Origin of the sequence: Pseudomonas sp. NPDC089401, from assembly GCF_044749485.1 — a bacterium.
In the GTDB taxonomy this organism is placed as follows: domain Bacteria; phylum Pseudomonadota; class Gammaproteobacteria; order Pseudomonadales; family Pseudomonadaceae; genus Aquipseudomonas.
The window spans coordinates 115,344-172,286 of record NZ_JBIVIA010000009.1 but is presented as its reverse complement, the minus strand read 5'-3'; the positions used below and the strand labels follow the sequence as shown (position 1 = coordinate 172,286).

At 55.4% G+C, this 56,943-nt stretch carries 51 protein-coding genes (2 of these 51 running past the window's edge); 18 read left to right on the top strand and 33 right to left on the bottom strand.

Going from position 1 to position 56,943, the window contains the following annotated elements; translation table 11 throughout:
• The 3 genes in view from paaH to paaF are tightly spaced (at most 38 nt apart) and all read right to left on the bottom strand, a layout consistent with a single transcriptional unit that may run on beyond the window.
• Positions 1-668, bottom strand: the beginning of a protein-coding gene (gene paaH / locus ACIP21_RS20530) for a 3-hydroxyacyl-CoA dehydrogenase PaaH (RefSeq protein ID WP_400691306.1). 850 nt of this gene lie to the left of the window's left edge; 668 of the gene's 1,518 nt are visible here — the first part of the coding sequence; the start codon lies at positions 666-668; its stop codon lies beyond the left edge, outside the window.
• Positions 669-670: 2 nt separating this feature from the next.
• Positions 671-1,462 carry a 2-(1,2-epoxy-1,2-dihydrophenyl)acetyl-CoA isomerase PaaG gene (gene paaG, locus ACIP21_RS20525; RefSeq protein ID WP_400691304.1) on the bottom strand — a complete coding sequence of 264 codons (792 nt, stop codon included), beginning with the start codon at positions 1,460-1,462 and terminating at the stop codon, positions 671-673.
• A 38-nt stretch (positions 1,463-1,500) separates the two neighbouring features.
• On the bottom strand, positions 1,501-2,274 hold the full coding sequence (gene paaF, locus ACIP21_RS20520; protein WP_400691301.1) for a 2,3-dehydroadipyl-CoA hydratase PaaF: 774 nt from the start codon (positions 2,272-2,274) through the stop codon (positions 1,501-1,503).
• Positions 2,275-2,553: 279 nt separating this feature from the next.
• Here paaF and paaY point away from each other — a divergent pair, with 279 nt between their 5' ends.
• Both paaY and paaX read left to right on the top strand, forming a co-directional pair.
• Positions 2,554-3,153, top strand: coding sequence for a phenylacetic acid degradation protein PaaY (gene paaY, locus ACIP21_RS20515; protein WP_400691298.1), 600 nt, complete (start codon positions 2,554-2,556; stop codon positions 3,151-3,153).
• Positions 3,154-3,230: 77 nt separating this feature from the next.
• On the top strand, positions 3,231-4,154 hold the full coding sequence (gene paaX, locus ACIP21_RS20510; protein ID WP_400691295.1) for a phenylacetic acid degradation operon negative regulatory protein PaaX: 924 nt from the start codon (positions 3,231-3,233) through the stop codon (positions 4,152-4,154).
• Positions 4,155-4,179: 25 nt separating this feature from the next.
• On the opposite strand, the gene ACIP21_RS20505 is transcribed toward paaX, so the two are convergent.
• The 3 genes from ACIP21_RS20505 to ACIP21_RS20495 all read right to left on the bottom strand — a co-directional run bounded on the left by ACIP21_RS20505 (position 4,180) and on the right by ACIP21_RS20495 (position 6,638).
• Entirely contained in the window at positions 4,180-5,031 is an 852-nt protein-coding gene (locus ACIP21_RS20505; protein WP_400691292.1) for a hypothetical protein, read from the bottom strand.
• Between the two features lie 108 nt (positions 5,032-5,139).
• Positions 5,140-5,934, bottom strand: coding sequence for an ABC transporter permease (locus ACIP21_RS20500; RefSeq protein ID WP_400691289.1), 795 nt, complete (start codon positions 5,932-5,934; stop codon positions 5,140-5,142).
• Complete coding sequence (locus tag ACIP21_RS20495) at positions 5,931-6,638, bottom strand: ATP-binding cassette domain-containing protein (protein ID WP_400691286.1); 708 nt, start codon at positions 6,636-6,638, stop codon at positions 5,931-5,933. Before ACIP21_RS20495 ends, ACIP21_RS20500 begins: the two co-directional genes overlap by 4 nt.
• 125 nt (positions 6,639-6,763) lie before the next feature.
• Between ACIP21_RS20495 and ACIP21_RS20490 the strand changes: the two genes are divergently transcribed.
• Positions 6,764-7,459, top strand: coding sequence for a hypothetical protein (locus tag ACIP21_RS20490; protein ID WP_400691284.1), 696 nt, complete (start codon positions 6,764-6,766; stop codon positions 7,457-7,459).
• 90 nt (positions 7,460-7,549) lie between these two features.
• Here ACIP21_RS20490 and ACIP21_RS20485 read toward each other — a convergent pair whose 3' ends face one another.
• Both ACIP21_RS20485 and ACIP21_RS20480 read right to left on the bottom strand, forming a co-directional pair.
• On the bottom strand, positions 7,550-7,786 hold the full coding sequence (locus ACIP21_RS20485) for a hypothetical protein (RefSeq protein WP_400691281.1): 237 nt from the start codon (positions 7,784-7,786) through the stop codon (positions 7,550-7,552).
• A 13-nt stretch (positions 7,787-7,799) separates the two neighbouring features.
• Complete coding sequence (locus ACIP21_RS20480) at positions 7,800-8,162, bottom strand: methyltransferase domain-containing protein (RefSeq protein WP_400691279.1); 363 nt, start codon at positions 8,160-8,162, stop codon at positions 7,800-7,802.
• Between the two features lie 471 nt (positions 8,163-8,633).
• Between ACIP21_RS20480 and ACIP21_RS20475 the strand changes: the two genes are divergently transcribed.
• The gene (locus tag ACIP21_RS20475) at positions 8,634-9,803 is read left to right on the top strand and encodes a hypothetical protein (RefSeq protein ID WP_400691276.1); all 1,170 of its coding nucleotides are present in this window, start codon (positions 8,634-8,636) and stop codon (positions 9,801-9,803) included.
• Between the two features lie 405 nt (positions 9,804-10,208).
• Here the strand turns inward: ACIP21_RS20475 and ACIP21_RS20470 are convergent, their stop codons facing one another.
• Positions 10,209-11,294, bottom strand: coding sequence for a hypothetical protein (locus ACIP21_RS20470; protein WP_400691273.1), 1,086 nt, complete (start codon positions 11,292-11,294; stop codon positions 10,209-10,211).
• 255 nt (positions 11,295-11,549) lie between these two features.
• Between ACIP21_RS20470 and ACIP21_RS20465 the strand changes: the two genes are divergently transcribed.
• The gene (locus ACIP21_RS20465; protein ID WP_400691271.1) at positions 11,550-11,792 is read left to right on the top strand and encodes a hypothetical protein; all 243 of its coding nucleotides are present in this window, start codon (positions 11,550-11,552) and stop codon (positions 11,790-11,792) included.
• 183 nt (positions 11,793-11,975) lie between these two features.
• On the opposite strand, the gene ACIP21_RS20460 is transcribed toward ACIP21_RS20465, so the two are convergent.
• Positions 11,976-12,209 carry a hypothetical protein gene (locus ACIP21_RS20460; RefSeq protein ID WP_400691268.1) on the bottom strand — a complete coding sequence of 78 codons (234 nt, stop codon included), beginning with the start codon at positions 12,207-12,209 and terminating at the stop codon, positions 11,976-11,978.
• 342 nt (positions 12,210-12,551) lie between these two features.
• Between ACIP21_RS20460 and ACIP21_RS20455 the strand changes: the two genes are divergently transcribed.
• The gene (locus ACIP21_RS20455; protein WP_400691266.1) at positions 12,552-13,160 is read left to right on the top strand and encodes a DUF262 domain-containing protein; all 609 of its coding nucleotides are present in this window, start codon (positions 12,552-12,554) and stop codon (positions 13,158-13,160) included.
• Positions 13,161-13,281: 121 nt separating this feature from the next.
• Here ACIP21_RS20455 and ACIP21_RS20450 read toward each other — a convergent pair whose 3' ends face one another.
• From ACIP21_RS20450 to ACIP21_RS20440, 3 genes are read right to left on the bottom strand one after another with little or no spacing between them, the layout of a single operon-like run.
• Entirely contained in the window at positions 13,282-13,716 is a 435-nt protein-coding gene (locus tag ACIP21_RS20450) for a hypothetical protein (RefSeq protein WP_400691263.1), read from the bottom strand.
• Positions 13,717-13,758: 42 nt separating this feature from the next.
• The gene (locus tag ACIP21_RS20445; RefSeq protein WP_400691260.1) at positions 13,759-14,826 is read right to left on the bottom strand and encodes a UvrD-helicase domain-containing protein; all 1,068 of its coding nucleotides are present in this window, start codon (positions 14,824-14,826) and stop codon (positions 13,759-13,761) included.
• Complete coding sequence (locus tag ACIP21_RS20440; protein ID WP_400691257.1) at positions 14,819-16,432, bottom strand: ATP-dependent nuclease; 1,614 nt, start codon at positions 16,430-16,432, stop codon at positions 14,819-14,821. Before ACIP21_RS20440 ends, ACIP21_RS20445 begins: the two co-directional genes overlap by 8 nt.
• 140 nt (positions 16,433-16,572) lie before the next feature.
• Here ACIP21_RS20440 and ACIP21_RS20435 point away from each other — a divergent pair, with 140 nt between their 5' ends.
• Positions 16,573-17,352: an HNH endonuclease gene (locus ACIP21_RS20435; RefSeq protein WP_400691254.1), complete on the top strand. Its 780-nt coding sequence runs from the start codon at positions 16,573-16,575 to the stop codon at positions 17,350-17,352.
• 420 nt (positions 17,353-17,772) lie between these two features.
• On the opposite strand, the gene ACIP21_RS20430 is transcribed toward ACIP21_RS20435, so the two are convergent.
• The 3 genes from ACIP21_RS20430 to ACIP21_RS20420 form a co-directional block, all read right to left on the bottom strand.
• Complete coding sequence (locus ACIP21_RS20430) at positions 17,773-22,056, bottom strand: NACHT domain-containing protein (RefSeq protein WP_400691252.1); 4,284 nt, start codon at positions 22,054-22,056, stop codon at positions 17,773-17,775.
• 249 nt (positions 22,057-22,305) lie between these two features.
• Entirely contained in the window at positions 22,306-24,975 is a 2,670-nt protein-coding gene (locus ACIP21_RS20425) for an AAA family ATPase (protein ID WP_400691249.1), read from the bottom strand.
• A gap of 6 nt (positions 24,976-24,981) precedes the next feature.
• Positions 24,982-26,568, bottom strand: coding sequence for a hypothetical protein (locus ACIP21_RS20420; protein WP_400691246.1), 1,587 nt, complete (start codon positions 26,566-26,568; stop codon positions 24,982-24,984).
• Between the two features lie 286 nt (positions 26,569-26,854).
• Between ACIP21_RS20420 and ACIP21_RS20415 the strand changes: the two genes are divergently transcribed.
• The gene (locus ACIP21_RS20415; protein ID WP_400691244.1) at positions 26,855-27,598 is read left to right on the top strand and encodes a hypothetical protein; all 744 of its coding nucleotides are present in this window, start codon (positions 26,855-26,857) and stop codon (positions 27,596-27,598) included.
• Between the two features lie 240 nt (positions 27,599-27,838).
• Here the strand turns inward: ACIP21_RS20415 and ACIP21_RS20410 are convergent, their stop codons facing one another.
• Positions 27,839-28,051 carry a hypothetical protein gene (locus ACIP21_RS20410; protein ID WP_400691660.1) on the bottom strand — a complete coding sequence of 71 codons (213 nt, stop codon included), beginning with the start codon at positions 28,049-28,051 and terminating at the stop codon, positions 27,839-27,841.
• 398 nt (positions 28,052-28,449) lie between these two features.
• On the opposite strand from ACIP21_RS20410, the gene ACIP21_RS20405 reads away from it, so the two are divergent.
• From ACIP21_RS20405 to ACIP21_RS20395, 3 genes are all read left to right on the top strand, one after another.
• On the top strand, positions 28,450-28,851 hold the full coding sequence (locus ACIP21_RS20405; RefSeq protein WP_400691241.1) for a helix-turn-helix domain-containing protein: 402 nt from the start codon (positions 28,450-28,452) through the stop codon (positions 28,849-28,851).
• A gap of 187 nt (positions 28,852-29,038) precedes the next feature.
• Positions 29,039-29,305 (top strand): hypothetical protein, encoded by a 267-nt coding sequence (locus ACIP21_RS20400; RefSeq protein WP_400691238.1) that lies wholly within the window; start codon positions 29,039-29,041, stop codon positions 29,303-29,305.
• A gap of 332 nt (positions 29,306-29,637) precedes the next feature.
• Entirely contained in the window at positions 29,638-30,462 is an 825-nt protein-coding gene (locus ACIP21_RS20395; RefSeq protein WP_400691235.1) for a hypothetical protein, read from the top strand.
• 450 nt (positions 30,463-30,912) lie between these two features.
• Here ACIP21_RS20395 and ACIP21_RS20390 read toward each other — a convergent pair whose 3' ends face one another.
• On the bottom strand, positions 30,913-31,158 hold the full coding sequence (locus ACIP21_RS20390) for a hypothetical protein (RefSeq protein WP_400691233.1): 246 nt from the start codon (positions 31,156-31,158) through the stop codon (positions 30,913-30,915).
• A 198-nt stretch (positions 31,159-31,356) separates the two neighbouring features.
• Here ACIP21_RS20390 and ACIP21_RS20385 point away from each other — a divergent pair, with 198 nt between their 5' ends.
• A complete protein-coding gene (locus ACIP21_RS20385) occupies positions 31,357-31,725 on the top strand; it encodes a helix-turn-helix transcriptional regulator (RefSeq protein ID WP_400691230.1) in 369 nt (122 codons plus the stop codon).
• Here ACIP21_RS20385 and ACIP21_RS20380 read toward each other — a convergent pair.
• Positions 31,717-32,022, bottom strand: a complete 306-nt coding sequence (locus ACIP21_RS20380; protein ID WP_400691227.1) for a hypothetical protein — start codon at positions 32,020-32,022, stop codon at positions 31,717-31,719. The genes ACIP21_RS20385 and ACIP21_RS20380 overlap by 9 nt on opposite strands.
• Positions 32,023-32,172: 150 nt before the next feature.
• Between ACIP21_RS20380 and ACIP21_RS20375 the strand changes: the two genes are divergently transcribed.
• The 3 genes from ACIP21_RS20375 to ACIP21_RS20365 all read left to right on the top strand — a co-directional run bounded on the left by ACIP21_RS20375 (position 32,173) and on the right by ACIP21_RS20365 (position 36,104).
• Positions 32,173-32,790 carry a histidine phosphatase family protein gene (locus ACIP21_RS20375; protein WP_400691225.1) on the top strand — a complete coding sequence of 206 codons (618 nt, stop codon included), beginning with the start codon at positions 32,173-32,175 and terminating at the stop codon, positions 32,788-32,790.
• Positions 32,791-33,190: 400 nt separating this feature from the next.
• Positions 33,191-34,192 (top strand): metallophosphoesterase, encoded by a 1,002-nt coding sequence (locus ACIP21_RS20370; RefSeq protein ID WP_400691222.1) that lies wholly within the window; start codon positions 33,191-33,193, stop codon positions 34,190-34,192.
• Positions 34,193-35,354: 1,162 nt separating this feature from the next.
• A complete protein-coding gene (locus ACIP21_RS20365; protein WP_400691219.1) occupies positions 35,355-36,104 on the top strand; it encodes an SIR2 family NAD-dependent protein deacylase in 750 nt (249 codons plus the stop codon).
• Between the two features lie 60 nt (positions 36,105-36,164).
• Here ACIP21_RS20365 and ACIP21_RS20360 read toward each other — a convergent pair whose 3' ends face one another.
• The 6 genes from ACIP21_RS20360 to ACIP21_RS20335 all read right to left on the bottom strand — a co-directional run bounded on the left by ACIP21_RS20360 (position 36,165) and on the right by ACIP21_RS20335 (position 44,400).
• Positions 36,165-36,467, bottom strand: a complete 303-nt coding sequence (locus tag ACIP21_RS20360) for a nucleotidyltransferase family protein (RefSeq protein WP_400691216.1) — start codon at positions 36,465-36,467, stop codon at positions 36,165-36,167.
• An 18-nt stretch (positions 36,468-36,485) separates the two neighbouring features.
• Complete coding sequence (locus tag ACIP21_RS20355; RefSeq protein ID WP_400691214.1) at positions 36,486-37,535, bottom strand: DUF3800 domain-containing protein; 1,050 nt, start codon at positions 37,533-37,535, stop codon at positions 36,486-36,488.
• A 27-nt stretch (positions 37,536-37,562) separates the two neighbouring features.
• Positions 37,563-39,314: an SIR2 family protein gene (locus ACIP21_RS20350; RefSeq protein ID WP_400691211.1), complete on the bottom strand. Its 1,752-nt coding sequence runs from the start codon at positions 39,312-39,314 to the stop codon at positions 37,563-37,565.
• 51 nt (positions 39,315-39,365) lie between these two features.
• Positions 39,366-41,117, bottom strand: coding sequence for a UvrD-helicase domain-containing protein (locus tag ACIP21_RS20345; RefSeq protein ID WP_400691658.1), 1,752 nt, complete (start codon positions 41,115-41,117; stop codon positions 39,366-39,368).
• Complete coding sequence (locus tag ACIP21_RS20340; RefSeq protein WP_400691208.1) at positions 41,117-43,027, bottom strand: ATP-dependent nuclease; 1,911 nt, start codon at positions 43,025-43,027, stop codon at positions 41,117-41,119. Before ACIP21_RS20340 ends, ACIP21_RS20345 begins: the two co-directional genes overlap by 1 nt.
• Before the next feature lie 383 nt (positions 43,028-43,410).
• Positions 43,411-44,400, bottom strand: coding sequence for a DNA-binding protein (locus tag ACIP21_RS20335; protein WP_400691205.1), 990 nt, complete (start codon positions 44,398-44,400; stop codon positions 43,411-43,413).
• Between the two features lie 218 nt (positions 44,401-44,618).
• Between ACIP21_RS20335 and ACIP21_RS20330 the strand changes: the two genes are divergently transcribed.
• Both ACIP21_RS20330 and ACIP21_RS20325 read left to right on the top strand, forming a co-directional pair.
• Positions 44,619-45,548, top strand: coding sequence for a tyrosine-type recombinase/integrase (locus tag ACIP21_RS20330; protein WP_400691202.1), 930 nt, complete (start codon positions 44,619-44,621; stop codon positions 45,546-45,548).
• Positions 45,549-46,158: 610 nt separating this feature from the next.
• Positions 46,159-47,349, top strand: coding sequence for a hypothetical protein (locus tag ACIP21_RS20325; protein WP_400691199.1), 1,191 nt, complete (start codon positions 46,159-46,161; stop codon positions 47,347-47,349).
• Positions 47,350-47,448: 99 nt separating this feature from the next.
• On the opposite strand, the gene ACIP21_RS20320 is transcribed toward ACIP21_RS20325, so the two are convergent.
• The 7 genes from ACIP21_RS20320 to ACIP21_RS20290 form a co-directional block, all read right to left on the bottom strand.
• Positions 47,449-48,129, bottom strand: a complete 681-nt coding sequence (locus tag ACIP21_RS20320; protein ID WP_400691197.1) for a GntR family transcriptional regulator — start codon at positions 48,127-48,129, stop codon at positions 47,449-47,451.
• Positions 48,130-48,309: 180 nt separating this feature from the next.
• Positions 48,310-49,467: a M20 aminoacylase family protein gene (locus ACIP21_RS20315; RefSeq protein ID WP_400691194.1), complete on the bottom strand. Its 1,158-nt coding sequence runs from the start codon at positions 49,465-49,467 to the stop codon at positions 48,310-48,312.
• A gap of 44 nt (positions 49,468-49,511) precedes the next feature.
• Positions 49,512-49,880, bottom strand: a complete 369-nt coding sequence (locus ACIP21_RS20310) for an antibiotic biosynthesis monooxygenase family protein (RefSeq protein ID WP_400691191.1) — start codon at positions 49,878-49,880, stop codon at positions 49,512-49,514.
• A 76-nt stretch (positions 49,881-49,956) separates the two neighbouring features.
• Complete coding sequence (locus tag ACIP21_RS20305; protein ID WP_400691189.1) at positions 49,957-51,555, bottom strand: purine-cytosine permease family protein; 1,599 nt, start codon at positions 51,553-51,555, stop codon at positions 49,957-49,959.
• 244 nt (positions 51,556-51,799) lie between these two features.
• On the bottom strand, positions 51,800-52,591 hold the full coding sequence (locus ACIP21_RS20300) for an SDR family NAD(P)-dependent oxidoreductase (protein WP_400691186.1): 792 nt from the start codon (positions 52,589-52,591) through the stop codon (positions 51,800-51,802).
• 200 nt (positions 52,592-52,791) lie between these two features.
• Entirely contained in the window at positions 52,792-53,373 is a 582-nt protein-coding gene (locus ACIP21_RS20295) for a cupin domain-containing protein (RefSeq protein WP_400691183.1), read from the bottom strand.
• Positions 53,374-53,590: 217 nt separating this feature from the next.
• The gene (locus ACIP21_RS20290) at positions 53,591-54,772 is read right to left on the bottom strand and encodes an MFS transporter (RefSeq protein WP_400691180.1); all 1,182 of its coding nucleotides are present in this window, start codon (positions 54,770-54,772) and stop codon (positions 53,591-53,593) included.
• A gap of 114 nt (positions 54,773-54,886) precedes the next feature.
• Here ACIP21_RS20290 and ACIP21_RS20285 point away from each other — a divergent pair, with 114 nt between their 5' ends.
• Positions 54,887-55,837, top strand: a complete 951-nt coding sequence (locus ACIP21_RS20285; RefSeq protein ID WP_400691178.1) for a LysR family transcriptional regulator — start codon at positions 54,887-54,889, stop codon at positions 55,835-55,837.
• Between the two features lie 423 nt (positions 55,838-56,260).
• On the opposite strand, the gene ACIP21_RS20280 is transcribed toward ACIP21_RS20285, so the two are convergent.
• A protein-coding gene (locus ACIP21_RS20280; protein ID WP_400691175.1) for a zinc-dependent alcohol dehydrogenase family protein crosses the window boundary here: on the bottom strand, positions 56,261-56,943 show its 3' portion. The gene runs 319 nt beyond the window's last position; only the last 683 of its 1,002 coding nucleotides appear in the window; the start codon falls outside the window, past its right edge; its stop codon occupies positions 56,261-56,263.

Here is a 56,943-nt window from a genome sequence, read left to right as displayed (position 1 = left end):
CGCAGCAGTGCATCGAGGGTCGCGCAATCGGCGGCGCCTTCCTGCAGCAGGCGCAGGTTTTCGGCGTAGAAGGGCCGCGCCACGCGGTTGACGATGAAGCCTGGGGTGGAGCGTGCGTGGACCGGCTGCTTGCCCCAGGCCCTGGCGGTTTCATACAGGGTTGTGGCGATGCCAGGGTCGGTGGCCAGGCCGCAGACGACTTCCACCAGCGCCATCAACGGCGCCGGGTTGAAGAAGTGCATGCCGACCACTTGCTGCGGGCGTTGCAGGCCAGCGGCCAAGCGGGTGATCGACAGCGACGAGGTGTTGCTGGCCAGGATGCAATCCGGCGCGCACAGGCCTTCGAGCTGACGCAGCAGCCCTTGCTTGACCTGCAAGTCCTCGACGATGGCCTCGATCACCAGGCGGGCGTCGGCCAGGGCTTCGATGGCTTCCACCGGCTGCAGGCGGGCACTGATGGCTTCGCGTGCTTCAGGGGCCAGCTTGCCTTTTTCCACCAGTCGGCCGAGCTGGCGATCGATACCGGCCACGGCCTGCGCGGCGGCACCGGGGCGGTTGTCGTAGAGTTTGACCGGGTGACCGGCCTGGGCCGCCACCTGGGCGATCCCGGCACCCATGGCGCCGGCACCGATCACGGCCACCAGGGCATTGCTGTGAAGTGCTTGCATGCTCAGCACCCCTTGAATTCAGGCGTGCGCTTGTTCATGAAGGCGCTGACGCCTTCACGGTAATCCTCGCTGCGCCCGGCCAGGCGTTGCAGGTCGCGCTCCAGCTCCAGCTGCTGGTCGAAGCTGTTGTCGAAGCTGGCATTGAGGCTGCGTTTGATCAGGGCCAGGCCGTAGGTGGGCTGGGTGGCCAGGTGGCGGGCAAGGGCGAGGGCTTCGTCGCGCAGGGCGGCATCCTCTACCACGCGATGGATCAGGCCCCAACGCTCGGCCTGTTCCGCGCTCAAGCGTTCGCCAAGCATCGCCAGGGCCTTGGCCCGTGCCATGCCGACCAGGCGCGGCAGTTGCCAGGTACCGCCGGAGTCTGGCACCAGGCCGATCTTGCAGAACGCCTGGATGAAGCTCGCCGAGCGTGCGGCCAGCACCAGGTCGCAGGCCAGCGGCAGGTTGGCCCCGGCACCCGCGGCCACACCATTGACCGCGCAGATCACTGGCAGCGGCAGGTCGCGCAGGGTACGTACCAGCGGGTTGTAGAACCTGTCGATGGACTCGCCCAGGTCCGGCATTGCCGCTCCGGGTGCGACGTTGCGGTCGGAGAGGTCCTGGCCGGCGCAGAAACCGCGGCCTTCGCCGGTCAGCAGCAGCACCCGTACTTGCTCGCTCTGGCGCACCTGCTTGAGCGCTTCGCGCACTTCCAGGTGCATCTGGGTGTTGAAGCTGTTCAGTTGCTCGGGGCGGTTCAGCGAGAGGAGGGCGACGCCGTCCTCGATGGAAAACAGGATGTGTTGGAAAGCCATGGCAGACTCGCTCGATCAGACGATGGGGTAGGGGCGGCTCAGCGACCTTTGAACTGCGCCGGGCGTTTTTCCTGGAAGGCACGGATGCCTTCGTCGCGGTCGGCGGTGCCGGCCAGCAGGGTGAAGGCATGGCGCTCGAAGCGCAGGCCGCTGGCCAGGTCGGTGTCGCCGGCCTTGAGCAGCGCTTCTTTTGCCAGGCGCACGGCCAGGGGTGCCTTGGCGGCGATGCTGCGGGCCAGCTGCAGGGCGCGCTCGACGGCCAGTTCGGGCTGGGTGACTTCGCTGACCAGCCCGGCCTGCAAGGCATGCCGGGCGCTGATGGCTTCGCCGGTCAGCACCATCTGCATGGCCAGCGGCTTGCCCACCGCGCGCAGCAGGCGCTGGGTACCGCCGGCACCCGGCATGATGCCGAGGTTGATCTCTGGCTGGCCGAAACGGGCGTCATCACCCGCGACCACGATGTCGGCGCACATGACCAGTTCGCAGCCGGCGCCCAGTGCGTGGCCATTCACGGCGGCGATCAAGGGTTTGCCGAAGGCGGCGATGCGCTGCCAGTGGGCGCTGCGGGGGTCGTCGAGGATGCCGACCAGGTCGCGTTCGGCCATCTCGTGAATGTCGGCGCCGGCGGCGAAGGCCTTGCGGCTGCCGGTGATGACCACGGCGCGGATGTGCTCGTCGGTGTCGGCGCTCGTCAGCTCCGCAGCCAGTTCCGCCAGCAACTCGGTGCACAGGGCGTTGAGTGCCTGCTGGCGGTGCAGGGTGATCAGGCGTACGCCGGGTTCTGGCGTCTGCACAGCGATGAAACGCGGCATGTCGAGGTCCTCTGGCTGCTCGCACGGCACTTCGGGTGGCCGGCGTTATTGGAATTGTCTGCAGGGGCGGCAGTCGAGTGCGCCCAGGTGAATCCAGTATAAGCACCACATGATACGTAATTGCAACAGTGAAATATGAATTGCGTATCTCGTTAGCGGAGCTGACGTATCGCATATCAAGGAATATCCATGAGGTTAATGGCTTAGGCCCGGATTGACGGCGCAACCATTTGCGATACAAGATCCATATGAAAACCTAATGGATTGAGGAATCATGCTATGCCTTGCTACCGACTCGATGGCCTCACTCCTGTGGTCGACCCCACCGCATACGTGCACCCGAGCGCCGTGCTGATCGGCGATGTCATCATCGGCCCGCGCTGCTATGTGGGGCCGTTGGCGTCACTGCGCGGTGATTTCGGGCGCATCGTCCTGGAAGAGGGGGCGAACCTGCAGGACACCTGCGTGATGCACGGATTCCCGGGCGGCGATACCGTGATCGAGCGCAACGGCCACGTCGGCCATGGTGCGGTGCTGCATGGCTGCCGGGTGGGCGAGGACGCGCTGGTCGGCATGAACGCCGTGGTCATGGACGGCGCCCATGTCGCAGCGCGCTGCATCGTCGCCGCCACGGCCTTCGTCAAGGCCGGCTTCGAATGTGCCGAGCAAAGCCTGGTGATGGGCGCTCCAGCCCAGGTCAAACGCCCGTTGACCGAGCAGGAAGTCAGCTGGAAGCAACGCGGCACGGCCGAGTACCAGCAGCTGACCCTGCGCTGCATGGCCAGCCTGGTGGAATGCCCACCGCTGGCTACCGTCGAGGCGCAACGCCCGCGCATGGGCGATGGCGGCTTCAGGCCCAAAGGCGAGGCGGGCGCATGACCCTGCCTGCCTCACGTCATGGCCAGGCGACCCGTCGCACGGGTATAGTCGGTGCTTTCTCCGCGCGCAGTTCGTCCATGAGCACTCTTGCCCCGCTGAACACCTTGATCACCCGCTTCCAGGAGCAGACGCCGATCCGCGCCAGTTCGCTGATCATCACCCTCTACGGCGATGCCATCGAACCCCGCGGCGGCACGGTCTGGCTGGGTAGCCTGATCAACCTGCTGGAGCCGATCGGCATCAACGAGCGACTGATCCGCACCTCGATCTTTCGCTTGACCAAGGAAGGCTGGCTGACCGCCGAGAAAGTCGGCCGGCGCAGCTATTACAGCCTCACGGGCACCGGCCGGCGGCGTTTCGAGAAAGCCTTCAAGCGCGTGTACAGCCCGAGCCAACCGGCCTGGGACGGCGCCTGGACCCTGGTGCTGCTGTCCCAGCTCGAGGCCAGCAAGCGCAAGGCCGTGCGCGAGGAACTGGAGTGGCAGGGCTTCGGCGCGATGGGCCCGAACCTTCTGGGTTGCCCGCGCAGTGACCGCGCCGACCTGGCAGCCACCTTGCGCGAACAGGGCGCCGAGGACGACAGCATCGTCTTCGAAACCCATACCCAGGAGGTGCTGGCCTCCAAGGCATTGCGCGCGCAGGTGCGCGAAAGCTGGCGGATCGATGAGCTGGCCGAGCAGTACAGCGAGTTCATCCGGCTGTTTCGCCCACTGTGGCAGGCCATGAAGGACATCCAGACGCCCGACGCCCGTGACTGCTTCCTGGCCCGTACATTATTGATTCACGAATATCGCCGGCTGTTGCTGCGTGATCCCCAGCTACCTGAAGAATTGCTGCCAGGCGATTGGGAAGGGCGCGCGGCCCGTCAGCTGTGCCGTAATCTCTATCGTCTGGTACAAGGTGAAGCGGAAGCATACCTGGAACGAACCCTGGAAACCGCCGACGGGCCCTTGCCGGATGCCAACGAGAGCTATCATCGGCGCTTTGGTGGTTTGACCTGAGTTACCGCAGCGCTTGAGGCAGGCGCTAGACCGCGGTTTCCCTCGGATTGACCAACAATCTGCAGGCCGCATGGCAGACGACTCGCTTGAGTTTGCCCAGCTCCGCTAGCGCGTGTCTGTGGTGCCTTTCATAGCTGGACAGCCTTTTCCATTCGTGTGGCAGGAGCGGGTGATTGATCACCTCGACACCCAGCTCTCTGGGACCGGCGGACATGTTCAACAGGTCGCGGTATTGCCGCATTCTGCCGCGCTCGCGAAACGCCTTGCGAATCTTGGCGTCCAGCTGCTCGATCACGAATTCGGCATGCATGACGCCGAACTGCAGCTCTCGGATGAGATCAGGTTTCGATGTCCTCTTGGTCTTATAGAGGTCTTTGGCATTCTGATAAAGCCATGAGAACGGCACGTACGCAGGTGGCGTTGCAGCGCCCAGCGCCGAAAGACCTGCGTTCACCGCCCTGTTCCCGGCCTCGTTCATGACCAAGTCCCTGGCTTTGCCTCGGTGAAAGTCCCAGGTGGCGAACTTGGCAGTCATCGACCCGTTGGCCTTCTTGGCAATCAATGCGCCCGGATCGGTTACGGGGGCAAGGTTATATTCCGGCAGTATTTCACGTGTCGCAGTCGCCGCCAGGAAGCCCCCGGCGAGCGTTCCTGCCACCGGCACGACGGAGCCCGCTGCCGCGCCGCCCAGCCCCGCCAGCATGACAATGCTCTCCTTGGCAGCCCTGCCACCCATGCCGATGGCCACTGTCGCGCGTTTGCTGGTAAGGAAGCATTCGGTCTCGATCCTGCAATCACGCAGAATTCGGGCTGCTGACTTGATGGCTTCATAGTCGTAGTAGATGCCTTCGGCGGCCGGGCGGGTGGTAACGTCCATACGCTGTGACTCCTTGCTTCGAACAAAGGAGCTGCACTATTTATTTATTTTCAATGCGCGATAAGCAGCCGGCAGCACAAGCACTTGAAGGAAATGTCCGGCCATTCTTCAGCGTTTTCTGGCCAACTTGTGGGCCATGAACTGGTGTGCAGGCGAAAACAGCCGGTTGAAGGTCATCAGGACAGCACTGACCGTGCCCAGCGCCGAGGCCGCAGCAATCAGGAACATGATGACGATCTGGTAACGCACCGCATCGCCGGGTTGCTGGCCGGCGAGGATCTGCCCGGTCATCATCCCGGGCAGGCTGACGATCCCCACCACCGACATCTGGTTCAGGGTTGGCATCATCCCGGCCTTCAGTGCCTGGGTGGCGGCAGCGCGTGCCGCTTCCCAGCGAGTACCGCCCAAGGACAGGACCATGTCCACCTGCGGGCGTTGGGCGCTCAGTTCTCGGGTCATGCGGTCGATGCCCAGGGCCACGGCAGTCAGGGTATTGCCAAGGATCATGCCAAGAATGGGAATGGCGTATTGCGGTTCGTACCAAGGGCGCACCCGCAGCACCACGAATAGCCCGATGGCCGTTACCAGCCAGGCACTCAAGCCTACCGACAGCACGCTGTCGGCCAGCAGCCCGCGATGGCGCTGCTTGCCACGGCCGGCAGCGGAAACGCCGGCGATCAGGGTCATGGTCAGCATGAGCGGCAGCACCACATACCATTGGGCATGCTCGAATACCCAGCCAAGGATGTAGCCGATGGCCAGGAGCTGTGTCACGGTGCGCAGCGCTGCCCAGAGCAACTGGCGTTCCAGCTGCAATTTCAGCAGCAGCGACAGCAGGCCATTGACCAGGATCAGCGCGGCGGCGATGGCCACGTCGGTATAGGCAAGGTTGTGGTAGTTCATGGCTGCTGCCCGTCGAGCAAGCAGCCTTGCTGCATGCGCAGCGTCCGCGTGCCAATGCGTCTGGCCTGTGCCGGGTCGTGGGTGACCCAAAGGCAAGCGCGCGCCTGTGGGTGATCGGTGAACCAGTTCATCACCAGGGTTTCGACCGCGGCTACCGATTGCGGGTCGAGTGCCGACGTGGGTTCATCGAACAGCATCACCTGGGGCGTGAGCAGCAGCGCGCGGACCAGGGCCACCACCTGCGCTTCGCCACCGGAGAGCTCGGCGCCGGCCTTGTCGACAAAGCTCTGCGGCTTGCCGGCCAGGTCAAGCAGCTCGGCCGCCAGGCGGGCATCGAAGGCGAGCTGGCGATTATGCCGAAGAGAGAAGGGCAGGCGCAGGTTGTCCATGACACTGCCTTCCATCAGCGCTGCACGCTGCGCCAGGTAGCAAACGCGGGAGCGATAGCGCGGAATCGACGGCGCCGTGACCGGCTGGCCCAGCCAAAGGACCTCGCCGGAACTGGGCGCGTCGAGCAACGCCAGGGTACGAAGCAGCACGCTCTTGCCGGAACCTGACGCACCTTCGAGCGTGATGCGTTCGCCGGCGTGTAGCGAGAGGTCGGTTGGTGCCAACAGGGTCACCTGGCTCAGCGGATCGATACGCGCCAACTGCCTGGCCGACAGCAAGGCAGCAGCGCCTGGAAGTTCGTTATCGGGTGTCACAGACTCTCCTTTTGCTCTTCCTCATGCTGTTTAGTGTATCGGTGGTACGCGGTTGCAGGCGGGAAGGGGGCGAAGATAACCTGGCCACTTAAGGACGAGCAGTATCAACTCAGGACGAGGAATAGATGATGGCAGGTGAGCCTTTAGATCAGCGCAGGATGGTGCTCGGCAAATATTTCAGAATCGATGCAGCGATTTTCTTGGCGAGCATGATCGGCGCCTTCACCTTGTGTGGCTACGCCCACCTAGAGAAGTTCTATCTGACGCTGGGCGTCTCTCCCAGCCGAATCAATATCAGTCCACAGCAATTCGTGGCCTACGGTGCCGCCAATTTTGGCTCCATCGTGACTTCCATTGCTTTCGCCATTGCACTGGTCGGGCTCATCACGCTGATTGTCGTATTGCTCGAGCGACCGACCACGGCGGTGCCTGGCCCGGGGCGACCGATTGCCTGGGTAGCGCGAGCCCGTGACAATGTAATCAAGCACCGCGCGTGCTTTGCCGCCGTGGCGATCATTGGCTTGCTTGCGCTCAGCCTGTTCCTGGCATCACAACTGCTCATACAAATGCCGTCGAAGAGCGGTAGAGCATCGGCTTTGCGGTTTGTGGCGGAGTGCACCGAACGGCGTGCCATTTATACCAACCTGGACGAGTTCAAGGGCTGCCAAGCGGGCGAGTCTGACGACATGCTGTATCTGGTTCAGCGACTACAGGCCACTTCTGATGGAGTTGAGTTCCGCGCCTACGAGCTGCCCAAGGCAGGCTTGAAGGCCATTGTGTCAGAGCCTCGACACTTCAGTTGGCGCGACAAGGCCAATTGAATGGGGGTAGAGGGGTGCAGTTTTCCGGAAGCCTTATTATAACTACACTAAATGACTATTTAGCGTAGTTATAATACTAGAGCATAACAGTCAGGGCAGGCGACGCCCAAGCCAAACCGTCTGGCCACCGCATTCCGCATCCTCAACGATGTGCTCCAGCAGCTCGAAGTCGTGGTCGGTCAACTGGTCGATGTACTCCTGCGGATCGAGACTTGCATGGTAAAGCGTTTCACCCTCGAACACGCCCAGGGCTTCGCCATGTGAAGGCCCGCCAGTGAACATCAGCAAGGTCCCAGGTGCGGCATGGCGCTGAAATATCGGAAACATCTGGCGCTGATCGTCAGGTTTGAGATGGAAAAAACTGTTCCATGCCAGAATGGCGGCGAACTGTCGATCGAGCACCAATGTGCGCATGTCTGCGTGAATCCATTCCTGCGCTGGAAATTGCGCACTTGCACAGAGCAAGCATCTGCGCAGACGAATCCACACCGACGACAGACACGCCAGCATCGATCAGATAACGCGCCACAGGTTGACCGGAACCGCAGCCCAGATCCAGAACGGTTGCAGACCGCGGTAGCAGCGAACGGAAGCGTTCGATCCATTTGCGGTCGATGAAATGGTTGGCGCGCAGATCGTTCCAGGCGGCCGCGTGGCGATCGTAGAGGCTGATGATCTGATCCGCGGAGGGATGGTGAGACATGAACTGGGGCATCCTTGATCGGCTTTGAAGGTTGAACGTCCATAAGGGGGTTGCTGAGGTTGAAATGTACCCCGGGTGTGGCTCGCATGGAAAATACTGATCTGCGCATAATGCATATTATGTTAAATTGCGTATCAAGAAAAGTTCGAATCAGTTGTCGGTTGCACCTAAAATTCGGAGATTCAGAACTGAAAACCGGATCTACTGAAATCAAAGCCTTACGCATAGATTCTCCACTGCTGCTTAAGGTTGTCCAGCTAATCGTGCTCTCTGGATAGCCTTAAAAACCGGAAGCCAGTCTTCCTGCCGCAAGGGCTCTGTGCTGGATCTGAAGCTTCCACGACCGCCGCTTCCTGCCGTCCTCGCTTAACTGAATGGGCTGGCGTTTATCAACCATCAAAATTCAGCCAGACCTACAGAAGCACTGCTAGTATTTAGTTCTTACAGTCTAGCTTGGACTGGCGAATCCGCATGCCTGGCCTACGTTTACCTATCCCAATGCTGTCTCCGCTTGGCTGGGGTTCATCTAGTGACCTCGGCTTGCCTGATAACGTGAATGTATTGGCGGCGCTTGAGTCCTTTGAAAACAATGTCCATGCCATAGAGTCTTATAAGGCAATATCATTGTTCTGCCACTTCAAAGACATATCATCCACCACGCCGCGAGGCCATAGGCCGCAAGTTTACCCAGAGTCTCTTGAGCGAATTCTGAATTGGAGCCTTATAGTTTGCCGAAAGTCAATATTCGATTGGGCATCAGAGGATATAAAGAACTGTTTGTCTTTCCTCGAAACGCCAGATGCTTCATGGATTGCCTCAGCAAGTCATAGCCGCTTTGTACTTGATCGAAGATGTTCGCATGCGGAGTGGCAGCTTAATAAAGCTTGGCGGCCATTTAGACGTGTGGCCAAGAATGGAGCTTTTATAGAGGAAGCTCATTGGAGTAGATTAGACATGGAGCGAAATTTGATCTTGGAGCTTTTTGAGTTCCTTGCTTCAAATACGTCATGTGTACTCCCTAATTTATCAATAGAGTCCATAAAGCAATTGCGCGACTCGATCCCGAGGAAGCGCCCCGCGAGAGCCGATCGGAGGGCGCACAGTGAGGGGTTGCCACGGTTGCATGCACACGAACTCGATTGGATTTTTGGGATAACAGCAGAATTACGAAGCTCTGATTGGTATTACAATATTATCCTGTTCGCGATGGCAGTTATGCGCTACACCGACATCCCTCTTAGAGCTCTCTGCCGTGGCTATGGCAATACTGGAACATTATCTCAATTTAAGATTGGGGCTGACAATATTTGGCGCTTTACTGATCATCCAGGCCTCGCTTCGGAGAAAATCTATAAGCTAGATGGGAGGATGGAGGTTTATCTAAAGATGCATGCTGACTACCTGTGCGTACCTTTTGAGAAAGAATTGCCAGATGCTGATATATTTACTCGCCCAAGATCCGATCATGGCTTTGGATATTATTATCTGCTTAGTCTGATGACAGGGTTTCGTGACGAAATATGTCAATTGATTGAAAATTGCAACTATCCTGATGCTTTTGCCCGCAAAGATATTTTCATGGGGCTGTCATTCACACTGATACGCAGGTCGAGGAAGCGTGGTCGCCCACGTCAGATCTAAGCACCGGTGACTGCAGCAAGGAGCTTCATAGCTACCTTATTGCTTCTGCCCTGCCCCTGTAAAAATCTAGATTTTTCATTGGAAGCAGGTCATCGACTCAGATGGCGCTCAATCGTGGCATGAAGGTTTCGTAAGCGTCGGCGAGGCTGTAGAGAGCCGTGAGGCCCTGAAGCACCTGGTTGATCCAGCCCATAGAAAGGCTGATGTCTGATATAGCGTGGCCCGTTGGGATGGCTATCGTAAACAGTGCTACCGGCTGCTCCGGCCCGCCGGGCTTGCATCTTTACGCCATTCAAGGCCATGAGAGTCAAGCTCGAGCCTAATGCCACCCTCGCCTACGGCCTTGGACGAGGAGCGCTAGCGCTCCCCCTTTTCATTCCGCTTCATGCCCATGCACACACATTTTCACTCTGGTTCAAATAGGACATTGCCAATATTGTGACCGGCATGATGATTACTCATCAGCCGCCTGAGGATCTTGCAGTTTTTTTGGAAGTGCTCTGTGAAAGCAGCGAGAGTCATGACGTTCGGTTTTGACTTCCTGCTATACCGTAACTGCCTCATACGCATCCCTAATGTCGTGAGTTTCTGAAGGATCCGCTCAGCCGATCCCCCTGCCATGGGGCGGGTGCTGTAGGTGACATCGACCCCTGCAATCATAGCCATTCGGATCAACCCATTTGACCTAACGGAACGATCAATCTGCAGCTTGCTGATGTGGTATGGCAGGTAATTACGACTCTCGTCGGTGCCCACATGTAGAGTCGAGCGAAGAGCGTCGGCTAAAGCGTTGACCTCCAGAACGCCTAGATCATCGGCCAACGAAATAGCGCTTCCCAGGACAGTTCCAGAGGGAATGTGGACGACGACAGCTACCCAAGGGCGAATAGCTGAACCGTCATCCCTTTGTACTAACTGATTCACTCGCGTGACTTCAAGAACCGCGGTGATGTCCTCGACTGGTTTGTCCCTCAAGACCAATCCAGAGCGGCCAGCTTTCGCATGAGTGAGCAGCACATTGACTTCCTGAAGCTCAGCATCAGGTGCAATGTTCTGCAATGAGACTTCGGCATGCACCTGCCATGAACGACGCGCTTCCCAGATTGGGTCAGGGCTCAGCTTGTACCTCGAGCTCCAATCTGGCCCAAGGTGCAAACCCTGACGCTCAAGGTAAGCGTCCACGCTTGGAAGAACCTGAGTTGGCAGGCATTCCTCCAGCGCCGCTATGCACTTGGGCAACACCTCACCTGGAAGCTCGAACAGCTCAGCAGCACGCAATTCGCCAAGATTCTGGTCGAGAACGATGAACTCTGCATCGGGTAGATGATACTCAAGCTCTTGGTCATCCTCTTCATGCTTGAGTGCACGATAGGTGTGGTAGCCAAGGAGCGCAGCCAAGACTTCCAGGAGCTTCGCATGCCCCACGTCAATGCCTGCAGCGAGGAGTTCCGCTTTAGCATGTCGGGCAGCATGGGTGAGTATGTTGGCCATCTCATGATCCTCAAGCGCTGTCTTTGCTGCTGGTCGCTTTATCTGTCGCAAGACAGCTGAGTCACAAGATGCTGGAAGGATGTGATGGGTGAAGAACCTCTTTGAGTCGACCAGAGCTGAGGTGAGGCAACCTTGATTAACCGTAGTACAGAGGTTGGTCTGAGCACGCAGTCGCCGACGGGCGGAATTTGGCTGCAGGCCCTTCAATCATCTAAGATCAGTCCCGCTCAACTCAGCCACGAGGCAACCTGCGTCATGAGCTTCATGTTTCGTATCCGGGATTTCCTCTTTCCTGATCGTAGGTCAGAAGCCGAGATAAGGCGTGAGCGCGAATTCATCAAGGCTGTTAACAAGCTTAAAACGCTGAAGGTCGAGCGTGGTGTGATGTCGATCGATCCGGAAGAAATCCGTGACCAGGTCTTGCGGAGCCGTGAAGCTGTGAAGCATTTAGTGGATCCTGCGCACCGGAAGCGCCCAAGAACAGGGGCTGCAGACTGACAGCCTCATCAGAACCCTACCGTAATTGCCCTCTTTTCGCGTGCCCCTACGGGGTCGGCTGTTGTAAACCAAGCCACCGCTAGGCGGCCGTCTTGGCCCTTCGGGCTGCCATCCTCACGCCTTCGGCCGTAGGCCTGCGCGCTCCGCTTGCATGAGCTCGCTGGACATCTTTCTTAATCATTGTTAGTCATCTTCTGAATCTTCAAGGCCAGTGTCGCGGCTGTCCTGAACATCCTTGTCAGGGTCTGAGTCTGAGAATTGAGCACTTTCACCAGTCTTGTCCTTCGGTTCTAGCATTGTCAGTGAGTTGTCGTGATAAACGGCGGCCCCAATAATTTCATTGCTCAAGCTGTCTGTGGCAACAACTACATGGGGCTTGGAATTCTCACGGAAAGCTTTATTTCTTTTTTTCTTCATAGCGCGTTTCTCTCACGATCGCAAGGTTGCCGTTTGCCATCTCAGCATAGCTATGAATTACGTATCCATATGATTTTTTCTACCTTTCCAGAAGGGCGTGGCTCAGACGTAGGGGGGCATTTCTGGTATGAGCTCTGGCTTGCAGCTCAATATTTAGCTAATTGCTAATCGTCAGAATTAAGCATTTTGGTAAACTTTTGACTTAAAGCGAAATCTGCACTTCCTTCGCATTGCTCGACGTATCTGGTGTGTTATCTTAGCGACATCGACGAAGACCCCAGAATAATTTCATTAGAAACACGTAGGTGGTCTGAAAAATCCTCTTTCAGTAGAAGACAATCAATGCTCACAACAAACGCAGTGTTTCAACGCTTCAACGGTGCTGACGAATCCGGCAGTGTTCGTATGCCTCACAAGCAGCTAGACGCAACGCTGCACATGTTCCAGGTCGACATGCTTGCAGCCAACCTCGAAGCATATTCGGCAGATCCTGAACAGGCTCGCGCTAAGTACCCATGGGCAACCCGATTCGCCATGGGGCATCCCCTCGCCCCCTGGCAGCGTCCGGCTGTATGGACAGACGAGCAGAAGGTCAGGTTCATTACCTCGATTTGGATGGGGGCAGACCTTGGCTCGTACCTCGTCAATGAGTGGTATGCGTATGCCGATCGCACCGGAGCGTTTGCGATCAATAGTGAGGTGCTGCTGGACGGCCAACAACGCCTTACCGCTCTAGAAGGTTATCTGCTTGGGGAGTTTGGCGTGCCCGATGCCCTAGGCCAGGTGAGGTTCTGGTCTGAGTTGGGCAATGCAGAGCGCCGGCGATTTCTCAACACTCCGTTTGCCCAAGCCCGGGTGCACTCGGATGATGAAACGGCACTCAGGCAGGCTTACGATCTTAGGGCGTTTGGTGGCACGCCACACACCGAAGATCAGCGAGCATCTGCATAACCGGTCATAGCTATATAGAGGGCTCCTGCAAGGCGCCCTCCTCTTGATCTGCAATGCCACCTGGTTCCCGCGCGGCCAGAGATCACCGGTCAGTCCGACAGGTCTAACATAAAGCTGCCTCCTAGACGCTGTGCCAACGAATCGACTTTCCGTTGATCTCCCACGTCCTGTGCTTCAGACCGAAAGCTGCGCGTGCAAGCCCAAGATACAGTAGCTCAATCTGTGTCAGGGACAGTTGGTGATGCGATGCCCCCAGTTCGAGTACAAACTCATCCCGCTGGCTGACCTTGATGAAGACCACGTTCTTCGGAAATTCAGGGTCTCCACCCTCACCCTCATAAAGCCAACCCATCGCAAGAAATTTCACATCTCTGAAGTCGACTGAGCTCACTTCACTCACACCGAATTTCTTTGATTGAGACACAGGTGTGGGGGTGACTGATTCAACCTGACACTCTGCCCAAGGGGTGACGGTGTCCGCTCCTGAACGTAAAGCGGCTTCGTAAAGGCCTGATGCAAGCGCGTCTGCTTGTACCGCGGTGAGGTCGTAGCTCATGCCCTCGAGCGTCAAGGATTTTGGGGTGAGCCATTTATGTAGTCAGGGCTCCCAGATCGGCAGCGTCGACTTGCCGGGCTTATCGATAACGATTGCTAGGCTCTGCTTTGCACGCGTTGCCGCTACGTAGAATGCTGCCGCAGACGTAGCTTCAAGGCAGGCTCCCTTCTGAATGAAAGCAGTGATTGGCCCTGTAGGTACGACTAGCACACGCTCGAACGTAGCGCCCTTGGAGACCTTGAAGTTCATGTAGTCCAGGGAAAACTCCTTGCCTGAAGACGCCATGGAGCGAAGGCACTGAGGGCGGTACCGCTCAACGTATTCGATAACGTTCTTCGAGTGCACCAGGAACACACCGTCATGCTCAGACACCTCGTGGTTTTCTGAGGTGGTGCCAGGGAAACCCCAGGACGCATCAAAAATGGTGTCGGAGAACGTTGCGATCTCGGTTCGACAGCGATAAGTCACCGTTGCGTAATTGATACTCAACAGCCCTCCTTGCTCGCGTTCCTGAAACCAGTCAAGAGCGCCGGCGTAGCCATACTGCTTATTCTTCTGCCCCCGTGGGTTGGTCGAGAGCACGGCCTGGCGAACATCACCAACCATGCGAACGTCGATTCGAGATTGCAGCAGATCATGGATGATCTCCCAGTCGTAACCACTCAGATCCTGAACCTCGTCGATCAGAATCTCGTCGTAGAGATGCTCCAGGCGGCGAAGCAACGCAGGTGTTGCAGCCATTAGCTCGCGCGCCAGGCGGCCGAGCTCGCAGCCGTAAACCTGGTTGCTTCCGTCCATGAATCTTTGCTTGCCCTTGGCGAACCTGTAGGGGCGCCCTTCGAAATTGAAGCCCCCTACCCGTTCACCGGGAAATTTCACCGGCAGGAACGGCTTCGCAAAGTGGCGAAGTAAAAACGTGTACCAACCCAGCACCTCGATGTTGTGGAGATCACCAGCCTGTGCTCGAAGCCGATGGGAAAGCTCTTGCTGATTGGTCTGGGTAAACGTGGCGACAAGGACGCGGCGATCACTGGGCAGACCTTTGCAGTGATCTACGAGGCCTTGGGTTTTTCTCCCTCCGGCGACCGCCAGGGTCAGATGGTTAGGCATTGTGAATGAACTCCGCCGCGGCCTTCATATAGGGAGGTGGGCTGAGGGCTTCGTCAGACTCGGCAATTCGAATCGCCCCCTCCGTTTTCTCACGTGTCATCCACGTCGCCAGGTTAGCTGCATCGGTGATGCCGAGGGTCTTGCGCAGTTGAGGCTCGCCATTGGCAGTAATGAGTTGAGGCTCAAGAGTCGCGCCGTCGGCTACCTCCCCAATGAAGAGATCTCTGCGCTTCGCTTCCAGCCATTGCTCAACTGGTTTACGGAGCTCAGTCGGGTCAATGCCATCGTTGTCTCGCATTACGGCGACCGGCTTGTTGATCGCAGCACAAAGCTCTAAGCACCGAGCCAGTGCTAGCCCGCGCATGCTGATGACATCAATGCCATGGGCCATCGGGCGAGCCCCGTACAGATCCTTATAGACACGCTCGAAGATGATCTCATCGGATGGCCCCTCAACCAGGACGACCTTTTTCGCTAGCACGAGACGGAGGGTGTCGTAGCCTGGAAGCTTTTGGAAGTAGCTCACCGTTGTCGGATCGAGCTCCGTGATCTTGGCCGCGCTGTTACGGTGGAGTAGTAGCAACGCATTGAGGCCAAGCCGGTTCAAAACGTAGGTGCTGTGGGTAGAGATGAAGAGCTGCTGCTCCTCCGTGGCCAGGTCTTCAATACGATCGAGCAGTGTCGTTAGGCTGGTGTGTGAGAGGTGGTTCTCCGGCTCCTCGATCATCACGATTTTCACGCTTGAAGAATGCCGTTTCATCGCGAGAGAGATCTTGATAGCGGCTTGCTGTCCTTGGCCGGCTATCGCGAATGGGAGGCCATCGACGTGTGGAGTGACCACGCTATCCCAGGATGTACGGGACGTTTGATCCATTGCTAGCGACATAGGCTCAGACTGCAGGGCAGCACCAAGACCCTCGAGGCGCTTGTTCACCGGCGCCAGCGCTCCTTCAGTCATGGATGCTTTGACGCCTCGATAGTCCAGCGAGATTTGCGCCTTCTCAGCTGGCTCCAGGTGATCGCTCAGAATTTGTCGTAGGTGATAATCAACCCCAGCAGCGGACTTGACCGTCCGAGAATCGATCGTGGCCACCGAAAGCGCCCGCGGGCGCCGAGTGAGCTCGTTGTCAGCAAACGACCGCCATTCATAGGTGTAATACTCAACGGGCAGCAGGGGTGACGGATCCTTGAGCCACTGATCCAGCTCATCCTGGTATTCCTCGTTCGGGAAAATGGAGAGGAATACCCCCGGACACACGTTGGTCGGCACGTCCGCATTCACCGCACCGAGTAGCACCTGCAAATCGGCTACATCTTGCAGATAAAGCTCAATCAGGATCTCCGGGAGCTTAGGCGTCTTCCCTGCGTCCCTTAGGGCCAGAAACTCAGCCACCATTTGAGTGTTGAACCAGTGTGGGTTCAATTCTTCGAGAATCCCTCGCCCACCTATCCGGCCGTTCAGCGCCAGCGAGATGGCCTCCATCAATGTGGACTTCCCTGCGTCATTGTCACCGACGAGGATGTTCACGCCCGGGTTGGGTTTAAGCTCGAAATCTTTGTAGATGCGGTACCCACGGATGCGGATTTTTGTGATCACAGTCGACATTCCTTGGCGAAGTGCTTTTGTATGGCGCTTTGATGGCCGTGTGGCCTGATGCTATAAGCGAAGCGCTAACGTTGTCGACTCCGTCACGTTCCGTACGTCCCTCACCACTCCTTCCGGCACTCCACGCACAGGATCTGCGTATGACTACTCCTTACTACCCAAGCCGCAAAGCGTTCATAGAGTCCTTGGGGGCGACGTGTAACAACTGGACTTGGAGCTGGTCGTTTGTGAATCACCAGGAGCGCAAGATCATTTTTGGCGCATGGGATATCCACATAAGTGGCGGTCGTTCGCTCATCCTCAGCGAGGATTGGGAAATCGAGAATGGGCGTCGCAATCATGGTTACTCGCAGAGCGTCGAGCATCTCAGGTTGGTTGGAGAGGAAAGATACGAACTCTATACGTTCAAGATTACACACTCGGATGAGCGCCAGGATGAGGACGGTGCTGGCCCTGCAAAGATCAAAGATTTTGAGCGCTCCATCACGCGTAAATGGCTATTGAAGCAGGATGGCGACTGGTTTGCGTACGACGAGCTGCCGATGCCTGCACTCCCTGAGGAGGTCAGTCAGCCCGAGTTATACATTGAGGGCGCTGTCCGAGAGGTAACGGTTAATGCCTATGAGCGTAGCGCTCAGGCTAGGGCTGCATGTATTGATCACCACAAGGCGGTTTGCGCTGCGTGCGAATTCGACTTCGGACTGGTTTACGGCGAGGTTGCCGAGGGGCTTATCCATGTCCACCACATCGTTCCTTTGAGTACGATCGGCGGAGAGTACAAGCTTGATCCAATAAAGGATTTGATCCCGCTGTGCCCGAATTGCCATGCGGTGGTGCATCGTGGATCGGAGGTTATGAGCATTGCGAAGCTTAAAGAACACCTGGCTGAAGCAAAGAGGCGCTCCGCCCCTGTGGCTTGATCTCATGGTTTGTAACGCGGTTTTTGGAATGTAACGTGGTCGACGTTACATTCCAAAAATTACGTTACAACCCCCAAGCCTCGGGCTTCTAAGCCTATTCGTCAGCCATCGCTGCGAGGTTTCCGGCGATCTGAAGATTTTCCATCAGCCATAGCGCCTCTTCTATGCTCATCGGAAAGGCTCTGTTGTCGATACTGATACAGGGAAGGCCTACATCTTCATCAAGTGCGATTAGCACGCGGTGATAGAGAGAGGCGCTTGCAGATGGTGCATTGCTCTGAAAGTACGCAGAAGCGATGAACTCGTAACCTCTCTACTCCTGGAAGACAGCTACCGCCTCATGGGCGCCAGGGCGGAGATGAGAGAGAGCCTACACAGCTGTCTGAGTTGGCGCTCTCGTTCAATCAGGCCGGGCATGGTCTACTCCTCCCTCTGCCCGGCTTTCGCCTGGTTGGCTTTGATAGCTTTTGCCGCTGCCTTCCCTCCTCGCTTGGTAAGGTCAATGCCGATGACCTTGATGTCGGCTACGTTTGGATATTTAGGGGCCAAGGACTGCCATTCATCCTGCAGTGCCATAACGAGCTCGTCAAAAGCTAATCGGCCCTTCGGTGTCTCCCAAATTCGTCTGCCTCCTTGATTCACCACTAAGAATATCCCGCAGCTAGAGCGCGTGTCGCGCAGGTAGTCTCCGCCCAGCTGATTCTCAAGTCGCTCGAACAACCGCGACCCAGGCCATTTGTCAGCAAGCTTCAGCTCGATAGGCACTGGTCCATCGAATCGGCTGCTATGCATTCTGAAGTCCGGGCGTTTGTCATCTGCGAGCTGCTCCTCCTGCGGAATGACGTAGCGTGCGCCCGCACGATCTCTACACCAGTTTCCGATATATTTGCGAAGGGCAGTCTCTTGGTTAGCGAGCAGCAGGATTTCCGCAATGCTCGAGTCTCCATTTTCGAGGTCATGCTTCAAATCGTGGAGGCGGTCAATCGCAAGGCTCCATAGCTCGCGGTGGTTAGCTGGTGCCTTTTCAAGTTGGTTTTGGAAGTCGACTACATCCGCGGGTTCCCAAGGCGAAGATTTTGAATCTGCAGTGGCTCTTTGCTCCGTGTAAAACGCGCTCCAGGCTCGTAGACGTTGTGCTGGATGTTCAAAAGCAATTTTCTCGAGTGCGAGAAAAGCTTCATGTCCAGAGGTGTCCCGAATAATGTTTAGGAGACCATTTCTTACGTCCTGAGCGTCATCGCGCAGACCAGGCGAGTAGACGCCCTTTCCTAGGCGGTCGATATCATCTTCAACTCGTATGTACTTGCTGGCCAGTAGATACAAATCCGCAGCTTGCTCAGGGGCTTTGTACTGTTGACGGCAGCGGCTACCGTTGCGGTTACCTGCAATAACCGTCAGGCAGAGCATCATGAGTTTTGTCTTGTCCTCCTCAGATGTCAGTGCTTCGAGGTATTGCGCTAGAGCCGGGATTGCAACGATTGGCTGCGTCCCGATCCAAGCAGCAAACCATGTGGCTGCTATCTCAGGCGCGCTACTGGGGAGAGCCATCACACTGGCCAACCTCGAAATCGCGTCATCAGCAATGGACGAATCATTCAAGATGCTCAGCGCCAGCTGAAGACCGGCGACGCTTCCGAGTGGTTTCTCCAGCCGCGAGATGAGTGACGGGGCGATATGGTCGGACATCCAGGCGCCACCCCTTCGCACCTTTTCTAATATGCAGTGGTGGTGCGACTCACCTGGAGCAGCACTGAGTTCGCTCTCAATCTCCTGGAGAGCGAGTCCCGCAACGGCACCAGGATGGTAAGAGAACAGGTTCGATAGCCAAGTCGGGAAGCCGAGATCGAGCAAGCCAAAACGCGCCGCTATGTCAGCCTCGGCGACGGTCATAAGTGAAAAGAGATCTGGCTGTTCTGTGGTCTCTATCGCGAGTCCAGTTAGGCCGAATGATACAGTCGCTGATGGTACAAAGGCGTGCCCTCCTTCGCTTGGTAACTTCTGAGGCGCAGTCCTCCAAAACCTGATGGCGCCTTCTCGGAAGGCCTTAGCAATTGGTTCTCCAAACTCTGGAATCAGGGAAGCCCAGTCACCCTGTGAGCTCTTGCCTGTGCCTGTCGCCAGTGAGCGCCTCTTGCGATCAAGAGTATGTTGGGCGTTGGTGATAGCGCCTGGTGTGGAGGAGCCAAGCAAGCATGCGAGATTTCCGGCTAAACCCTCTTTCCAAGATTGCCACTCTGCTTGCTCCTTGGCCTCTCGACGTTCCTGCTTCTCCTTCAGCTCCGCTTGACGACGCTCAAACTTAGTCATCTCGCTCGACTGAGGTTTGCTAAGGGACTCCAGCTTTGAAAGGAGCTCCAGACGCCCCCCACACGAGGTTTCAAGTTGCTCGGGCCAGGTCGCAGGACGACCAGCTTCCTGGTAGATGTGAAACGCCAGACTCAATGCCATGAGCTGATCATCGAGTTCTGTCTTCTGTGTAATGTCAGCGCATGCACGCTCAAAATTTTGGGTGTTGTATGTCCATAGATGCCGGAAACCGCCGAGATCCCAGGTGTCGGCAATAGCCTTCTCCGCGCTTTTGCGCGTTTCGATGACATCATGCCAGAACAGTAGATGATCCATTTCGGGCCAAATCGGCACGAGCTCCCTCACTTCCGTGATCGCATTCCTGTCGGCAAGGTCGTTGTAGCTGTCTAAGCGAGAAAGCTTTCGCAGTACAGACAGCACGCGCGGCTCCATAGCCTTCGCATCTTTGGATTTCAGGAGGCGCAGCGCGGCCTGAGCGGCGGGTTCTGCCAACCAGGAAAAGCGTTTAGAGATCTCGCAGTAGCCGCGATCAATTGCGGGAGCCTTATCAAAAAGCTCATCCACGCCTTCAAGAAATAGATGAAGGAGCTCTGTTGGGGATGCGTCCACGACGTCCGAGATCGCGAAAGCGAGCTCATCGCTGCTGCTGTAGCTGGGCTTACGTGCAGAACGTGACAGAGAGTCTATAAGCCACCGAATCCACACCTCATCCATCGGGAGGTTTTCTAGAAGCTCTGCCAAGCAGTCACGCCCGAATTTGGAGGTTCGCGCCAGCATTTCTATTCGCAGGCTAGCGAAGTCATCTGCAGAACCTGCCTCTTTGACTGCACGGATCGCAGCCACCTTGACACGGTTATCTTTGGTGTTAAGTGCGTATTGCACTGCGTCAGGAACCACAGCGATCATCCTGGCCTGGGCAACCATATCAAGCAGAAACGAAACGATGTGGCTCTGGTCGCGATATTCGGCAAGGAGCTCATTTACGACTTCCGCAAGGTCGGTGTGCGCGAACAACTGAACAGCCGTGTGCTCAGTGACTGTCCAATCGTGTGCAGGCCGGGCCAGCGTCTTACACACTCGCCGGAGAATTACACGCCGCGAGTCGCTCGGGAGATGCCTAGGATCACCGTCCTCGAAGAAAATCTCCGGAGCGACACGGATAGCTCGTTCCCGGATGCGTTCATCAAACAATGCGAGCCATGGCAAAACAGGTCGCATCGTTGGCTCTATGACCTCACGGCCGTAATGCGTCTTGAAAAAGAGGCCTTCAACCCTGGCACGCGAGGCTTCGCTTAGGATTTGATGGTGTAGCCACTCTGCAGTGAGGTACTCCCTTACTGAGCGATGGTGAAAACGCGTGGTGCCATAGATTCCTTCATCGAAAATAGGCCGGCTGAGCAAGGCCTCGCATTCGACCTCAGTCCAATCACCGAGAATTCCATCTAGCGGCATCCCTCTAGTGTTTCGGTTTCCATCAGGGATCCGAATAGCGGACGTTTGAGCCAACGTAGTAGCCAGGGCAGCCAGTCTTGCTCCGTGGCGGAGTTTATTGGGAGCTATCGGCTTGGCATGTGATCTGTTCGTATCATGCTCCTGGAGCCGCCGTTCAATGCTGCTACGCATCAGGTCGTAGCGAGATCCAATCTTTCCCTGAGATTTCCAGAAGAGGACGAGTTCAAGGAAGTCCAACGGGCGGGTTGTGAGCCCGTTCGCTTCGGTTCGCTCAATAGCAGCTTTGAAGCTATCCACGTCCTCAACGCCGTTAGCTCTCAAGAATGTGTCAATTTGCTCTCCCTGGATGTCGTCCAAGGTGACCAGCATGAAGGGGCCTGCAGTGTCTGTGCCTTCTGCTGCATCACCGGAGCCGGGTGCGAACGGAAACTCTCTTTGGCACAGCGCAAGATCAGTTTTGGGGCGCCAGGCAGAAAGCCTACTGGTGATAACGATGTGAGCATTGTCACCTACCTTCTTTGCATACAAGCCGAGCTTACGTATGGCCACCTCAAAGTCGAGCGGGCTTCGCAGCTTCGCTTCATCAACTGAATCCATAAGGATCCAGCCTTCTGTACCCGAGCTGCACCAGGTGATGAATTCATCGTGTGTACCTTCTTCAAATGCGCCTTCGAAGAAGTCTTTGATGTGCTCAATTCGGAGAAAAAATGCTGGCTTTCCTTCACCCCGGAGCTGTCGAGCGACATTCCTGATCTCTTCAGTCTTACCTGAGCCTGCCTCGGATAGCAGGATTACGCGGTGATGGCTCAACAGGTCAGGCCAGAAGAGTTTTCCTGCTCTGTTGTGTCTGGCGTTTAGGTCTGCGTCGTCGTCGATATCTGCATCGAGGACGATTTTGGAGAAGGTACGATTGAGTTGAATGAAGGCGTCCGAATGCCCAGTCATAGAAGGATCTCAAGCAGGTCAGGTACAGTCCCGAGATGGGCTGCAGAGGCTCTGCCATCCTACCTGATTGGCGCCAGCATCGGTGCCCATCGCGGTCGTGCGACAAAGTTCCGTGAGCGCCACGTTGATCGCCTCAACTACACCTGCGAATAGCTGGGCCGGCGGAACCGGCCAAGCTAGCAGTCAGACCAGGACAGCACTCCAAGCCCACAATTTCCCACGTTCCAGAACTTGGGGCGCGCCCTGGGCCTATTTTTTGGAGTTCTCATCCAGCCATTTGATCGCCTCCTCGGCTCTGGCTTTGGTGGCTATGGCTGCGGTCTCGGAAAAAATCTTAGCGATGTTGCCCCAATGCCCCCCCCATAGACCAGTTGTTGGCAACCCTAGCGCTTGTTTAATAAGTGTCGAGTCGCTCTTCTCTAGGACATCCCTTGCGACCTTACAGAGCTCAGCATTCCTAACCATCGCTAGTCTGACGTTCAGATTCTCATCGCTAGCGAGAGCGACTTGCATGTAATCGGGAAGCCCTGGTCGGCTCGCAAGATCCTTCTTGAACTCGACAGATTTTTCATCCAACTCCTTCAGTATCGAGTTGTCATCAACCACTCGAGCCATGTCCAAATACGTACTGACTTGCCCATGATTGGACTCAAGCACGAGCGACCGCGCGGCCTCGGTAAGCCGCGGATTGTTGGCAAGTGCATCAAGGACTCCATCGTCCTCGTCCTCGGCGAGTGTCATCTGGAGACTCTCCGGTAGATCGGAATTTCCTGCAACAGACTGTCTCACCAGTTGGTTGTCATCCTCCGCTAGGGCCATCATGGTGTCGTGGCTTAATCCAGCGCATTTAGCGAGGTTTATTTTTTGCTTATCCCGGAGTCGGGGAAAAATGTTCTCCATTGCCGCATTGCAAAGGCTTGGATTGGCGGCGAGTGCCTCTCCGACTTGGTTGGCGTACTCATAGCTGAGCTTGAGTTGATGTGCCTCGGGTAAACCAATGCACCCAGCGAGAGCCGCACGGACTTTTACGTCATCATCAGCGATGAGAAATTCAGCCAGCCCAAGCGCATGCCCACTTTTGGCAATTGCGAAACGGATCCCTGCTTCAAAGCTTCTGTCCTTAAGATGGTGCGAGAGGAGATCCAGCGGGGCGTTCTGATTTTCACTGGCTAGCTGGAGCAGCTCCGAATTGAAGTCTGGCGCCCCAGGCCGGATGTTGATCCGAATTGACAGCAGGCGCTCAGGGCAACGCGGATTGGCGTAGACCGCCTTCTGAACGGCAATCTGTGGGTCTGTGACCAATTTTTCGAGGAGGTCAGTTGGGCAATCTCTTGATTTAGCCACATCCTCACGTTTGAGCTGGTTAGGGTCGTCCGCCATACGAATCATCTGGGCGACGCTCATGCCTCCCTGATTAGACGCAGGACGTAATTTCAGCTTTTCGAATAGCTCCTCATAGCGACCTACTTGCTCCCGGAGCGTCTCTCGCAGCGACACAGTGGATTGAATTGCGTTGAGCAGAAGCTGCTGATCCAGAGCTTTGTTGTCAATGAATGCGGTCGTGACTGCCTCCCCAACCGCATTCTCAATATCCGCTCCGCAGTAATCGCGGCAGGCATCCACTAGCACATCAAGATCCAGACCTTCGCTGGTCTGCTTCGCTTTGGTCAGGTGAATCTCAAGGATCGATTTCCGCTCTTCTCCGCTAGGAAAGCCCACGTAGAAAATTTCATCAAACCGCCCTTTCCGAAGCAGCTCTGGAGGAAGAGCTGTGATGTCGTTCGCTGTAGCGATGACAAAGACTGCTCCGGACTTTTCCTGCATCCATGTAAGAAAATAACCCAAGAGCCGCGATGACACCTCGGAGCCTGAATTGCCCATACCGACGAACGCTTTCTCGAGCTCATCAACCCAAAGGATGCAGGGACTGACTGTCTCCGCCATCGACAATGCACGACGCATATTGTGCTCTGACTCGCCTACGTACTTACCGAGAAGGGAGCCAATGTCCAAGCGCAGCAGGGGCATCTGGAACAGGTCAGCTGCAACCTTTGCAGTTAATGATTTGCCGCAGCCAGGCATACCGGCGATGAGCACTCCTTTGGGTGGAGTAACGCCGCTCGCGAGTGCCTGATCCAATCGCTGGAGTACCTGGCCACGTTGCTGCAGCCACTCCTTGAGTCGGTGTAGACCTCCGATATCAGAAGCACGTACGTTCGCGTCGACCATCTCCAGGACACCGCTCTTGGCGATGATCTGCTTCTTCTCGGAGAGAATCATAGCGAAATCGGATTGAGTGATCGGCTCACCTGGTCTCACGGCCATTCTGAGTACCTGCCGCACCTCCCTAGCGGTCAGCCCGCTTAAGCCAGAGATGATGCCTGCACTCAAATGATCGGGGATAACCGCCTCGTTCTCTGTGAGAATCTCACTGAGTAATTGGCGAATGGTGCCACGGTCTGGCAGGGGCAAATTCAGCAATGTGACTAGGGACTCAAGCGAGCTAGGGATCGCGAATGCCACTCCTACCAGAAGCACAACACACTGGGCGTTGTGATGCCGTTCAATTCGATTTAACAGCTGCTTGAGGCGAGCCGCGGCGAGAGGGTTCTGCTCAAGTGCCTGATTCGCGTCCTTTACAACGATGAGGCAGCCATCGAGTTCGTCATCATCGAGTAATTCGAGCAGGCACGTCTCGAGATCTGTCCGCGCTGAACGCAAATCAGAAGCGAGCGGTCGTTTGGTATCAAATTTTACCCATCCGTGCCCCATGTTCCACTCTTGGACGCGCCTCATGGACAGTGCTGGTACTAGGTCTCTGATGAAATCATCGACGCGCTCTTCCTCGGTGCTGACAAGATAGATTGCTGGGGATCCTGCATGGACATGCTGACAGAGCTGTTGCTTTAGGTTACTCATCATTGATCACCAGAACTTTAATGCGTCGAAGACTTTGTTTGCGACACGGCTCGCACCTTCGCAGACTGCAGCAACGGTACTAACGACTACCTTGGCGCCCGCCTTGACGATTCGTTTGCCTGCCTCGTAGATCGCCTCCCCAGCAACATTTCCTGCGAGGCCCCCAACAACGCCGCCAATTACCCCCCCGGCGGCGATACCGACAGGGCCGAAGCAAGCACCAAGTGCAGCTCCCTCCGATGCCCCTTTTGTTGCAGCCAAGAGTGAAACTACCCCGCTGGTACTGACCTGCCCCATTGCGTCTACCGCCTCAGTACCGCTGAGCTCGCCCTTCGCAAAGCGGTAGAGACACTTGGCATTTTCCAGACCGAGGTGTGCCATGTTCGCGATTACACCTGCTGGGGTGTTCTTACCAACCTTAAGCCAGCCATTTTTCACTGCGACGACTAGCGCGCCGCTTACAGCAACTTGAACCCCGGCCTGCGTTGCTCCCTTGGCACTGCTGCTCAGGAACTCCTGCAAGTCTTCTGTCAGCGCAGCGTTTTCTTGCCCACTAAGACCATTCCAGATTCTGCGTCCTAGGACTCGAATCCCTTGTAAGCCAGCAACGAGTCCAGCACTGATCAATGCCTGTTTGCCGATCTGCTTTGCAACCGTCAGTCGGTTAGCATCACTCCATTCGTATTGACGTGCTTCTTGCTCGCGCTGAGCACGCTCCTGCAACTGCTTGGCTTCTTCCTTGGTGAGCGGCCGTGAGCTGACGCCATCGATACTGATGGTTTCGCTGGAGTTATGTACTTCATCTCCGTGCCCCTTGGGTACGAGCTTGCGCTGCCCTCGGTAATCGCCCTTCTCGAACAGAGCGCCGGTGGACTCAGCGTCCTGACCGTACTTGGACTGATAACGGCGAACCAGCTTTCCGTTCTTATCGTAGATCCCAATATCCATCGAGTTCTTGCCGAACCCACCATTCCCGGCTTCAGGCGTTAACACCTTTGCTCGGTATGAGCTTCCTTGGGCAGCAGCGTCGATATTGAAGGTCGAAGCATGGTGTTGCTCAGCAATGAAGCCATCAAGGTTATAGGCCTGGCTGACCCCTCCGTCCTTACGAAGGATGGTGCTCAACGCATCATTGGTTGCGTCCGCTAGGGCACGATCAATACGAGCCGCATAGGCTGTCAGCTCTACGTTGCCTTGAGTTGCGGCGCTCTCCTCAAGGCGTCGAGCTAACCAGCTGGATTCGCTGTTACCCTTCTCGAGATGGGTTTGAAGCGAGCCATGGAGCCGATTTGCGACCTCAGTGCTTTCAATGATCTCAAGTGCAATTTCCCGAGCTTCCCCAGGATGATTCCAGCTCAAGACATGTCTCTGAAGCTCTTGAGTCAGCCAATGATCTAAGGGAACGAGGTCTTTATGCTTTTCGTAGGACTTGAGAAACGAGGTGACCATGGCCCCCGTTTGCAGAGCGGCTGCGTCATTGGAAAACCCTTCAACTCCAAGACGGTCTGCTTGAAGCTCTTGTTGCCCTTGATCCTGCAATGCTTCTGGATCGACGAAATGCTGATGTTGATGGAGGATAGAAAGATCAGTCATTTGTGAGTCCGTTCCCATGATGGCAAATGGCACTATTTTAACATCAAATAGACACTATCGACGCACCGGTGTTAATCCGCATGCGGGCGTCGGAAGCTCTAAGCTTCTTACTCATTTCACGGATTCTTTCCTCCCTCGGACGCGCTTGTCACGATGCGGTCGATCGGCTTGGAGGGATTTGGGTAAGGGCGGCTCCCGAAGCGCGTGTGCTCAAATCGCCAGCTCAGTACACAAGTAGCAATGTCCTTTTGCTATCGTGTGCGTCATTGCTAATGGCGGACAGATAATGGATAGAGCTGTAGCGGAATTTCTGCGGAAGAAGAAAGATGATCTCCCGTCTCTTTACGATTGGACGTTCGATGACCACTTCGCGAGCTCAGAGTTTGGTATCGATTTTTCAGGAAAAAACTCTTTCGAACGCACCCTTGAGCTGAAAGCAGGTCTTAGAGATCTTGTGCTCTCAACCTGCTGCGAAGCTGAGCATGGCCGAGTAGCGACCTATTTCATCAAGGTGTGGGGTGGCATTACGCGCTTTTCGAAGGTCAACGAGACGCTGGAGCTCTTCTCCTCTCACCGGGGCTCCACAACGATGCCAGCTGGGTTTAAGCCGTCCTTCAAGCTCATCAGCAGTTGGTCAAAATGGGCGTCTATAGTCTGCCCAGATTGGGCATGTATCTATGATGCTCGCGTTGCGTACTCTCTGAACGCCATCAATTACCTCACAGGTGCGAAGCATCCTATTTTCCCGATGCCTGAAGGTCGCAACACGCGGCTGAAGATGCTGGACATCACCACACTGCTGCTGGCAGAGCGGTTGATCCCTGGGGAAGGCAGTGATCCAAAAAGCATGAGAAAAAAGCATTTTGTATCAGATCAAGATGCATACCTTCTGTACCTTTCCATCGTGCGCAAGGTGAGCAAGGATCTCTGGGGAGATGACAGGCACATCCATGAGGTAGAGATGCTGCTCTTTGCTTTGGCTGATGGTGAAATCTACCGAGAGGTATTCAACCGCCTCGCAATGAATTGAAATCGATTCCCCAAACGTACCAGAGCAAGGGCAATGGTTAGCAGAATCCCGAATGCTTGCGTGCCCCTTCGAAATCGCAAACGCCCCGTTTTTCTTAAGCGCCAAGCAATTGGTCGAATTAACGATGATCACGCGGGTGACTTGAGCGGGTTCGACAAGTCAGGGAGAGCTTTTGGGGGGCCACGTATTAGCCGACCGCCGTCGATTCAACGTGCCGCTTTCTCCCCTAACGGCGCGCCGCTATTGATTTTTCGGGAGCGGCCCTCCGAGCGCACCTAGCTGATAGTCTGTCACCGCTTGGAACTGTAGCTCGGCAATCATCCGTAAGCGCTCCAACTCCACACCCGTGACGCCGCCGGATTGAGCCTCGTGATACCGCTTCAAGGCCTCGACGGCCTCGGTGTACATCGGGTCATCCGGCATCAAGACCTTGCTGAGTTCCCTCGGCTTCATTTTCACTTCCCTCACGTTGGGATAGGCAGACTGGAGTCGATGACGACAACCTGATGGTTTTCGGAGCCAGGATCATCGACCTCTCCCAGGAACCAGCTGAGAGACTCGTAACCCATGATTCGCCCTTTGCGCACGACGTCCGGGTTACACGCAATGGCGTCTTCCAATGCTGAGCAGTCAGATCGCGGAATCAAAACTTGTAGGTCAGGGTCGTACTTGCGGAGCTCTTCGATCAACTCGCCCACATTCACATTCTTGTCCTCAAGTAGCGGCCCAGTGGAGACCGATGGCGACGTCATTCAAGGTATACGCATGGACGCTCTCATTTTCCAGCCGTGGTAGGCTGGAAGCTGAATACGTAGCCTCCTATCGAGATAGCCATCCGACGAGACTGAAGCATGACGCTCAAAGCCTCCTTCGCCAGCGTGCTTCGTGCACTGCGTAGCAAGCGCAATATCACCCAGAGAGATTTCGCTGACACTACTAGCCGTACCTACCTTTCCAAGCTGGAGCTGGGTAAATCGAGCATCACTCTGGACAAGCTCGATCAGGTCAGTCGGCGCCTGGAGCTCAGTCCAATTACCCTCCTCACCCTAACGCTCAGTGAGGAAACCGGTAAGCCTCCTTCTGAGCTGATTTCCAAGCTGCAGTTAGAGATCGCAGGTCTGCAGCAGGAAGATGGCTTGCCTGGCCTTCGAGTGATCCCAGAGCTGGGCCACCAAGTGCGTCTCTTGCCTCGTAGAGCCAGGAGCGGTCATGAGTCGAACTGCATGCAGGCAGAGCTCGCCTTCGTGGATTGACCGTCCGTATCAAATGTACGTGTCGGTAGGCCAAGCATCGCCTTACCGTCATCACAAGTTCAAAGTGAGAGCTGGTGAATAGCGGATAAACCACAGAACGAATCCGTACCGCCAATTACCGCGGGAAGGTATCAAGCAGGGCCGGCGCCCTCAACCAGGTAATGCGCATCTCAGTGCGCATCTCATCATGACGTTGAGCCTAGATCTGCAAGGCATCGCCGAGCATCTGGGCATCCATCCCTCACAGTCATGCATGGACGAGATCGAGACTGCTCTGCATGCAGAGATCGACTCCATCGGGGCATACTCTGACGCGATCAAAGTAACCGTCATGCTCCAGGAGCGTGGTGTTGTTGTTGGGATTTGCAGCAACCTCGTCAAACCCTACGGCGCGGCGGTGAAGCGGCTTTTCACGAGGCGGAGCCAAGGTGTAACGATAAAAGACATGGGCTAGTCGACGACGACCTTGAGGTTGATCACAAGCCAATAGACTGCTAGGGAAGAAGCCACAATAGGGGAAGGTAGCACGGCGCCAGGCGCTTCTGGCTGGGAAACCGCTCTATCTTGCCGGCTGAGAGCGAGTTGATACTCAGAGAGGGTATTGCCAATGTACGCCCCCTGCCCTATGATTGCCCCGAGGCGGTGATGGTCGCCTGGCGCCTGTTTCGCGAAGCAATAGCCCATCAGATACATCCTTCCGCATCATCTCGGCATGTCCCTAAACAGACGCTGCCCGGTTAACAGGCAATCGGTACCCAAAGCGTCGACGGTTTTGGAGCTATTGCCGTGTCTGACTTTTCCCCGCTCAACATTTTCAAAGATCAAGCCAAGAAGCATGCTCGTAAGTTCGGCATGAAGCTTTCTACTGCTCAGATTATGCTCGCACGGAAAGCTGGATTTGCTACCTACCACGAGCTCTCGGTCGTCGCTAAGCGGAACGCCCAAGATCCTCGTTTGATGCTCGCTGCGTTCGGCGTTACTGATTTCGCTAGAGCGATCCATGCTGACAATGTTTACTCCAAATTCGAGTTAGAGCTTGAAAGACAGCTCTCAGTGGAGATTTCGGAAACCAACGCAAGCGCCTTCACCATCACTGAACTCTATACGCATACCCATTGTTACAATCAGAGAATGGGCTTGCTGGACTTGCACGTATCGTTCTCTTACGGGGGAAAGCAAGACCCCAACCTTCCCTATTATGGGAGAGCCTTCTTCGTACAGGCAGCGATTGACCTTGTGCTACGCGATGGCAAATGGTCAATTGCAGAGGACGGCGTAATCATCACCCATCTGGAGAACGAAGCTGATCATGACCAAAAATTGGGATGGGACGCTTGGGGGCACACGAACGGGGTCGACGATCATCACCGCCCTCACGTGACCCTGGCTCAAGCCTTGTCTAACGATTTGTGCCTCTCATTCACTGACGCTGAGAGCACGGCAATTGCCAAACTCACTGCCAACGCGTTGAAAGACGACAAGGGCTCTTATTGGATTGATATTGAGCCCGTTTTCAAAGGAGCGACTAAAGCACTTCTGCTGGGGAAGTACGGTACGTTTAAATTTAAAATCGATCCGAAATCTTTCGGCGATGAGCTACCAGGCATGTGAGGGCTCTACTAGCATGGCCGGCTTCTAGACAGCCGGCCATCAGCACAGTCTTCGGCTTAGAGCGACCGTATCCAGCTTCACGGTAGTGAGTGCTAACCAAGTCAGCCGCCGTCTTGAGCTGAGTCCGCTGACGCTCTTGAACCTGAGTCTGAGTGAAGAAAGCCGAGAGCATCCTGACGATCTAATCGCGTGCGTGCGCGCTGAGATTGCAAATCTGCAGCACGGTGGGAGGCTCGGCCTACGTTGGTCAACCTCGGCTTGGTTGAAAGCTCAGTTGCAAGAATGCGTTGGGCAAGAACTGGTGAAATCGGCGCAACTGAACAGAAAGGCCATCCTTACGTGTCGTTGTTGTAGTGCCATGGCCTTGTACGCGATCTGCTTGAAGCAGAAGGTCAGCGCCTGATGGCCCACTCAAGCAACTTCTACCCGGGATAGTCTCATCCTGGACGATCAGTGTGCTGTATTGCCTGCTTGAAGTTGATACCTAGCCTTGCTCAACTCTGCCTCAGCCTGCTGAAGCTCGTTCTTGATACCTGTCCACGTTAATACCAATGTGGCGATCTTCTCCCGAGAGGCCGTCAGCTCTTCTCCCATAAGAGCGAGCTCGCTCTCCAGCAAAAGGCACTGATGCTCGAGCAGCTCCTCTCGGGAAAAAAAGGAAAATCGGTCGTCGGCGGCTTGTTCTGGGTTCGTCATAACGGTCATCGCTGCTGAGGATACAAATGTTCTCCTGGCGAGCTTAGCCGCATATACTGTATGTATCAACAGTGTCTTGGTGTTGGGGCGACCTCTGCGTCCACGCTGCCACTGTCGAAGCAGCCGGTTTCGAATCTGTAAGTGCAGAAAATCGACGCGGGTGGATGCAGGCTGTCAGCTCAAGCGGAGGAGCTGTACATGTCACTAAAGTCATCATTCGCCATTGGTCTTCGCGCGCTTCGCAGCAAGCGGAACATCTCGCAGCGAGATTTCGGTGATACGAGCCGGACGTTCCTGTCCAAGCTGGAGGGTGCTCGAGCAAGCATCACGTTGGACAAGCTCGAGCAGGTGAGTCAACGCCTGGAGTTGAGTCCATTGACCATACTGACCCTCACCCTGAGCGAGCAGACCGGTAGGCCTCCAGTGGATCTCATTAACAGCCTGCGCTGCGAAATCGAGCACCTGCAAGGTGATGGCGGTGTACCTGGGCTGGACGTTGCTTCCGATGGCCGCTCACGTTCCCCTGATAGCTGCGCGACAGTTCGTCTGTGCGGTGGATTACTCTGATGATTCAGGGTAGACGATCAGAGCAATCATCTCAGGAACCAACGCGCGCGCATCCTGCTCGTACCCTTCCCCCCACCGGTGCGACCAATCTTGAGGGGATCCGTCCTGCTCCCACTCGGCCAAGGCAAGGGCATTGAGGATCTCCATCTCAAACCAGAGGGCCTGCCACCCTTCTCCATCTGTTACCAAGGCGGGGTGTTGCCAGACGAACTCAGTCTGCGCCACGAAGCGCGACCAGCTCATCAGATCTTGAGGTGCTTCATGAGCCAGTATCCTTAGCGCCGAAAATGTCAGCACGAGTTTCCCCCAGAGAAAACGAACACACTACTCTGCATTCTGCCAGAGAGAGCGCTCTCTTCACGATCTCTCCCTTTCGCATGGCTATCCCATACGGTGCCATGCCAGCATGGCGCAACCCAAGCAACGTAAGCCAAGGAAGGAGAGTCAATGAAGAACGTCAGGCTGATACGCCACGGTGAGAGCGCCGCCAACGCTGGCGAGCCAACTAGGGATCACGCAAGCATTCCTTTGACGGCAAAAGGCCTGGAGCAAGCCCGCAACGTCGCGCAGTCGATCACCAGCGCCCCAGGGCTCATTCTCGCCTCACCGTTCCTTCGCGCCCAAGCTACCGCGCTGGCCACCACGGCACTCTATCCCGAGGCTGCTTTCGAAACTTGGCCGGTTCACGAATTCACCTACCTGGCGCCAGCACGCTGTGTAGATACGACGGTCGCACAGCGGCGGGGTTGGGTCGAGGCTTTCTGGCAGAGATCAGATCCTGCCTTTTCGGACGGTGTAGGAGCAGAGTCTTTCCATGATCTCGTGGCCAGGGCTGTGCATTTCCTTGACCTAATCGCAGAACACTCGGCCAATGAGATCGTGGTGTTTTCGCATGGTCAGTACCTTAACACCGTGCGCTGGCTACTCGAGAAAAAGCCGCAGGTGATTGACGGTGAAGCAATGCTGGATTGGCGTGAGTACGAGATAGCGAACCATATCCCGAATTGCCAGGGGTTCTCGCTCAGCCGGCATACGGACGGAAAAAACTGGGCTCTCGGTCGTTGAATACGTCAACTACGAACGTCAGCTTTTTGCTGACCTTATCTTCACGCCCTTTTCACATGCGATGCCTGCTCGAGCAGTTGGTCAATCGTCTCATTCCACTGTTGGAGCGGTGAAATGTCCGGTGCGCCATACCGTGCAGCTAGCTCCGACTGAGCATTGGTTGTCGTGTGAATCCTCCAAATTAAGACGAAATATTTTCGTCTGAGCGCCAGCTCAGCGCTCTCCATAATGATCCCTTTTGGGATCATTAACCCCTGAAAACGCCCTTAATGTTCCCATATGGGATCATTACGCGGGGCGTTGCTGAAGGGGCCGTTTTCCTCGACGAATGAGTTCCAGGAGGGGAAAATAGGTGGGTTATCGACTTAACGATAATGGCACCAGAGACGTACCCTGCCCCATGAATTCTAAGGTTCTCCAGTTACCGAAAAATCTCCACGGTCGTGACTTTGTAGTCGGAGACATCCACTTCAAAATCACAGACCTCCACCGCGGGCTGCACGCATTGGGCTTCGATAAAGCTAAGGATCGGCTGATCGCTGTGGGCGATCTGATTGACCGCGGGCCTGGTGTATTGGATGGGCTGAAGCTGCTCGGCGAGCCTTGGTTCTTCAGCGTCCAAGGCAACCACGAGCGAATGCTGATCGACGCTTATGAGGCTAATCCCAACGCTCGCTATTCTGCGCATGGCGCGGGCTGGTGGATGACGATTGCTGATGAGTCCAAAGCGATGATCATTGGGAAGCTCCGGAGCTTGCCGATCGCCATTGAGGTTCAGTCGGATCGAGGTGTTGTGGGTGTCGTGCATGCTGATGTGCCGACGGGCATGGCCTGGTCTACCTTCCTTGAGCAACTCGGGAATCCTGCAATGGAGGAGATCGCTCTGTGGGGGCGAGATCGGATCGTTAAGCACCATCGTGAAGGCGTCCCGGGCGCATGGCGAGTCTGCACCGGCCATACATGGATTCCACGGCCATTAAGGTTAGGCAACGTGTTGGCGCTGGATGTCACCGGCGGCGGCGATGGCTCCCTGGCCATCTACAGCATTCAGGAAGACAAAATCTTCATTGATGGTGTTGCTACCTCTATCGACCAGGCTGATTGCCTGAGCGAGCAGCTCCAGGAGCTTGAGCGGCGTGCCGGGGCTCTCAAAACGACGGTGAACAGTAACAAGCTCATCGAGACGCAGGTAATGGCGGCGGAGCTGGAGTCGGTTGCGAAGCTGGTCAATTCGATGTGGCAAGACGTTCGCGAAGGTGTTGAGGAGCAACAACGGCTGGTAAACGCGCTGCATGGGCTGAGCCTTGCGACTGGTGAGCGCCGGGGCGCCAAGCTCGACGAGCTATGTGCTAGGCATGAGAACACTCAGGTCGAAGCGCTTCTTCGACGGTTGTTAGGTTGAGAGGTTTGCATGGAGTACGTGATGAGCATAAGCCAGGCGCGTCGGCGTTTTCGTCGTGTGCTCAAGCTTGCAGAGAAAGGCAACACGTTCATTCTGACAAGGTGCGGCAAGCCGGTATGTCGGCTTAAGCTCTACGAATAGGTATCTCGAGCATTTCTGGGCGTGCCCGTTGGGCCGGCTCTCGTGAACCAAGCCGCCCGCTTCGCATACGTCTTGGCCCGGAGGGCTTCGATCCTCATGCCTCGCGTGCTCCGCTTGCACGCGGTACGTGTGCCAGATTCAGGTGGAAAATTTTCGGAGATTATTCAGTGGCGACAAGGCCGCAAGCGCCAGCGATTGATCAAAGGGGCAGATCCTTGCCTCTTCGCCAGCACGTCGCCTAGGAACTCGGACAGTTCTTTCCCAGAGAATTGGTACGTAAGTCATGCTCGGCAAAGTCATCTGCCCTGCTGTACTTGCCGGTTCGACTCGACACCCTGCTGCGTCCTGCGCGCAGCTCCAAACATACCCTTCAGTCTTTCAATGATTTCAGGATACCCAGAGTGACGTGCTGTCTCGAGCCTCTGGATCTTTGCGATCATCCTCGCGATGCTTTCCCTTGCGCGCTGCCGACTTCCTGTCCTTTTCATTGGTGCCTCTAGATGGGTTGGATGGCGTCTCGAGAGCTTCACCCTAGCATCTCGGAAAACGAACCGGCTACCCATCGGACGCAATGATTTGTCCGCGTGCAGCATGTGCTGTATATGCATACAGTATCTATCTCCTGTGCGCAAATCTGATACTCACTGCACGCTGCCGTCTTATAAGTGTCCAGAAAAGGCAGCTCAGTTAGCCTGGGAGGCCCGTGTTCTGGGGCTTACGAGAAAATGAGGGCCTGCGCGGGGATAGTCTGCTCCGTGCTGCTCAATCAGCGCCAGCGATGCAAAATACGCCCAATTGGTACGAGTTTCTCCGTAGCTAATAAATGCACTGTATGCATATACAGCTATATTTGATGTGAGCAGCACTCTCCCGTCCTTACCTGCGCCGTAGCGCCAGCTTAGTTTTCTGGACAATTTTGCGACTCTTCGTGAGCGCTGCTGCTTGCCCCCCTCACTGCCGCGCGATGACCAAACAGGCTGGCTCAGGTAACCTCCAGGAAACGAGTTTCCAGGATATCTCAATGCCCCTCAGTACCATCGTTAAGCTGTTGCGGGAAGCAAAGCACGTCGTCATTTTCACCGGCGCCGGCGTATCCGCTGAAAGTGGAATCCCAACGTTCAGAGATGCATTGACTGGTCTCTGGTCTCAATTCGACCCTGCTCAATTAGCGACAGCCGAAGCGTTCCGTGCGGATCCTGAGCTCTGCTGGGGTTGGTATGAGTGGCGTAGGTTGAAAGTGCTCCAAGCGCAGCCGAATGCAGCTCATCTCGCTATAGCAGAACTCGCTAAGCACGTTCCTAAGCTGACAGTCGTGACCCAGAATGTGGATGACCTGCATGAACGGGCTGGGAGCCAGGACGTGATTCATGTTCACGGTAGCCTTCATTCACCTAGGTGCATTGACTGCGGCAATGCCCACATAGCGCCCCTTCCTTCTGATGACTTACCCGTGGATGGTTGCCGTCTTGAGCCACCGCGGTGCGATGCATGTAATGGGTACGTCAGACCTGGAGTCGTTTGGTTCGGAGAAATGCTTCCGGAAGCAGCCTGGAGCGCTGGCCTTGCGGCTGCAGGTGACTGTGACCTGTTTTTCTCGATCGGTACGTCCGGGGTCGTTTATCCAGCCGCGGAACTGCCCTTGCGTGCCCTAGGGGCTGGTGCCACGGTAGTTCATATCAACCCGGTACGGTTTGAGGTCAGCAGCCAAGAACAATTTCTGGAGGGGCCCGCGTCTTCCATGCAAGCGCTGGTCATGGAGGCTTTCGGATGAGCCCTAATTTGCCGGAATAGGCTGATAGCGTTACCCCATCGGAACGAGTCGCAGCACCCATCACAGGAAAATGGCAGAGCGCTCGACCTCAGACTTGAGGTGGTTAGGGATGTTATTCGCGACGTTGATATCAACCGGTATCCCCAGCATCTCTTCCAGGGCCGACTCAAGATCCAAGATGTCGAAGAGGGAGATCCTCCCTACCCGCTCAGCTGGTATGGTCACGAGGAGGTCGAGGTCGCTGCCTTCAATGTCTTCACCGCGGCAAACGGAGCCGAATATCCGGACGTTCACGAAACCGTAGGACTCGACAGCTTGCTTGATGCCCTCGGTTTTCCCTTCGATGGCGTCGGATGGCTTCATGCTCTGCTCACGTGCTCATCATCCGGAAAAGTGTTTGGCGTAGTAGTCGATCAAGGCGGAAGCTTGGGAGCCCTGTCGAAAAGCCATCTGCCCCTCAATGTCTAGCGAGGGTAGCATGTGTATAAGTTGATCCGCGGCATACAAGCTCAGCACGGCCTGGGGATCAAGGCCATCATTGATACGATTGCTCAGTCGCTTGGCCACTTCAACCACTGCACCAATCATAATATCGGCTAGCTGTACTGCTGGGCTGCTCTTCGAGTCCACTTGGGTCACTGCCGTAAGTTTTAGCGGAAATCGGATACTCGCAATTTTCGACTGTCGAAATTCAGCATGATGAAGGTGGTCGATCTGCTGCTGCAGAAGGTGATGGTAAGTCAGAAGGTTCTTCGACTGATCATGTTCCACACGGTATGCACCATCAGTCATGGCTTCCATCCTGGTGATTAGGGCAATCACAATTTCCAGCGCGATATCTGTAGTCACGCCTGGTGTGGCTATTGCCGCGAGGCATTCTGGTGCAGCGAAGTGAGCCAATGGGCCCATCGCCTCAGGCAGAGCCTGCCATCTGGTTTGGCGGACGCTCGCTACAAGGTTGGCCAGTGCTGCGGGAGTTTTGACCTTTATCGCGTGTTGAAAAGCTCTCTCCAGCGACGCCATGGCCTGCTCGCCTAAAAGTTGCGGGGCGACGTAATACAAGATGGACGCAAGCGAATAATTCTGGCCATTTTTGTAAAAATCGAGATTTCTCTCGTAGTAGAAAGGCTCCACCGCATAGTCAAGGAACTTGAGTAGGAGCAGGAAACGCTTGTTGCATAAATGTGTTGCGCATTTGTGATGGGTCAGGACGTCCCGCATCAGGGCAAGCAAGCGTGGGTGGTTGGCTTTTCGACGGGAGAGTGCTCGGTACTTCAGCTCAGGAGCTTGCAGCTTAGGAAAGTGCTCACGTATCAGGCTAGCAGCCTCATCGTCCGTGATGGCTATGGCTGACGCTCCCTGAAACGGTTGTTCTTGGTTCAACAGGTCGAACCCCGTATAGCCACTCTCGTCGATACGGAAGCATTCCATTGCTTAGCTCCTGGTTGAAGGGAGAAATCAATAATGCACGCGCTGGAGCGCAGAAAAGAATTTCTCTAGGTATGTGCCACTGCCGAAGCCAAATCCTGCGTCGGCTAACGGGGCCCTGAACTCAGGGACAGCCATCTCCTCTGACAATCGCCTTCTTGCTGAGGAAATCATGCCCAAGCGCCCGTGAACCCATCGTTTGAACTGATTTACCCTGATCCCATCGGCTAACGACTCCTCATCTATGTCACGGTACTTGAGTAGCTGAAGTAGGCAGAACAATTCAAAGCGCTCGTAAAGCTGGGTTGGATCGGCAAGCCCTGCGAAGCTTGGCGCCCAAGTTGGCATGAGAACCTCGGCTACGCGATCGTACAGCGTTCTGGACGGAACCAATGACTCCCAAGACCTGCTTCCGGTAAGGTCTTCAAGACAATATGGAGAGAGCTCCTCCGTGAGGGGTATCCTTACGTTGGTTCGATTTGCAATGGGATGCTCCATGAGCGCATACAGGTCAGCTAACCGCCCTGCTTGAGTGAGGCCCAAGCCGTATCCGTAGAAAACAAGGGCAGCCGGATAGCGTTTAAGCTCAATCCATCCTTGATGCCCCACGCGCCTTGCATAAGCCCTAGATAACAGTGTCTGGATCACCTCAAGAATTAGGTTGTGTTCATGCTGTGAACCCCAGCGTCCGATGACTCCGGCTATGCGTGCCAAGGGGTCAGTTGCAGCCTCGTAACGCAGCACCCAATCTCCAAACTCCCCCGTTCCATCGCCATCTGAGTCATACATGTCTGACAATGCAAATGTGGTGCGTTCGACCTCTTTGACGATAAGGTCATCGAGCTGAATGCGATATTCGGATTTGGATAGGTATCGCTTTGCCATCGCGACCGTCAGTTCCACACTGGCGGGGTTGGGCTGGCGAGATGCGTGAATGGTTGCGACCTTTGAGCTGAGCTCCTGGAAGAATGTATCGGCGTCCGGAGCAATTGCGGGCGTAGCTCTTCGATGAGAGACCAGCTCTTGTGCACGCTCAGACAGCTTTCCACGGGTTAGCCAGTAAGATGAGTAGCGTCGGTTGGGCGCACGCATTATTGCTGCACGAAGAGCGCGATCCCAATCGCCAGACCAGCCAGCAACGATCAGTCCGAACTCATCGAGAATTCTGTCAAGCAGGGCATCGAAGGCTGCCGGATATTCACTCAGCTCAGAGTCTGTGTTCAGGATGCGAGCATCCTTGAAATCACCATGAAGCTTGAGGATGTAGCAATCTGTATGGGTTAGCGGTTCCGCGCCAGCAAAGCCATCGGCGGTACTCACTACGGTCGGCTCTAGACCAACATCACGCAGGGCGTTCTCCATCAATCTGTCGAAGTTGGTGGTGATGATCACGCGTACGTGGCCAGACTTTACAAGGTCAGCGATTGCGCGATGGGCCGGAGTGGGAAGCTTGAGACCTTGTTCAAGCTCATCCTCGGTAGGACTGAGAAACCCTTCGATCAGTCGTTGCCGTTCTTTAGGCGTGCTACCAAGCTCTTCCAGCAGGGTGGAATAGTTAGGTTCCTGTTTATGGCGATTGACGTACCAGCTATGCCAATTGCCTTGCTCTCCAGCACCAGCAGCGATCCCCGCCCTCCTCACCAGATCCAAGGTGATTTCCCAGCCAGTTGGAATGCCAGCGCTTCGTGAAACACCCGAGCCCAGCAATACCGCATAGACGCCTGGGTTTTCAAACATAGAAAAAGCGAGCTGGGTGGTCGCGTCAGTGTTGGTGATGCTCATGTGAAAATCCTTGATCAGTAAGCGTCAGGTCTGGTGTTAACTCGCTAGGCTTCAAGCGAGTTCAAATCCCAATCGGGTGAGGGTGTCTTTGTCTGTAGCCTTGAGTTTCTTAACTGCCCAGATGAGCATATGGCGCGGGCGTGAGCTCGCCACGTAAGCGAACCGCGCGCCCTCAGACTTTGGATCGGCAAGCCACTCCTTCCAATGGGAGAGGTGAATGCCCTTTTTAAGTGACGACACGACTATCGTCGCATCATGGGTTTCGCCTTTAACTTGATGGATGGTTTCGTAGCGCAAAACATCTACAACGGCTTGCTGACCAACGCCTTTGCTAAGGCGTGCGCCAAGTGGAGTACCCCCTTGATTGTCGGGTGCTCTCAGGGGGAGATCCCTGAGTGGCTCAAGCTCTGACTTAATTTCTGCCAAGACGAAGGTCTGATCTGGAAGCGCATGCAAAGCTCGTTTGGCAGTAGCTGCCCACTGCTTCCAGGTCAGTGCTAGATTGCCAGCGCCAGCGGCCACTAAGTATTTCAAGCATTCGTGAATGAATTTGCGCCAGGCTAGCTTGGACTCGATGGCCACAGGGCAGTAAGGGCCTGACCTAGTAACCTGAAGAGATATTTTTTCTGTCAGCCACTCCGAAAATAGACCAATGGCGACGTTCAACTCAACGTTGCTCCCGCTCGTGGCCGAAACGCAAGCGAGCGCCAAAGCTTCAGTTCCTTTGAAATCGTCACCTTTCCGAAAGCGCTGCAGGGTGCTGTATCCGCGAGCGACAACGACTACCTCTTTGTACCCCTTGGTGAGCTCAATGATTTTCGGAAGAAGCTCTGAAGGACATTTTTCGTATTGGAGCAGAAGAGGCCTCACGGGTGAGATGGTTGGGTTGCCCGAAATTCGATTAACCTGCACTAAGTCACTGCACAGATCCACAATCGGTTGCCCGCTTCTCCAGTTCGCAGTCAGGGGTAGCTCTGCGAAATGCAGGTCAGCAAGGAGAGCTCTAACATTTTCCGGGTTGGATTTTCTGAACCCATAGATCGACTGATTCAGATCGCCTACGAAATGGAATTTGACGCCAAGCTCATCTAGCTTACGCACAATTGCTAGCTGTTCTGCTGAAAGATCTTGGCACTCGTCGACAACGACCAAGCGAAATCGCTTCGCCAAACGCTGGAAATATCCCGCGAGAGTTGGTCTCTTAAGAGCCGCTAAGGCGATGATGTCTACGTCTGCATAAGTCGCAAAACCCGCAGCCCAAAGACGCTTCTTCGTGTCGATCAGATCATCGCGCGTAGCCTTACCGATTTTCTCAGCGTTGAGCTGCGTGTCCCTGGTACGCACCCCGGTGGAAAACTTGAACCGATTGGTATGAAGGTCGTAGCTGTACTTGCAGGCGGAAATTGTACGACCACAGATCTTGGTGCGCGTATGGATGATGTCCGCCCTGTTTTCCAAGATCCTAATCCGCGAGTCACCGTCCCTCCCGGGGAATTCAGTGACCTCGCTGGCGATGCTTGCGACCATCCGAGAATGGACAAAACTGTCAAAGGTGGAAACCACATGGGGAAAGCCTAGTGGCTCTCCTAGGTGTCGTGCCAGCCTGTCCTTCAGCTCGTCCGTTGCGCTATTAGAGAAGGTTAAGACCGCGATCCCTGCGGGGAAATCAGCCCACTCCTCGACGACCTTGGCGACCATAGCTGCGACAACCTCAGTCTTGCCACTGCCGGGGCAAGCGTTGAGGTAAATATGCTGGTCTAGTGGCGCGCCAACGTAAGCTCTCTGTTCGTCAGTAAGCTTGATCATTTGGCTGGTGCTTCATCAACTCCACACGCCCAGAGAATGGCGTCACGGATGTAGGCTGGAATGACGAAGTCGCCGTCATGAGTCTGTATCGCTTCAGCGAATGATTGGGCGTACATACCCTTACCAATATCGTCTGAATCGATGCGGTCAAGCAGGGAAAAAGCGAATTGAGCCCGCTCAGGGCTCGTCATTTCGTTAAAAGGCAGCTCAGCATTTGCTCGTAATGCAGGTGCAACCGTGCCTCGTTCTCCTTGGGTTGGCCACAGGTCGGCAGCTACCTTGAACATAACCTGAAGGTTCGCACCTTCCATCGCGATGTCGTATTCGAAAGTCTTGTACTTGCCGGCGTAAAGCCGACCGAACTGCGATTGAGCAATTTTGGCGGTCAGGGCGAGCGCATGGTTATCACCATCCCTCAGATCGTCGTCATGCGGCACATAGTCAATCGAAATCTTCTTTTCGCCGTCGCCGTCAACCTTGATTGTCTTGGGCGGGTCTTTATCGGTCAGACCCGCACAACGCACCGGCACGTTTTTGCCTGTGCTCTCCTCACTCACATCGCAGAAAAGCTGCATGAAGTGTTTGAAGTAGATGCCGCCCAGGTTGATGACGGAGACTCCATAGTCCTCAAGGGTGTTCATGCCCTCGCCGTACTGGGCAAGCACTCGCTTGGCTAGCTCTGGGATCACCATCGCTTCGGCAATCCCCTCAACGAGGATGGAGCCCTTAGAAAAAAGCAGGTTTGACTTGGTGACATCGAGCCAGCGGTCAATGAATTTTCGGCTGGTTTCGGGAAGTCCGCATGTTCGAAGGGGAACCGCGACAGGGCAGCCGGCATTGGAGAGATGAATGATTTCGTCGACCGATACTGCTGATGAGATGACCGTGGAGTGGGTAGTGATGATCACCTGGATGCCCTTATCCTTAGCCATGGCACTCAGATGCTTGAGTAGACGAATCTGCAACTGGGGATGAAGATGAGCCTCGGGCTCCTCAATCAGCAGGAGGCGCAGGTAGGTTTCCTCTCCCCGTTCCTCCTCTACTTCCAAGGTCAGCTCTGCCAAAATGGAAGCGATGTAAAGCAAATTGTTGTAACCCAGGCTGTTCTCTTCCAGCGCGCGGAATTGAGTAGCCTCGGCTTTGGACAGGTTCGGGAAATAAAGCAGTCGCAAGCCTTCAACGATGCGAGAGAAGCTAACCTCCGAAAACTGGATCAGTGTGCTCTGAGACAGGTGCATTCCCAACGCAGCCCTAAGGCTCTTGCCAATGCGCTCGTTGGCTTGCTTGATAGCATATTTATCGCTTTCGGAAAGCTCTTGGTTGAACGCTCCGACTCGCTCCTCCAAAGGGTGAGGTTTTCCCTCCCTCCTCGCTATATCGAGCTCTTTGCGGCACAGCGCTTTTAACAGTCGGGCCAGACGAGACTGGCGACCATCCCTAAGCTTTGTTTCGGCATCACGTAGCGGAGGCAAGTAAATGCAATGAATGAGGTCGAGAGTCTCGGCTTCTAGCGCCGCCCCTCGCATTTCGCCCCCATAGAGATTGGTTTTAAATCGGCCGCGGGATTCCACGTTGAGGGCGGTAAATGTGAGCTTCGCTTCGTCCCGTGTGCCGCACCAGTCGCGGAACGCGACGGCGTCATCTTGATCCAGGTCAGAGAAGGTAGCTTGGATCTCGATCGATTGTGCTGCTACTGACGCCTCATCGAACCCGCGGTGAAAATCTCGTTCGTTGATGAGTCGTTTTCCAGACTCTGAGTCATTGAACAACTGGCGAACTGCAGCAATCACACCAGTCTTGCCGGCCCCATTTTCGCCCACGAGCACGTTGAGACCGTCGTGGAATTCGATCGTGAAGGGTTCACCAAAGCATTTGAAGCCCTGAATGTCTAGGGTGCGTAGGTACATGAAATTCCTTTCCTAACCTAAAAATGGAGTGGCGCACACGGCAAATTGGTAAAGGACTCGAGTCCAACTGACAAAGCGATATGAATGATGATGCCATATAGCCTTCATTCCAAGAGAGACGACATTCGTTTATGAATGGGCCTTTTTACGTGCTGCAGTACCTGCTGGCGTGGTTTGCGCCAGCGATGGCCCTGCTGATCTAGGTTTGGGGCCACCCAGCATCTGTGAGCTCAAGGCAATGTCAGCAATATTGCCTTGCAGCCCTATGGCCAGCCAACCTGGCGCTGAGTGCTCATACCGATGCAAGCGCCTTCTCGACCTCCTTGATGGGGGCATCACTCCAAGCAACCCCAGCATGGAATGAGTTTTTACTGCTTAGGGCGCTAGCGATCGGGGTCGTCAACTTCCTTGGCGGTACGGTAGGTGCTGAGCTCCGCTTCAGCTTCATCAAGCCTTCTGACCAATTCGCTTTCTCGCTGCTGGCCTGCTGTAGCATCCGATCGTACGTCGATTACTTCCTTGGTTTTCGCCTCCAATTGCTGTGTCAAAAGCTCCTTGGCGCCTTCGCCTCGAGCAATTGCTGCGTTGGCGATGTCGAGATCTCTTTTCAAGCGCTCGAGAGCATCTCGCTGCTGCGAAACCTCTTTGGTCTGCTGGCGACTCTCGCCAATCAATCGCTCATTGTCACGAATGAGTCGACTGATCTCCTCTTGCTTAACCATTAGTGTCTGCTGGATGACTGTCAGCTCTTGCTGAATCTGATAGACCTGGGATTCATGGCGGCTCAGATCCTGGTCTCGCTGCTCCTTAACTGAAGCACGATAGTGTTCGAGGGCCTCCCGGGCGTGTGTATGCTTTTGCTCCAAGGACTGGATCTGCCCATCCTTCTCTAGTACCCGCACCTCTAAATCAGTGCAGCTCTGGCTGAGCCTAGCGTTGCGCGTGATCTCAGTCTGCAGTGTGGACTGAGTGGTTTTGAGCTCTTCAGTTTGAGCAGTCAAGACATCTCCTTGCGCACTGAAACGGAGCTTGAGTTCATCGAGCTCGGTCTCAAGTGCCTCGGTTCGGGAGACCATTAACTTACGCTCCTGCTCGAACTCTGCTCGTGCCTCAAGAAAGGCCTGGCTGCCCTCCTCCTGGACTTGATCCAACAAGCTTTCGACGACCCCGCGCAGCGCGCCGCTCATGCGTTCACGAGGGTTCGCTTCTGATCCTGGTGATTCCAGCTGCTTTAAATACCGAGCGATCGTGGTCTTTGATCCCGTATTTCCAATCTCAACCCGGACTGCATCAATGCTGGGATAAACACCACGCATTAGCAGGCTGTTCCGCGCCTTCTGCACCACCGCTAGGTTAACGCCGCCACGGGCCATACGCCCTCCGAACTATTTCGTGTCATGTCACATGTCATGCGATTACATAATACGAAAATGATCAAACCTGCTGGGAATTTGCCGACAACTGGCAAGATATAATCGAAGTTTATGGCTTGTCAGGCCTTGGTGGAGGGGTAGAATGCCCAAGAAGGCGGTACAAATGGCGAAAGCGAGCCACCGATGGCTCGATACGGGGAAATCAGGTGGTAGGAGACGTGAGCAAGGCAGATAGATACCTAGAGGCGAGCGTTCGTCAGAACACGTCCAAGAGCTACGCGGCCGCCCTCAACCACTACGAAGTCACCTGGGGCGGGTTTCTGCCCACTACCACCGAGTCAGTCGTGCGGTACATCGCCGAGTACGCTGACCAGCTGGCGCTCAGTACGCTCAGGCAGCGCCTGGCTGCGCTTGCCAACTGGCACCAAAGCAACGGATTCCCTGACCCCACTAAAGCTCCGAAGGTAAGGCAACTGCTGAAAGGCATTCGGGCGCTTCATCCTGCTCAGCAAAAACAAGCTGCACCACTGCCTCTGGTGCAGCTTGAGAAGGCCGTAGCTCACCTCGAAGACGAGATTGCTCGGGCAAGGGCCGACGGCAACATGGCTGCCTTGCTGAAAGCGACTCGGGACATCGCACTGCTCACGATCGGATTTTGGCGGGGCTTCCGCGGGGACGAGCTCTCTAGACTGACACTCGAAAACACCCAAGCTGAACGCTACGTGGGCATAAGGTTTTACTTGGGATCCAGCAAAGGGGATCGACAGAACATAGGTCGCGAGTACAAGACCCCTTCATTGAGCAAGCTCTGCCCCGTTGAGGCCTACCTGAATTGGATTGAAGTCGCCGGCCTGACAAGCGGTGGCGTATTTAGGGGGATTGATCGCTGGGGCAACATCAGCGAGAGACCGCTTGCCGCTCACAGCCTCATCCCTCTTCTTCGCGACACACTTGAACGCTGCGGCTTACCATCCCAGATTTACAGTGCTCACTCGATCCGACGTGGCTTTGCCACATGGGCAGCGAGTTCGGGATGGGACATCAAAACACTAATGGAGTACGTGGGTTGGAGTGATATGAAGTCAGCACTCCGCTATGTGGAGCCCGCTCAGCAGTTTGGTGGGCTCATTAGAAAGCTGGAAGGATGAACGATGCTAGGTGACAAGACTAACGCAGTGTACCGCAAGATCGCCGAACTATTTGCGGTGAGCGTAACCCGGAGTTTCGATATGCAGAAGTAGTCGCCTTCGTACTTCATAAATTCAGAGGGGGGGGGGTGAGCATTGTCACAAGCCCGTGCCATTTGTAAATCTAATCGGACTGACTTTTCTGGAGGCGCCTCATGTCAAGCGATTGGCCTTAGGTGGATTTTACATAGTAAGCAACCCAGTGGTCGCGTGCCAAATCTGCCATCGCTAACTTAGTTAGGTGGCTCGTAGTAATGAGCTAACCGATAGGCTTGTACTCACAAGCCGACCGCTTAGGGAGGGATTCTAAAGTACGACATTCAGAACAATATCTTGGTTGTTAGATGCGCCTAAATTTTGCCTCATGTATCAAGATTAATTCTTCTTAAAAAGCTCGTTTAGAAACATATATTCTATAGCTGCAAGCTCTGCCTTCCTGTAAGATGATACTATTTTCTGGAATAGCTCAGGTTCTCATCCAATGCTTGGCGTTAGCCTAAATACCAGCAGTAAAGCTACGTACAACCACCTAACTCAAACCATCGTACTCAAGCGGGTTGAAGAGCCGCACTTGGCGAAACTCGTTAAATCGATTCGCGAGCCGGAATGGGATGCAGGCCTAGTCATCGCCGATGGTGCAGAAAATATACTGGCACCGCTGGTTCACGAAACGCGCCATTGGATAGATATGAATTGCTCGATCCGAGGGTTAGCCACGCTTAAGGCAATTTTTCGACTTCTTGAAAATCCTGACGCTGGTAATGCTGCGATCAAGACGCTAAAGCGAGACATTTCGCTAAATCACTTTATTGAACGAAGTGTTAAACAAGATTTATCCAACCGCTATCCATGGCAAGTTGATTTCAGTCACAGTGTTCCCAATCATCACGAACGCATCGAGCATATTTCCTTGTGCTTCTTCGGCAAGGCCGATCGTACTAGAAGTAATGTCTTGTTCAAGTCGCCGGTTTATCTGGGGAGCCTGTTAGAGACCTGTGCCGTCTACCAGGAGCAACGGGACGTGTTGCCACTGTTTCTGCAGGAGGGCCTGCCGCATGGAGCGCGCCGTGAAGCTGAAGGTAAAGCGCTCATGCTCATGCAGGACTCAACTGCCCCTGAATACCACGCCATCACTCATGCGGTATCGATTGCAGCACGCCAGCCTGAGGGCGCTCATGGAATTTCGCTTGCCGCGGGAATTTGTACATTACTGCTTAACATGCCACCTCAAATGCTGAAAGAAAGTTGTCGGCGGGTCGAAAATGGGCTGGGGAAGAAGCGATACGGAAACGGTGCGGTCGTTGCTGCTGAGCAAATGCGGCTTATAGCTGGTGTCAGCCCTGAGGCGGCGTTGATTCATAACGCCGTGGCTGAGCTAGCACATCGTTCACATGGTGGCTCACTACCTTTCAGTGATGACTTAATTTTTGACCTGGTGGCATTCTGGCGCAAACGCCAAGCTGAATTTTTTGAGCGGAGCCACGACCATTTTGTATCTGAAATAAAGCAGATTAAGGGGCCTGATTATTTCCACAGCGCAATCCCTGCTCTGATCGAAAATAATCGCTGGCTTATGGAGCAGAGAACCCTGGCCTTTACCCAAATTGGCCTACCGAAACGCCCTCCAATCATTCTTGGGGACGACTTCATCTTGAGTGGCGATGAGGCTTTCGGCGGTATGGTGCCAAATTGGCACGCTGCAGATCACTCGAAAGTAATTCAACTGCTAGCTGTCCAAGAGCTGACCTCTCAGTCTGCTTAATTTTTGTGAGATCAGCGTTATGACCAATAGCTTCGACGGCTGGAATGACTTACGCAGTTGCGGCATCACCGTCCGCAAATGTCTAATCTAGCCAGCAGATTACTGATAAATCGCAGGCTTCTCAGGTCTGCGCAGAAGCTCAAGGATCGTGTCGATGTGACCAGCGATGATTGCACCAGCACGATCACCCTCCCCTGACAAAATTGCATCCGTCAAAGCCTGGTAGGTCGACAAGTACCTGTCCCAGTTCTGGATGGCGATGTACCGCGTAAGCTCGCGATGGAAATGGACGTTCCTCATCCGATCGTGCTCCCGGGTGAGGATTGCATTTTCGGTAAGGTGGTTAAGCTCGCGATGGTAGTCACCCAGGGCCAGGAACCAGCTGAGGTGATCCTCCGCCTTTCGGACTTGGGTAAGCCGATGACACGCCGCTGTGAGCGTTTCGCGAAGGTGCGGGTTAGCCGAGTTTCGTGCACATATCCTGGCCGACGTCCAATGCATGCCGGACAAGGCCTCGTAAATCTGGATGAGGTCAGCCTCATTGAGTCGTCGAACTGCGGCGCCTTTGTGGGGAATGATCTCGATCACCCCATCGCCGGCGAGGATGCGCAGCGCCTCACGTATGGAGCTGCGCCCAATATCGAGCTCCGCAGCGAGATCAGCTTCAACCAGGCGATGCCCGCCTGATATCTGCCCCAGACGTATCTGCTCGAGAATGTGATTTACCGCCAATGAAACAGGCGAGTTGGAGGGCATTTCCACCATGAGACTCAAATCCATTGTTATGTGACTCCGAGGCATTGGGTCTCGGCCTGAAATGCCAGTCCAGCAGGCGAGTCACTTAGCTGATGATGTGAAGGTCTCTAGCTAAGGCCCTGACACAGAAAGGCAATCTACTGCCTATACGGTACAACGATTGAAGGGTCACCCACCAGTGGCCATGTGACCCTTGCTTCGCCGTCACTTCAGGTATGACTCTGCCATCGCAACCCAATAGGCAGCGCCTACAGGAAGGTTTTTGTCGTCAAACACGTAGTTCGGGTTGTGCACCATGGCAGTATCTCCGTTGCCCAAGAAGCAGTAGGTTCCCTTCTTCTTCTGCAGCATGAATGCGAAGTCCTCACTTCCGAGAATGCTAGGCCCCGGGTAAACAACATTCGACTCGCCGAAGGCTTCGGTGGCGATCGCTGCGGCCCTTGCAGTCTCGCCTGGGTCGTTGAGCAGGAGCGCACCCGCTACGCCTTCACGGATTTCATAGGTGCACCCAAAGCCTTCAGCTTGGGTTTTGACGAGCGAGCGCACCTTGTCGAGCACCATTTGACGATCTTCATTCGTGGTTGTGCGGATAGACAGTCTCAGGATGGCCTTCTCCGCTACAACGTTGGCAGCGTGGCCGGCTTGAAACGCGCCGATGGTCACTACTGCGCGGTTATACGGTGAGACATTGCGCGAGACGATCGTTTGCAGTGCCATGACCAATGAGGCGCCAGCGACGATGGTGTCGATGCCCAATTCCGGCATGGCGCCGTGGCTGCCTTTCCCCTTCAGCTCGACCTCCCAGTTGTCCACCGCTGCCATGATTTCCCCGTCGCGGAAGTAGAACTTCCCCTGCTCCAACCCTGGCATATTGTGCAAGGCAAAGACGGTGTCCACCGGGAAGCGCTCAAACAACCCGTCGTTAATCATGGCGGGGCTGCCTCCCATGGTTTCTTCTGCGGGCTGGAAAATCAGACGCAGGGTGCCATCGAAGTTTTTGGTTCGAGCCAGGTACTCGGCTGCGCCCAGGAGCATGGTGGAGTGGGCGTCATGCCCACACAGGTGAGCGACGCCATCGTGCTGGCTCTTGTAATCGAGCGCGTCGCCTTCCTGAATGGGAAGTGCGTCCATATCGGCACGCAGACCAATCGATCGCTCGCCGGTGCCTACACGCAGCGTGGCCACTACTCCGGTTTTCCCAACGCCCTCTACAACCTCATACCCCCAATCCTTGAGCAGGTCTGCAATGAATCGCGAGGTTTGGTTTTCTCCAAAAGCGAGCTCGGGATGGCGATGAAGGTGGTGGAGCCACCCCTTCATGTCACCGACGTTCCGCTTCAGCTCTTCGAGTGCTTCGTTCATTACCGACTCCTTCAAAAATCTTATGTAATCGCTACATCAGGCCGTTATGGGTGCTGCTCTGGTGCAACGCTGTGCAGCGACCCTGAATGTTCTGGAGGTACATGGATCCGGATGGTTGGGGCTACCGCAAGCAACGGAAGCAAGTGCTGGACGATGACCGCCCGGTCTGGATGCTTAAGCCAGCCGTCATAGTCCGAAGGCTTGCCCCAGCGTGTGAATACGTAGATTTGATCTTGCTGTTCTGCATCCTGGGCAAGCCAGGTATCGATGGCGCCAGGTACAGCCATTGATTTCTCCAGCACTTTGAGCTCGTCAAAGACATCCAAGAGTTCACGGTACCTACCCGGGACGCTGATCAGGGTCAGGACTACGGTGGTGGATTGACTCGCAGGTGTTGCCGTTTTGCGTTGCATGTCATCAGCCTTTGGGTATCACGAGGGGCTGCAGGGTACGTCGCGGATGCCACCGAGCCTCTGCAGCCAACCGCTCCTAGTGAGTGTGCTTGGGCACAGTGAGCTTTCCGGTTACTGGTGATAGCAACCAGCTGGACTCATCGCGGGTTGCCCGCAGAAATGCGGTATTGCCCTCAGCGCAGCCTGCGCAAATAGGGGACTGATTCGCAGTGGGATCACAGTCCATTTCCAACGCGGTGTAAGAGCGATTGCAGACATGGCATTCGATTCGGGCCTTCCACACGTCATCTACCGACTCCCTGGGGTCGTGAAGACGATGGAGTGGCTTTCCTCCGCCCAATGTCGTGGCAAGGGCATATGCAGCCGATGCAATCAAAGCAATCAGGATTGGCGCAGTGAGCACATACCAGCTTTCTGAATTACCGAACTCGATCAGCCCTATCCCGAATGCAGTCGATGCCAGCAGCGCCCAGGCACCGGGAAGGATGTGTTTGACCCGGCCAGGTCGAAACTCAGGGCCGAATTTCTGATTTCGCGCCATTGCGTAGTGCGTCAACACGATCGCGACCCAAGCAGTCACAGCCACCCCTTGCCATGCCAGCGCTCGCAGCAGGTAGCTGAAGACGTTGGTGAGCATCAGCATGTAAACCAGGACGCCCGATATCCCCACCCAAGCCAGCCTTGGCCATTTGATTCCGAAGGCGCGAGCTGCAAAGCCCTGAAGGTTGACAGAGGCCAGGTAGTAATTGGCTGAGTTGATACGCGTCTGACTGGCGATAATGAAGATGAGACCGAGGAGCCCAGACACGTTCAGAATGGCTTCAGCGATGCCGTGCTCACTTGCTTTCAGCCCTGGGAAGACGGTGTTCATCAAGAAGATGCCAGCCACGCCGTTGATCAAGAAGAGCGCCACGTAGAAGACGGGCCCGAAGGTGACTAACCCATGGAATTTGGTGTCCGCAGGCTTACCAAAGCGGGAAAAGTCTGCAGTGAACATCATGTTCACGAAAACGCCCATGTAGACCACCACCGACCAGAGCCATCCTGGAATCGCCAGCTCCCGAGTCGCCGGTATCGTCAGGAAGTTAGAACTGAATCCATGCTGCTGGCCTGCCGCTACGACGATCATCACAAGTCCGGCAACGCAGAGTGGCAACAGCGCACCGTTCAGCTTGTCTAGCCAAACCTGGACACCACCGATGACCAGCGGAAGCGCGTACAAGACGACTAGCAAATACCACCACCGGATGTCGCTCTCAGGAGACACGTATTGCTGGAGTGCTACCGCAATGATTGAGCCCTCGAACACTGCAAAATAAAGTGTGGTTACTCCAAACAGAAGCGAGGTCAAAACCCCGCCGATATTGCCGAAGATGCCCCTCGACAGTAGCCCGACCGTCAGACCATTGCGGATAGCCTGCAGAGCGATGACGTAGTTGATTACGCCATACACAGCTACCGAAACGACCATGCCAACGATCGCATTCAGGGTACCCACAGCCTGTGCAACTGCCACGCTGATGTACAGGTAGAACAAAGCGCTCAAAACGGCCCACATGGTCATCGCCAAGCTCCAACGACCCGTACGCGCGGTCAGGGGAACAACGTGGCGTGAGTAATCGTCCAGAGCTTGCTCAGCCTGAACACGTGGATCATCCTCATAGGTCACACGCATAGACACCGGTCTTTCACTATTGAGCCCAGTCATCGAGATGCCCTCTCGTATTCTTTATTGGCACCCTGGAAGGTGCACGCTGGGATAGCGGAAGAAGCCCTCATGCTCGGGGCTGTACGACTGGCTTAACGTCAGCGACATGTGGGCTCAGTCGCACTAACGGCTCCCCGCCTGTCGGCCCTTCACATGAAATGGCCGACAGGGTTGATGTCAGGACTTCCGTCAGAAATCAACGCGTAGCGGGTTAGCGATAGAGCAGTCCGCCGTTGACGTCGAGGGTGGTGCCGGTGACGTAGGCGCTAGCCGGAGAGCTGAGGTAGACAATCGAATCAGCAAGCGCTGCGGGATCGCCCGCATCTTTCATTGGAATGTGACCCCATTCCTGGGCACGTACTTCTTCCTTGGTCATGTTCCACTCCTCCGACATCTGTTGGAGCGCGACCTCGTGCATGGCGGTTTTAACGTGACCTGGTGCGACCGCATTCACGCGGATGGCTGGCGCCAACTCGCTGGCCAGGGATTGAATGAAGCCGGAGTGCGCCGCTTTGGAGGAACAGTATGCGGCGAAGTCTGCGCGCCCGGATTGCCCCCAGACAGAGGACACCGTCACGATGGTTCCGCTTTTGCTTGCACGAAGCAGCGGGATAGCGGCCTTCGAGACCAGGAATGCACCGTCAATGTTGATACCGAAGACGCGACGCCATTCGGCATAGGTGGTGTTTTCCACGGAATCGATTTTCTGGACGATGCCGGCAACAAGTGCCACATGATCAAGACGGCCGAACTTGGCCTTGGTTTCCGCGATGAGGTTTTGCGCCGAGGCTTCGTCAGCAACGTCACAGATCACGGAGTGGAACTTACGATCCGGGAACACGGACGCGAGGGTTTTTGCAAGGTCGTGAACGCTCTCAGTGACATCGGAAATCACTACATCGGCGCCCGCTTCGGCAAATCGCCTTGCGGTTGCAGCACCGATACCGCCGGCGGCGCCGGTGACAAGAGCAACGTGTCCAGCTGGAAAATTCATGGTGGCCATGATCATCATCTCCTTTTACGGTTTGCTTTTTGTATTCTTGTCGTGCTGTCGGAGTGGTCGTGGCAACTCCAACAACATCCGAAAAATGGGCAGATGAAAACTTGCATTGAACATTAAGTTCACTCTGCAAGGTATCTCGCTATTTGCGAGTTTTTATTAGAGCTCAACAGGATTTTGTAACTGCGAAGATTTGGCCTCGCTTAACCAATGCCATTTTTATGAGCATTGAAAGTAAAGCCTACATCGGCAAAACGCTTATGCACCTCAGGCCCATATTCGCGCAATTTCTCACCGACGGATGGGGCCATGTCGATGTCATTGAGGTCATGCACGCCACCTGAAATCACTACCTGGAGGATTCCCTCTTCGTCATCGATGCACCGGAAGCAGCGGTTGATGCGAGGCGGGACAGATATGACGTCGAATGGCTCTAGGATGAACTTTTCGGCGCCATCATCGTTCAGACTGAACTCAAAGCGCCCCTTCAGAACGGTGAACGTCTCGAAGGTTTTGTGATGAGCATGGAGCGATGGGCCTGTGCCCGGTGGGCATGCAGCATAGGTGATGGTGATTCCGCCGGCGCCGACGACTGGAGCGTTGGCATTGATAGGCGTCTTGGATTCCTGATCCAAACCAATGACCGACATAAGCTTCCTGGAATAAATCAGGTCTTTCGCCGGTAATGGGATAGATGAATCTTTCTGGATATCCAATGGGCTCAACTCATTGAATCGCGCAATGCGAGAGTTGAGAGCTGTGCGTTCCAGCTCGATGGTTTTCATCTGGCTCTCCTAGCGTTCAGTTGTTATTAGCTATGAACTTCTTTGACCAGCTGGAATGATAAAAACACGAGGGGGAAAGATCGTCAACATCTTTTGCAGACAAAATTGTCAGACAATCCTAAGTCATTGATTTTTACGCATCTGCAACATGCTAGGACTGACAGAAGGTTCCCATGGGGTGCGGAAATTGCGCCCCCATAGGACAGCAATGCAATGGTTAGCGTCGCAACATCAAGATCAGGGCGAGTGCGATTGCAAGGGCAGCAATGGCTGCTCCAACCCAACCCAAGGACGCAAGCCCCAGGTGCTCGATGCTGGCGCCCCCGACGGCAGCACCTAGGGCGATCCCGCCGTTTGCGGCGGACACATTCATGGTGCCTGCAAGCGCTTGAGCCTTCGAGCCTGCAACCATCACCCGCACTTGGCAGACAGGAAAGAGTGCTGTGTAGGCCAAGCCCCAGGCGCACAAAGCAATAACCAATAGGCCCACATAGGCTGCGGATGGGCCTACAGCAGTCATCCCTGCTCCGAGGATCAGAAGCAGAATGATGGTCGCTCGTAGCGGGCTGCGGTCTACCAATTTGCCACCCAGCGCGTTACCGACCATGCCAACCGCGCCGAAGCCCATCAGCCACCATCCCACATGAGAGCTGGGTACATGAGCAAGTCGTTCGAGCATGTCTGCGAGATACGTGTAGGCAGTAAACATCGCGGTGAAGACGATTACTGACAAGACGACATGCAGAATGAACGCGGGGTCTTTGAGAATTACGGTCTGTCGCACGCCATCTTGGCGCTTCGGTGCCTCGGGGAGCGTTGGCAGATAGCGCCATGCCAGGGTTCCGATCACGGCACAAAGGCCTGCTAGCAGCCAGAATGTCCCTCTCCAGCCGACGGTACTGGCAGCCAGTGTGCCAAGCGGAATGCCGAAAACGAAAGCAGCAGTAATCCCCATGTAGACCTGAGCTACTGCCTTGCCCTCATTACCCTTCCCTGCCAACTGCCCAGCAGTTTCGCTTGCGGTGCCCCAAAACACCGGCAGTGCTACCGCAGCCAATAGTCGGGATAGAGCCATCGTCCAAAAGTCATCAGCAATCGCCGAGAGACCGTTCGAGACTGAGAAAATCAACAGAATCGAGACGAAGAGCTTACGCCTGTCCAGGTGTGACAAGGCGGCCGTTAAAAATGGCCCGACGGCCATCACAGCCAGCGCAAAAATGGTGACTAGCTGACCCGCTTTGGAAATCGAAATGTCGAGATCTTTCGCCAGTCCGGGCAACACACCCAGAATGATGAACTCGGTTGTCAGCAAGGCGAAAGCTGCGATCGCAAGGATCAGTATGCTGCCTCGTGCCTGCGCTCCTGCTGCCGCCCCTGCTCGTGCAGTCGTGGAATGCATGAGTGTTACTCCAAATCTATGAATCGAGGCAGCAGACTATCCTAGACAAAAATGATCAGCTGGGGTATTTCGGAACACATCTAGCGGAATTTTATTCAACAATCGGAGGTTGCCTTGTTTTCGGAGCAACGCCTGAAAGGTATCGCGGTCTTTGTGGCCGTTTCCGAAGCAGCCAGCTTCACAGCCGCAGCGGATAGGCTGAGCCTCACAACATCCGCTGTGAGCAAGAGCATCGGGCGGCTTGAGGAACGGCTGAAAATTAAGCTGTTTGACCGCACTACCCGCAAGCTCTGCCTAACAGACGCTGGTGTCACCTATTACCGCACCTGTAAGGAAATGCTGGCGAACCTGGAAGAGGCCGAGATCGAGATGCACAGCGATCAGGCCGAGCCCCGAGGGCGTGTGCGTATCGACCTGCCGGCGTCATTTGGCAAGTTACGCATCCTTCCGTTGATCACTCAATTCCTGTCTGAGCATGAGCTGCTATCGCCCCACATCACGCTTACAGATAGGTTTGTTGATCAGGTCGAGGACGGTATCGACATATTGGTGCGTATTGGCGGCCCGGCTACCTGGCCAGCAGGAGTTGAGCGGCGATTGATGGGCACTCAGCAGCTGATCTTCTGTGCTTCTCCAGACTTCTTGGCCAAGCACGGGGAGCCGACGACGGAGCGTGAGCTGTATGACACTGGCTGTGTGCTCTATGGTCGATCAGATGGCGGTGTCTACCCTCTCCATTTTCCCGGATCTCATCTCGAGGATGGTGAGCAGCGGGTTGTGCCGGGAAGGATTGCGATTGGGAATAGTGAGGGACAACTAGCAATGGTACTAGCTGGTTTGGGCATTGCTCAGCTTCCCACGTGGCTAGTGCAAGATCATTTGCTTTCAGGGAGTCTCATTCAGATTCTGCCGGAGCTTGCCACCACCGGGCTACCGATCAATTTGGCCTGGCTGAAAAGTAAGGCGAGCCTCCCCAAGGTCAAATCGCTGGTTGACGCGATCTACGACGGGGTGACGACCAGTTGCCCGCCTTGGGCGCATATCACCAAGGCTCAAGAGAGTTGAGCAAGCACGATAATGTCCCGCTAAATGAAGCGGACGCCGGAAGACGCCCGCCTCAGCTGAGCCGCTGGATACTTAGCGATCAGATACCAAGAATCTTCTTCGCGCTCAACAGGACGGGGGCATCGACCATTTGGCCCTCGAATCGGAATACCCCCCGTTGACCTTCGGCTGCCGCCAAAACCCGTTTTGCCCACGTGATATCGTTTTCTTGGGGGCGGTAGATACTACCAGCTGTTTCGATCTGGCTTGGATGGATGCCTAGAGGATCTCGCGATCAACTGGTTGAGGAAGGAATGCCCGGATTGAGCGGCGTGTCATCACAGCTTCCATTACTGTGACTTCGGAATCGGCCATAGCTACTCCAAATGGGACAAAGGTACCGGGAGAATCCAACAAGGTGACGTTCTGCGATACCGGACGGATTCAAACGATGTCGACGATGATCTTCCCCACAGCGTTGCCCGAGCCTTGGACAATATGAGCATCCTGCGCGGCTGTAAGTGTGAAGCTGTGGCGATCCATCAAAGGCTTGAGTTTACCTTCCTCTGCGAGACGTGCTGCCTGGCGCAGGATCTCACCATGATGAGTACGCCCTTCCCCGCTCAGCATCGGTAGCAGCACAAAGATGCCCGACAGGGTGACACAGCGGAGCGAGCCTGGAGCTAAATTGTGAGCGGCAAAAGCCGCACAACTTGCCACGTGCCCATAAGGCTTAGCTGCTATCAGCGACTCATCCAGACTCTGACCACCGACAGTGTCGTAAACCACGTCGAAGCCCCGCCCATTGGTGTGGTCGCGAACATACTCGGCAACCGACTTGATCCCGTAGTTGATGGGTGTAGCTCCCAGGGCTGCTACGATTTCCTGCTTGGCCGATGAAGCTGTTGCATAGGCTTTGGCCCCATGTGCAACTGCAATTTGTATAGCCATGTGGCCTACACCGCCAGCCCCGCCCTTCACGAGTACGGACTGCCCTGCATGAATGCCTGCGCGATCCACCAAGCCTTCCCACGCCGTCAAGAAAACCAACGGAATTGCCGCGGCTTCGCGCATGCTGAGGTTTTTCGGTTTCAGTGCTAAAAGCGCACAGTCGACTGCCGCGTATT

What these genes read in the sequence shown, in the direction of transcription:
- paaG (WP_400691304.1), bottom strand. Translation starts at nt 1,462, where the DNA reads ATGGCTTTCCAACACATCCTGTTTTCCATCGAGGACGGCGTCGCCCTC.
- paaF (WP_400691301.1), bottom strand. Translation starts at nt 2,274, where the DNA reads ATGCCGCGTTTCATCGCTGTGCAGACGCCAGAACCCGGCGTACGCCTG.
- paaY (WP_400691298.1), top strand. Translation starts at nt 2,554, where the DNA reads ATGCCTTGCTACCGACTCGATGGCCTCACTCCTGTGGTCGACCCCACC.
- paaX (WP_400691295.1), top strand. Translation starts at nt 3,231, where the DNA reads ATGAGCACTCTTGCCCCGCTGAACACCTTGATCACCCGCTTCCAGGAG.
- ACIP21_RS20505 (WP_400691292.1), bottom strand. Translation starts at nt 5,031, where the DNA reads ATGGACGTTACCACCCGCCCGGCCGCCGAAGGCATCTACTACGACTAT.
- ACIP21_RS20500 (WP_400691289.1), bottom strand. Translation starts at nt 5,934, where the DNA reads ATGAACTACCACAACCTTGCCTATACCGACGTGGCCATCGCCGCCGCG.
- ACIP21_RS20490 (WP_400691284.1), top strand. Translation starts at nt 6,764, where the DNA reads ATGATGGCAGGTGAGCCTTTAGATCAGCGCAGGATGGTGCTCGGCAAA.
- ACIP21_RS20485 (WP_400691281.1), bottom strand. Translation starts at nt 7,786, where the DNA reads ATGTTTCCGATATTTCAGCGCCATGCCGCACCTGGGACCTTGCTGATG.
- ACIP21_RS20480 (WP_400691279.1), bottom strand. Translation starts at nt 8,162, where the DNA reads ATGTCTCACCATCCCTCCGCGGATCAGATCATCAGCCTCTACGATCGC.
- ACIP21_RS20475 (WP_400691276.1), top strand. Translation starts at nt 8,634, where the DNA reads ATGCCTGGCCTACGTTTACCTATCCCAATGCTGTCTCCGCTTGGCTGG.
- ACIP21_RS20470 (WP_400691273.1), bottom strand. Translation starts at nt 11,294, where the DNA reads ATGGCCAACATACTCACCCATGCTGCCCGACATGCTAAAGCGGAACTC.
- ACIP21_RS20465 (WP_400691271.1), top strand. Translation starts at nt 11,550, where the DNA reads ATGAGCTTCATGTTTCGTATCCGGGATTTCCTCTTTCCTGATCGTAGG.
- ACIP21_RS20460 (WP_400691268.1), bottom strand. Translation starts at nt 12,209, where the DNA reads ATGAAGAAAAAAAGAAATAAAGCTTTCCGTGAGAATTCCAAGCCCCAT.
- ACIP21_RS20455 (WP_400691266.1), top strand. Translation starts at nt 12,552, where the DNA reads ATGCTCACAACAAACGCAGTGTTTCAACGCTTCAACGGTGCTGACGAA.
- ACIP21_RS20450 (WP_400691263.1), bottom strand. Translation starts at nt 13,716, where the DNA reads ATGAGCTACGACCTCACCGCGGTACAAGCAGACGCGCTTGCATCAGGC.
- ACIP21_RS20445 (WP_400691260.1), bottom strand. Translation starts at nt 14,826, where the DNA reads ATGCCTAACCATCTGACCCTGGCGGTCGCCGGAGGGAGAAAAACCCAA.
- ACIP21_RS20440 (WP_400691257.1), bottom strand. Translation starts at nt 16,432, where the DNA reads ATGTCGACTGTGATCACAAAAATCCGCATCCGTGGGTACCGCATCTAC.
- ACIP21_RS20435 (WP_400691254.1), top strand. Translation starts at nt 16,573, where the DNA reads ATGACTACTCCTTACTACCCAAGCCGCAAAGCGTTCATAGAGTCCTTG.
- ACIP21_RS20430 (WP_400691252.1), bottom strand. Translation starts at nt 22,056, where the DNA reads ATGACTGGGCATTCGGACGCCTTCATTCAACTCAATCGTACCTTCTCC.
- ACIP21_RS20425 (WP_400691249.1), bottom strand. Translation starts at nt 24,975, where the DNA reads ATGAGTAACCTAAAGCAACAGCTCTGTCAGCATGTCCATGCAGGATCC.
- ACIP21_RS20420 (WP_400691246.1), bottom strand. Translation starts at nt 26,568, where the DNA reads ATGACTGATCTTTCTATCCTCCATCAACATCAGCATTTCGTCGATCCA.
- ACIP21_RS20415 (WP_400691244.1), top strand. Translation starts at nt 26,855, where the DNA reads ATGGATAGAGCTGTAGCGGAATTTCTGCGGAAGAAGAAAGATGATCTC.
- ACIP21_RS20410 (WP_400691660.1), bottom strand. Translation starts at nt 28,051, where the DNA reads ATGAAGCCGAGGGAACTCAGCAAGGTCTTGATGCCGGATGACCCGATG.
- ACIP21_RS20405 (WP_400691241.1), top strand. Translation starts at nt 28,450, where the DNA reads ATGACGCTCAAAGCCTCCTTCGCCAGCGTGCTTCGTGCACTGCGTAGC.
- ACIP21_RS20400 (WP_400691238.1), top strand. Translation starts at nt 29,039, where the DNA reads ATGACGTTGAGCCTAGATCTGCAAGGCATCGCCGAGCATCTGGGCATC.
- ACIP21_RS20390 (WP_400691233.1), bottom strand. Translation starts at nt 31,158, where the DNA reads ATGACGAACCCAGAACAAGCCGCCGACGACCGATTTTCCTTTTTTTCC.
- ACIP21_RS20385 (WP_400691230.1), top strand. Translation starts at nt 31,357, where the DNA reads ATGTCACTAAAGTCATCATTCGCCATTGGTCTTCGCGCGCTTCGCAGC.
- ACIP21_RS20375 (WP_400691225.1), top strand. Translation starts at nt 32,173, where the DNA reads ATGAAGAACGTCAGGCTGATACGCCACGGTGAGAGCGCCGCCAACGCT.
- ACIP21_RS20370 (WP_400691222.1), top strand. Translation starts at nt 33,191, where the DNA reads ATGAATTCTAAGGTTCTCCAGTTACCGAAAAATCTCCACGGTCGTGAC.
- ACIP21_RS20365 (WP_400691219.1), top strand. Translation starts at nt 35,355, where the DNA reads ATGCCCCTCAGTACCATCGTTAAGCTGTTGCGGGAAGCAAAGCACGTC.
- ACIP21_RS20360 (WP_400691216.1), bottom strand. Translation starts at nt 36,467, where the DNA reads ATGAAGCCATCCGACGCCATCGAAGGGAAAACCGAGGGCATCAAGCAA.
- ACIP21_RS20355 (WP_400691214.1), bottom strand. Translation starts at nt 37,535, where the DNA reads ATGGAATGCTTCCGTATCGACGAGAGTGGCTATACGGGGTTCGACCTG.
- ACIP21_RS20350 (WP_400691211.1), bottom strand. Translation starts at nt 39,314, where the DNA reads ATGAGCATCACCAACACTGACGCGACCACCCAGCTCGCTTTTTCTATG.
- ACIP21_RS20340 (WP_400691208.1), bottom strand. Translation starts at nt 43,027, where the DNA reads ATGTACCTACGCACCCTAGACATTCAGGGCTTCAAATGCTTTGGTGAA.
- ACIP21_RS20335 (WP_400691205.1), bottom strand. Translation starts at nt 44,400, where the DNA reads ATGGCCCGTGGCGGCGTTAACCTAGCGGTGGTGCAGAAGGCGCGGAAC.
- ACIP21_RS20320 (WP_400691197.1), bottom strand. Translation starts at nt 48,129, where the DNA reads ATGGATTTGAGTCTCATGGTGGAAATGCCCTCCAACTCGCCTGTTTCA.
- ACIP21_RS20315 (WP_400691194.1), bottom strand. Translation starts at nt 49,467, where the DNA reads ATGAACGAAGCACTCGAAGAGCTGAAGCGGAACGTCGGTGACATGAAG.
- ACIP21_RS20310 (WP_400691191.1), bottom strand. Translation starts at nt 49,880, where the DNA reads ATGCAACGCAAAACGGCAACACCTGCGAGTCAATCCACCACCGTAGTC.
- ACIP21_RS20305 (WP_400691189.1), bottom strand. Translation starts at nt 51,555, where the DNA reads ATGCGTGTGACCTATGAGGATGATCCACGTGTTCAGGCTGAGCAAGCT.
- ACIP21_RS20300 (WP_400691186.1), bottom strand. Translation starts at nt 52,591, where the DNA reads ATGGCCACCATGAATTTTCCAGCTGGACACGTTGCTCTTGTCACCGGC.
- ACIP21_RS20295 (WP_400691183.1), bottom strand. Translation starts at nt 53,373, where the DNA reads ATGAAAACCATCGAGCTGGAACGCACAGCTCTCAACTCTCGCATTGCG.
- ACIP21_RS20290 (WP_400691180.1), bottom strand. Translation starts at nt 54,772, where the DNA reads ATGCATTCCACGACTGCACGAGCAGGGGCGGCAGCAGGAGCGCAGGCA.